The 57,671-nt window shown below is 68.7% G+C and carries 40 protein-coding genes and 8 pseudogenes (2 of these 48 running past the window's edge); 23 read left to right on the top strand and 25 right to left on the bottom strand.

What is annotated here, in order from left to right:
* Positions 1-1,360 carry the 5' portion of a family 78 glycoside hydrolase catalytic domain gene (locus OG395_RS46790; RefSeq protein ID WP_327248353.1) on the bottom strand. It extends 2,309 nt beyond the left edge of the window, so only the first 1,360 of its 3,669 coding nucleotides appear in the window; it begins with the start codon at positions 1,358-1,360; its stop codon lies beyond the left edge, outside the window.
* A gap of 451 nt (positions 1,361-1,811) precedes the next feature.
* Between OG395_RS46790 and OG395_RS46785 the strand changes: the two are divergent.
* A pseudogene (locus OG395_RS46785) lies at positions 1,812-2,223 on the top strand (transposase); the annotation flags it as partial.
* 114 nt (positions 2,224-2,337) lie between these two features.
* Here the strand turns inward: OG395_RS46785 and OG395_RS46780 are convergent.
* Positions 2,338-3,435 carry a P1 family peptidase gene (locus tag OG395_RS46780; RefSeq protein ID WP_327248352.1) on the bottom strand — a complete coding sequence of 366 codons (1,098 nt, stop codon included), beginning with the start codon at positions 3,433-3,435 and terminating at the stop codon, positions 2,338-2,340.
* Between the two features lie 450 nt (positions 3,436-3,885).
* On the opposite strand from OG395_RS46780, the gene OG395_RS46775 reads away from it, so the two are divergent.
* From OG395_RS46775 to OG395_RS46765, 3 genes and pseudogenes are all read left to right on the top strand, one after another.
* Complete coding sequence (locus OG395_RS46775) at positions 3,886-4,341, top strand: dihydrodipicolinate synthase family protein (RefSeq protein ID WP_327248351.1); 456 nt, start codon at positions 3,886-3,888, stop codon at positions 4,339-4,341.
* A pseudogene (locus OG395_RS46770) lies at positions 4,338-4,586 on the top strand (aldehyde dehydrogenase family protein); the annotation flags it as partial. The gene OG395_RS46775 and the pseudogene OG395_RS46770, both read left to right, overlap by 4 nt.
* A 194-nt stretch (positions 4,587-4,780) precedes the next feature.
* Positions 4,781-5,155 (top strand): annotated as a pseudogene (locus OG395_RS46765) (MmyB family transcriptional regulator); the annotation flags it as partial.
* Positions 5,156-5,431: 276 nt separating this feature from the next.
* Here OG395_RS46765 and OG395_RS46760 read toward each other — a convergent pair.
* The 6 genes from OG395_RS46760 to OG395_RS46735 all read right to left on the bottom strand — a co-directional run bounded on the left by OG395_RS46760 (position 5,432) and on the right by OG395_RS46735 (position 11,637).
* Positions 5,432-6,031: a dihydrofolate reductase family protein gene (locus OG395_RS46760; RefSeq protein WP_327248350.1), complete on the bottom strand. Its 600-nt coding sequence runs from the start codon at positions 6,029-6,031 to the stop codon at positions 5,432-5,434.
* Complete coding sequence (locus OG395_RS46755) at positions 6,028-6,891, bottom strand: metalloregulator ArsR/SmtB family transcription factor (RefSeq protein WP_327248349.1); 864 nt, start codon at positions 6,889-6,891, stop codon at positions 6,028-6,030. The genes OG395_RS46760 and OG395_RS46755 overlap by 4 nt, the downstream gene beginning before the upstream one ends.
* A 270-nt stretch (positions 6,892-7,161) precedes the next feature.
* Positions 7,162-8,346, bottom strand: a complete 1,185-nt coding sequence (locus OG395_RS46750) for an ArgE/DapE family deacylase (protein WP_327248348.1) — start codon at positions 8,344-8,346, stop codon at positions 7,162-7,164.
* A 131-nt stretch (positions 8,347-8,477) separates the two neighbouring features.
* Positions 8,478-9,752: a Zn-dependent hydrolase gene (locus tag OG395_RS46745; protein ID WP_327248347.1), complete on the bottom strand. Its 1,275-nt coding sequence runs from the start codon at positions 9,750-9,752 to the stop codon at positions 8,478-8,480.
* 50 nt (positions 9,753-9,802) lie between these two features.
* On the bottom strand, positions 9,803-10,351 hold the full coding sequence (locus tag OG395_RS46740) for a LysE family translocator (RefSeq protein WP_327249682.1): 549 nt from the start codon (positions 10,349-10,351) through the stop codon (positions 9,803-9,805).
* Positions 10,352-10,515: 164 nt separating this feature from the next.
* Positions 10,516-11,637, bottom strand: coding sequence for a diaminopropionate ammonia-lyase (locus OG395_RS46735; protein WP_327248346.1), 1,122 nt, complete (start codon positions 11,635-11,637; stop codon positions 10,516-10,518).
* Positions 11,638-11,751: 114 nt separating this feature from the next.
* Between OG395_RS46735 and OG395_RS46730 the strand changes: the two genes are divergently transcribed.
* Positions 11,752-12,672, top strand: coding sequence for a LysR family transcriptional regulator (locus tag OG395_RS46730; RefSeq protein WP_327248345.1), 921 nt, complete (start codon positions 11,752-11,754; stop codon positions 12,670-12,672).
* Between the two features lie 25 nt (positions 12,673-12,697).
* Positions 12,698-12,841: pseudogene (locus OG395_RS46725) on the top strand (integrase core domain-containing protein); the annotation flags it as partial.
* A gap of 18 nt (positions 12,842-12,859) precedes the next feature.
* Here OG395_RS46725 and OG395_RS46720 read toward each other — a convergent pair.
* Both OG395_RS46720 and OG395_RS46715 read right to left on the bottom strand, forming a co-directional pair.
* Entirely contained in the window at positions 12,860-13,012 is a 153-nt protein-coding gene (locus OG395_RS46720) for a hypothetical protein (RefSeq protein ID WP_442818683.1), read from the bottom strand.
* Between the two features lie 314 nt (positions 13,013-13,326).
* Entirely contained in the window at positions 13,327-16,401 is a 3,075-nt protein-coding gene (locus OG395_RS46715) for an alpha-L-rhamnosidase-related protein (RefSeq protein WP_327248344.1), read from the bottom strand.
* Positions 16,402-16,693: 292 nt separating this feature from the next.
* Between OG395_RS46715 and OG395_RS46710 the strand changes: the two genes are divergently transcribed.
* Positions 16,694-18,397 carry an ISAzo13 family transposase gene (locus OG395_RS46710; protein WP_327242291.1) on the top strand — a complete coding sequence of 568 codons (1,704 nt, stop codon included), beginning with the start codon at positions 16,694-16,696 and terminating at the stop codon, positions 18,395-18,397.
* Positions 18,398-18,473: 76 nt separating this feature from the next.
* Here OG395_RS46710 and OG395_RS46705 read toward each other — a convergent pair whose 3' ends face one another.
* The 3 genes and pseudogenes from OG395_RS46705 to OG395_RS46695 form a co-directional block, all read right to left on the bottom strand.
* The gene (locus OG395_RS46705) at positions 18,474-18,665 is read right to left on the bottom strand and encodes a hypothetical protein (RefSeq protein WP_327248343.1); all 192 of its coding nucleotides are present in this window, start codon (positions 18,663-18,665) and stop codon (positions 18,474-18,476) included.
* 60 nt (positions 18,666-18,725) lie between these two features.
* Entirely contained in the window at positions 18,726-20,225 is a 1,500-nt protein-coding gene (locus OG395_RS46700; protein WP_327248342.1) for a DUF6056 family protein, read from the bottom strand.
* A gap of 87 nt (positions 20,226-20,312) precedes the next feature.
* Positions 20,313-21,701: pseudogene (locus tag OG395_RS46695) on the bottom strand (glycosyltransferase); the annotation flags it as partial.
* Between the two features lie 729 nt (positions 21,702-22,430).
* On the opposite strand from OG395_RS46695, the gene OG395_RS46690 reads away from it, so the two are divergent.
* Complete coding sequence (locus OG395_RS46690) at positions 22,431-23,882, top strand: DUF6056 family protein (RefSeq protein ID WP_327248341.1); 1,452 nt, start codon at positions 22,431-22,433, stop codon at positions 23,880-23,882.
* Between the two features lie 61 nt (positions 23,883-23,943).
* On the opposite strand, the pseudogene OG395_RS46685 reads toward OG395_RS46690, so the two are convergent.
* A pseudogene (locus OG395_RS46685) lies at positions 23,944-25,149 on the bottom strand (ISAs1 family transposase).
* Positions 25,150-25,765: 616 nt separating this feature from the next.
* Between OG395_RS46685 and OG395_RS46680 the strand changes: the two are divergent.
* Complete coding sequence (locus OG395_RS46680) at positions 25,766-27,061, top strand: PIG-L family deacetylase (protein ID WP_327248340.1); 1,296 nt, start codon at positions 25,766-25,768, stop codon at positions 27,059-27,061.
* 226 nt (positions 27,062-27,287) lie between these two features.
* Here the strand turns inward: OG395_RS46680 and OG395_RS46675 are convergent.
* Positions 27,288-27,655 (bottom strand): annotated as a pseudogene (locus OG395_RS46675) (transposase); the annotation flags it as partial.
* A 113-nt stretch (positions 27,656-27,768) separates the two neighbouring features.
* Positions 27,769-28,512 (bottom strand): group II intron maturase-specific domain-containing protein, encoded by a 744-nt coding sequence (locus OG395_RS46670; protein ID WP_327248339.1) that lies wholly within the window; start codon positions 28,510-28,512, stop codon positions 27,769-27,771.
* Positions 28,513-28,626: 114 nt separating this feature from the next.
* On the opposite strand from OG395_RS46670, the gene OG395_RS46665 reads away from it, so the two are divergent.
* Together OG395_RS46665 and OG395_RS46660 are read left to right on the top strand one after the other, a co-directional pair.
* Positions 28,627-28,974 (top strand): hypothetical protein, encoded by a 348-nt coding sequence (locus OG395_RS46665; protein ID WP_266649909.1) that lies wholly within the window; start codon positions 28,627-28,629, stop codon positions 28,972-28,974.
* Between the two features lie 132 nt (positions 28,975-29,106).
* Positions 29,107-29,355 (top strand): recombinase family protein, encoded by a 249-nt coding sequence (locus tag OG395_RS46660; protein ID WP_327248338.1) that lies wholly within the window; start codon positions 29,107-29,109, stop codon positions 29,353-29,355.
* A 21-nt stretch (positions 29,356-29,376) separates the two neighbouring features.
* Here the strand turns inward: OG395_RS46660 and istB are convergent, their stop codons facing one another.
* Positions 29,377-30,150, bottom strand: a complete 774-nt coding sequence (gene istB, locus OG395_RS46655) for an IS21-like element helper ATPase IstB (RefSeq protein WP_327248337.1) — start codon at positions 30,148-30,150, stop codon at positions 29,377-29,379.
* On the bottom strand, positions 30,147-31,562 hold the full coding sequence (gene istA / locus OG395_RS46650) for an IS21 family transposase (protein ID WP_327242964.1): 1,416 nt from the start codon (positions 31,560-31,562) through the stop codon (positions 30,147-30,149). Before istA ends, istB begins: the two co-directional genes overlap by 4 nt.
* 146 nt (positions 31,563-31,708) lie before the next feature.
* On the opposite strand from istA, the pseudogene OG395_RS46645 reads away from it, so the two are divergent.
* The 11 genes and pseudogenes from OG395_RS46645 to OG395_RS46595 all read left to right on the top strand — a co-directional run.
* Positions 31,709-32,617, top strand: a pseudogene (locus tag OG395_RS46645) (recombinase family protein); the annotation flags it as partial.
* Between the two features lie 532 nt (positions 32,618-33,149).
* On the top strand, positions 33,150-33,956 hold the full coding sequence (locus OG395_RS46640; RefSeq protein WP_327248336.1) for a group II intron maturase-specific domain-containing protein: 807 nt from the start codon (positions 33,150-33,152) through the stop codon (positions 33,954-33,956).
* Positions 33,957-34,045: 89 nt separating this feature from the next.
* Positions 34,046-34,207, top strand: a complete 162-nt coding sequence (locus OG395_RS58630) for a hypothetical protein (protein WP_442818682.1) — start codon at positions 34,046-34,048, stop codon at positions 34,205-34,207.
* A 738-nt stretch (positions 34,208-34,945) separates the two neighbouring features.
* The gene (locus tag OG395_RS46630) at positions 34,946-35,659 is read left to right on the top strand and encodes a hypothetical protein (protein WP_327248335.1); all 714 of its coding nucleotides are present in this window, start codon (positions 34,946-34,948) and stop codon (positions 35,657-35,659) included.
* 427 nt (positions 35,660-36,086) lie between these two features.
* Positions 36,087-36,338 carry a hypothetical protein gene (locus tag OG395_RS46620; protein ID WP_327248334.1) on the top strand — a complete coding sequence of 84 codons (252 nt, stop codon included), beginning with the start codon at positions 36,087-36,089 and terminating at the stop codon, positions 36,336-36,338.
* Between the two features lie 549 nt (positions 36,339-36,887).
* Positions 36,888-37,316, top strand: coding sequence for a hypothetical protein (locus OG395_RS46615; protein WP_327248333.1), 429 nt, complete (start codon positions 36,888-36,890; stop codon positions 37,314-37,316).
* A 103-nt stretch (positions 37,317-37,419) separates the two neighbouring features.
* Entirely contained in the window at positions 37,420-37,815 is a 396-nt protein-coding gene (locus tag OG395_RS46610; protein WP_327248332.1) for an SsgA family sporulation/cell division regulator, read from the top strand.
* A 221-nt stretch (positions 37,816-38,036) separates the two neighbouring features.
* Positions 38,037-39,149, top strand: a complete 1,113-nt coding sequence (locus OG395_RS46605; RefSeq protein ID WP_327248331.1) for an FUSC family protein — start codon at positions 38,037-38,039, stop codon at positions 39,147-39,149.
* A 138-nt stretch (positions 39,150-39,287) separates the two neighbouring features.
* Positions 39,288-39,890: an ISAzo13-like element transposase-related protein gene (locus OG395_RS58625; protein WP_442818681.1), complete on the top strand. Its 603-nt coding sequence runs from the start codon at positions 39,288-39,290 to the stop codon at positions 39,888-39,890.
* A gap of 16 nt (positions 39,891-39,906) precedes the next feature.
* Complete coding sequence (locus OG395_RS46600; protein WP_327248330.1) at positions 39,907-40,299, top strand: hypothetical protein; 393 nt, start codon at positions 39,907-39,909, stop codon at positions 40,297-40,299.
* Positions 40,300-40,483: 184 nt separating this feature from the next.
* Positions 40,484-40,981, top strand: a complete 498-nt coding sequence (locus tag OG395_RS46595) for a nucleoside deaminase (RefSeq protein WP_327248329.1) — start codon at positions 40,484-40,486, stop codon at positions 40,979-40,981.
* A 274-nt stretch (positions 40,982-41,255) separates the two neighbouring features.
* Here the strand turns inward: OG395_RS46595 and OG395_RS46590 are convergent, their stop codons facing one another.
* From OG395_RS46590 to OG395_RS46580, 3 genes are all read right to left on the bottom strand, one after another.
* Positions 41,256-44,516 (bottom strand): family 78 glycoside hydrolase catalytic domain, encoded by a 3,261-nt coding sequence (locus OG395_RS46590; RefSeq protein ID WP_327248328.1) that lies wholly within the window; start codon positions 44,514-44,516, stop codon positions 41,256-41,258.
* A gap of 53 nt (positions 44,517-44,569) precedes the next feature.
* Positions 44,570-47,968 (bottom strand): glycosylhydrolase-like jelly roll fold domain-containing protein, encoded by a 3,399-nt coding sequence (locus OG395_RS46585; protein WP_327248327.1) that lies wholly within the window; start codon positions 47,966-47,968, stop codon positions 44,570-44,572.
* Between the two features lie 219 nt (positions 47,969-48,187).
* Positions 48,188-50,755, bottom strand: coding sequence for a beta-L-arabinofuranosidase domain-containing protein (locus OG395_RS46580; RefSeq protein ID WP_327248326.1), 2,568 nt, complete (start codon positions 50,753-50,755; stop codon positions 48,188-48,190).
* Positions 50,756-50,995: 240 nt separating this feature from the next.
* Here OG395_RS46580 and OG395_RS46575 point away from each other — a divergent pair, with 240 nt between their 5' ends.
* Positions 50,996-53,971 (top strand): glycosyl hydrolase, encoded by a 2,976-nt coding sequence (locus OG395_RS46575; RefSeq protein ID WP_327248325.1) that lies wholly within the window; start codon positions 50,996-50,998, stop codon positions 53,969-53,971.
* 178 nt (positions 53,972-54,149) lie between these two features.
* Here OG395_RS46575 and OG395_RS46570 read toward each other — a convergent pair whose 3' ends face one another.
* The 4 genes from OG395_RS46570 to rhaS all read right to left on the bottom strand — a co-directional run.
* Positions 54,150-55,778 carry a transposase gene (locus tag OG395_RS46570; protein WP_327248324.1) on the bottom strand — a complete coding sequence of 543 codons (1,629 nt, stop codon included), beginning with the start codon at positions 55,776-55,778 and terminating at the stop codon, positions 54,150-54,152.
* Positions 55,779-56,046: 268 nt separating this feature from the next.
* Positions 56,047-57,183 carry a LacI family DNA-binding transcriptional regulator gene (locus OG395_RS46565; protein WP_327248323.1) on the bottom strand — a complete coding sequence of 379 codons (1,137 nt, stop codon included), beginning with the start codon at positions 57,181-57,183 and terminating at the stop codon, positions 56,047-56,049.
* On the bottom strand, positions 57,180-57,500 hold the full coding sequence (locus OG395_RS46560) for an L-rhamnose mutarotase (protein WP_327248322.1): 321 nt from the start codon (positions 57,498-57,500) through the stop codon (positions 57,180-57,182). Before OG395_RS46560 ends, OG395_RS46565 begins: the two co-directional genes overlap by 4 nt.
* Positions 57,501-57,579: 79 nt before the next feature.
* Positions 57,580-57,671, bottom strand: the end of a protein-coding gene (gene rhaS, locus OG395_RS46555) for a rhamnose ABC transporter substrate-binding protein (RefSeq protein ID WP_327248321.1). It continues 994 nt past the right edge of the window; the window shows 92 of its 1,086 coding nt (coding positions 995-1,086); its start codon lies beyond the right edge, outside the window — the gene reads right to left on this strand; it ends in the stop codon at positions 57,580-57,582.

Genomic DNA, 57,671 nt, shown 5'->3' with positions numbered 1-57,671 from the left:
CGGTGACGTCGAACGTGTCGTAGAGGATGGTGCGGTCGTACGCGCTCTGGTCCGTCAACAGACGTGGGACGTTCGCGCCGTTGTCGGCAGCGGGCTTGCCGTCTGTCGTCAACGGCTCGCCGTTGAGGGTGAAGGTGAAACAGCCGGCGCCGCTGATGTACAAGCGAGCGGATGATATCTCACCGCGCGGCAGGGTCACCGACTTGCGCAGGAGCGCGGACGGGTTCGCGATCGGCAGCATCGCGTTCTTTCCCACGAAGGTGAGTCCGCCGATCGTGCCGATGCCGCTCTCGAACGGGTTCGCCCCCTCCGTCAGGTCGACCGAGAAGTCTGGGGCTCCCGATCCCTTGACCTTGACGCTTCGGACGACAGCTGAGCTGTTCGCGCCGAAACCGATGGTGCCGTGCCTACGGATCTGGTCACCCTGCAGGGTCCTGCTGTCGACGGTGACGCCGTTGATCGTGGCAGTCACGGTCAGCCCCTGCACGGAGATCTCCACGGTGTGATCCTGGATGTTCCAGGTGTCCGGGGTGAGCCCCGTACTGACAGGCACGGGAACGGTGGCGATAGAGACCTTGCGGGTTCCGACTGCCGTGGGGTTGGTCTCGCTCTGGGGGTCGTAGTGGTTCACCCCCCAGTCGGGTTCTGACGTTCCGTCATCCACCCACGTGTTTCCCGCGTAGTGGTTGGTCGCCATGACCAACTCCATCGCGGTTCCGTTCTGGTGAATCGTCCAGCTCAGCGCCTCGCCCCAGGCCTTGCCGATCGGCTCGGCCCGGAACAGGAGGACCAGCCCAGTAGTGGGAGTCGCGCCGCCCCGGAAGACCACCGTCTCGGTCAGATCCGTCCAGTCGTGGTCCTGTGGCTGCCGGCCACCGATCCAGTGCGCTCCGCTCCAGTCGCCTTCGTCGAAGAGACCGGTCTCCCAGCGGGTCGCCTCACTCCAGGGCGAGGTGTTCCCGTCCTCGTCCCACGTCCGCACACGCCACCAGTACGAGCCTTGCGGTGCAAGGGGCTTGCCGTCGTAGGCGACGGAAATGCTGTCAGAGCCGCGCACCTTCCCGCTGGACCACAGGTTCGCCCTCCCCGGAGCGCTGCCGACCTGGACTTCGTACGCCGACTGGAGCTCCGCGATGGGCAGCCAGCTGAACGATGGGGCAGTCTGGGTGCCCAGCGGCTCGGTCATCGAGTTGACCTGGAGACCTCGGGGCTCGGTGGCCTCGGTTCCGCTCTTGAGCGCTCCGGCGCCCTTACTCAGCGCAGCGGCCGAGTCCCTCGCAGACAGCGGCAACGCCATCCCTGCAGTCAGTGCACCGATGACACCGACGACCTGCCTGCGACTGAGCGCACTTTCAGACATACGCCTGACTCCTTTGTAAGCGTAGATGGCTGCCCGGCCCGAGAGGCTGGGTGGACAACGGAAGAGAACGCAGACCTGGCCATGCCCATACGAAATCAACTCGCAGATCTGCCGGGCTCCTCGAAGTGGGCCGTGTCCGCGGGGATCGGCTCGTACGGAGTGGTTCGGAGGCAACTGCTGTGGTAGGTGGTGCACCAGGGGCCGGGAGTCGGTGACCCGCTCCCCTGTTCGCCATCGACTCAGGTTCCAGTGGCGCAGAAGCTGTGGCACGCCGAGCTTGACGAGGACGAGGACGGTAACCGCGGGGAAGACAGCAACTGACACTCCGTTTGGTACGTTTCAATCGCTCGCCGGAAGGCTAACTACGGTCGTACGTTCAATCAATGGTTGGTTCAATCAGGATTTCTTCGGCCCCCTGATGAAGCGAATGGATTGAACGATTCAACAACAGGGAGTCAACCGCCGTAGGAAGGGTGTCGGGACCCGCCGGGCCGCGCTGAATTCGATCCGCGCCCCCCGGCCCGACGGCGCACCGATCTACGTGATCATGGACAACCTGTCCGCCCACACGGGCGCCGACATCCGCCGATGGGCGAAGAAGAGCAAGGCCGACTTGTGCTTCACCCCGACCTACGCCTCGTGGGCGAACCCGATCGAGGCGCTCTTCGGACCGCTGAGGCAGTTCACCTTCGCCAACTCCAACCACACCGTGCAGACCCGGGCCCTGCACGCCTGTCTGCGCTGACGCAACGCCAACTCCCGCCACCGCGACGTCCTGGCTGCCGAACGCAAGGAACGCGGCCCGCATCCGCAGCGAGAAGGGCGTCCGCTGGGGCGGACGCCCCCTCAAAACTGCAGCGTGATCACGCAGCCCAGCCAGGGCATGGCTTAACGCAAGGCACCGCACAGCCGGCCACCACCAGGTTCGCCGGCCCCTACCCCGGCGAACCCATGCGGTCACAGCACTTGGTCCGGTGTCAGTGCCTTGGCAGCGGCCTGTCGTCGGGTCCCGGTGCTGCCGCGGGACCGGTGAGGGCGTCGATCAGCCGGTCCGCCGGCAGGGCCGTCAGTGTCCGGCCGCCGAACCCGGTGGTCGTCACCGCTGCGAGGAGGGAGTTGAGCACCGCCTCCTCGACTGCGTCGAGTACGGCTTCGAAGAGCGGCCCCAGATCAGCGTCCGCCACGGGGGCACCGGCGCCCGGTCCCGTGGCGAAGGCGATGGCGTAGTCACCGCTGCCGTGGCTGTAGGCCGCACCCGTGCGGCCGAGGGCGAACACGGCACGCCGGGCTACGCGGGTGAGCTGCCTGGCGTCGAGAGGGGCGTCCGTGGCCACCACGATCATGCAGGAGCCCGTCTCCTGGGCCGGCGCCGGCTCGCCGGACAGACCCAAGGACTGCGGGGTGACGGCGCGGCCGAGCACCCGAAGCGTTCCGCCGAAGTTCGCTTGCACGAGGACCCCCGCCGTGAACCGCTGTCCGCCCAGGTCCGGCGTGCGTGAGGCGGTACCGATGCCGGCCTTGAATCCCAGTGCGCCCGTGCCGGTTCCGGCGCCGACGCAGCCCTCGGCCACCGGGCCGCCGGACGCTCCGTCGAGAGCGGCCCTGACGTGCTCCTCGTTGACCGGCCGTGAGCGGATGTCGGACAGCAAGCCGTCGTTGCACTCCCCCACGACCGGGTTGAGGCTCTGCACCGTCTCGCATCCGGGCCGCTCGAGCATCCAGCCGACCAGTGCGTCGGCGACGCGAAACGCCGACAGGGTGGAGGTGAGCAGCACGGGGGTTTCGAGGGTGCCAAGTTCGGTGAGCTGGGTCGTGCCGATGAGCTTGCCGTAGCCGTTGCCGGTGAATACCCCTGCAGGCAGCGGTGCGCGGGGGCCGACGGCGCCGGGCACGACGGCGGTAACTCCGCTGTGCACGTCAGGGTGCCGGCGGACGGTGGTGTGGCCGACGCGCACGCCCGGCACATCGGTGATCGCGTTGAGTGGTCCGGTACCGGCCCGGCCGATGATGATGCCGAGGTCCCGGGCCCGGCGCCGGATGTCGGGAGCGGACTGTGTGTGAGCCAGTGGTTCCATACGGCCGGACGCTACGCGCCCCGCGCTGTGGAGCGGATGCGTAAAGGTGCGGTGCACCGAGGAAGGCGCCTTGTGTCCGGGGTCCGGGGCCCGGGACGTGCTCCAGCCGTGCTCCGGGCTTCTGTCTGCGCGCTCGCGCCCCAACCGCAATCAGCAGCATGGCGACGGACCACGGCCCAGCCTTCCAGGCCGGAGAGCCAGAAACGACTCCCGAGCCTGGTGCAGGCGGTCATGCCCCGGACCGCATCCCGTGGAGCAACTCACGGGCGGCAGTGCGCAGCAACGCCAGTTCGCTGCGTGCGCTGATGAGGTGGAAGCCCTGTTCCGCCCGATGGACGGCGTCGTCCGCGATGGAGGTTTGGATGCCCGCTGTGTTCCCTGCTCTCTGGCATGCCGCCAGGACGTGCTGCACGGCCTGCTCGTGGGCCAGATGCCCAGGGGAGACATCGGGTGGAGACGACGAAGGACTTCGAGCACTTCTCCCGTGTCCTGCACGCCTGCGGACGATCGTTGCTGGTGTGGTCCGGCATCGAGCTGCTGTGCCTGCCGCTGCTCGCGCTCGGCGGGGCGGGGTTCGTCAGCACGGTGGCCAACCTCGCGCCGTCCGCGGTGGTACGGATGTACGAGCTGTGGGAGGAGGACGAGTTCGACGCCGCTCGTGACCTGCACTACCGCCTCCATCCCCTCGTCGGCCTCCTCTTCGTCGAGACGAACCCGGCGCCCGTGAAGTGGGTGCTGCACCAGCAGGGCCGTGCCTCCTCTCCTCACGTCCGGCCACCGCTCACCACTCCGACGGACGCGGGCCTGGCGACGATCCGCGCGCTGCTCGCCGAGGGCGGCGACCTGACGCAGCAGATCGAAACCCAGCAGGCCCATCAGGGCCGGCAGATCGGAGCACCCGAGTGAGCACCACCCCCGAGGGCCTGCCCTCCGTCATCCGGCACTGGATCGGCGGCGAACTCGTCGACGCCGACGACGGCCGAACGTTCGATGTCTCCGACCCTGTCTCCAACTCGGCGTATGCGCAGGCCTCGCGCGGATCTGCGGCCGATGTCGAGCGGGCCGTCGCCACCGCACGGACCGCCTTCCCCGCCTGGTCGGGCATATCCAACCGCGAGCGCGCCAACGTACTGAACCGCATCGCCGACGCCGTCGAGGCCCGCCACGACCGGCTGGCAACCCTCGAGTCGTACGACTCGGGACTGCCATCGCCCAGGCGCGCGGCCAGGCGCGTCGAGCCGCCGAGAACTTCCGTTACTTCGCGGACGTCATTGTGGCGCTCGGCGAGGAGGCCTTCACGCGCCGCCTCGCGGAGCGGGCCTCCCGTGTACGCGTCGGACTGCAGTTCGTCGGACCGGGCTCGCGGGCCCGGCACACGCCGGAGTCGCTGCGCCGGTTCGAGGCCACGCTCGTGGTCGACCTGCACGCGGCCGCCGGGCGCTATCCGGCCGACCCGCGGCTGCGGCGGCTGGTCGCGGAGCTGCGCGCGCGCAGCGAGCGGTTCGCCGAGCATTGGGACTCCGGCACGGTCGGACGGCACGAGGCCGCACGCAAGACCATCGACCATCCCCGGGCCGGCCCCCTGACGCCGGACTGCGACGTGCTCACCGTCGCGGGCAGCAACCTGCGGATCATGGTCCACACCGCCGAACCCGGTACCGAGGACGCCGAATGCCTCGCCCTGCTCACTGTCCTCGGCACCCATACGCTCAACAGCTGAGCGCTTCGCGGCAGTCTGAGGGGCGGACCGTGCGGGAGCGCTGCCGGCCGCAACCGGTCGCATGCGAGGAAGGGGGCGGTGACGCCATTGCCGTTGGCTTCACCGCACAAGCTGCGCCCCCGACTCCATCACCGCACGCCCGAAGCGGCGCCCAGAGGGCTCCGTCAACTCTCACCCGCCGTGGTGCCAATTCAGCTGCTCAGGCGCCAAGGGGGGCGCTCAGTCCGTGGCGCGAGCTGGAGTCGCCTCGCCGGCTGAGTGCGCTGATCGGCCGACTCAGCGGACTCGGTCGTAGACCATGGCGATCTCGCCCAGCTCGCCGGTCTCCTGGTGTGTGAGCTTCCACTTCGAACTTGGCAGGCCGTCGTCGAACAGCCGCTGCCCACCCCCGGCGATCTCGGGGCAGATCATGAGATACAGCCGGTCGAGCAGGTCCACGGAGAGGAGCGCCTTGATGACGCTCGCGCTGCTGTTGACGAGGATGTCGCCCTCGCCGGTGGCCTTGAGCTCAGCGACGACATCGGCAGCCGGGGCGTTCACCACGCGGGTGCGTTCCCACGGTGCTTCGGTCAAGGTGGTCGACAGGACCACCTTTTCCGTGTCGACCAGCCACTTCGCGTATCCGCGATCACGCGGATCGGCGTTCTCGTCCTCGGCGACCGTCGGCCAGAACCCCAGGAATCCCTCGGCGTTGAGGCGGCCGAGCAGCGCCGTTGTCGCGCCCTCCCAGATGCGGGTGAGGTGGTCTCGCGCGACCTCTGTGGTCGCGTAGGGGACGATCGCGTCTGCATCGCCGGGCCCGCCGGGGCCGTGGTATCGCCCGTCGAGGGTGAGGGCGATGTTCGCGGTCACCTTGCGTCCGGTCGGGTTGGTCATGGCTGTACTTCCTTTCCTTCGGCGTGAGCTGCCGTGGTGGTGCGCTGAGATGTGCCGACGGCGTCGGCGAGCTTGTCGAGGCCCTGCCCGAAGCCGATCTCGATGCCTGCGATGAAGTCCGCGGAATCGACCGTGCTGTCGGTGATCCGGTAGTGGACGTCGAGATCCGTGCCGGTGTCGGTGGGCCGGAGGCCGAAGTCGACGTGGGCGGTGAAGGCGAGGCTGCCGTCGGGAAGCCGCGGGGAGAGCCGGTAGGCAAGGCTCTCACCGGGGAAGGCGTCGTCGACGACGCCTTCCCCGCGCCCGGCGACCAGGTCGGAGCCATCGGCGTCCTCGGCGTCGCGGTACTCCAGGACGATCCGCCCGCCCGGGTGCGCCTCGAAGACGAGCTCGGAGACGCGGAGGTCGTCGGGCGTCCACCATCGGGTGAGCAGGGAGGGCTCGGTCAGGTGGCACCAGACCAGCTCGGGGCGCCCGGTCAGCGACCGGTGGAACCTGAACGAGCGACCGTCGGCCCACCCCGGCTTCTCCGCGGCGAGACGCTCCGTGTCGAGGCTGAGCCCGTAGCGGTCGTAGGTCGCGCGCGGGCCGCCGGCCTGATCCGCGGTGTCGGCGAGCCGGCTGAGCGCGGCCGCCAGGTCCCGCAAAGGCGCGGGCCGGAGCGCGTAGATGCGGCGCTGGCCGGTGCGCTGGGAGGTGACGACGCCGGCACGCTCTAGGGTCTGCAGGTGCTTGGTCGTCTGCGGCTGGCGCGCCTCGGCGAGCTGGGCGAGGACACCGACCGGGCGGGGCCGCTCGGCCAACAGACATACGAGCCGCCAGCGGGCCGGGTCGGCCAGTGCGGTGAGGAGTGCGTCCATGAGGGTAAGCATTCCCCACGACGAATATTCGTGTCAAGGAATATCTGTGGAACGGTCGGCCCATGTCGAGATCGGTCAGGCCGAGTCCGTTCGGAAGATCTCCCAGCCGTCACAGATCGGCTCCCAGACCGCGACGATCAGCAGACCTGTCGGCGGTGGCCACTGTCTTGGCGCTGGTCTGCCTGGGTGGTCATGGTGCTGCATCTCTCGTTCTGTGCCGGGCCCGTGGTCCGGGTCCGGGCCGGGTCCGGGCCGGACCCGGGTGAGAGTTCAGGAACAGAAGTCGGCGATGGTACTGGTGAGGATGTCGGTGAGGCGGTCCAGCGAGGCGAGGTCGACATACTCGGTGGCCGCGTGTGCGCCCGCGCCGTCGACGCCGAAGAGCAGGCAGGGGATGCCGGCACGGTCCAGGAGGGCACAGTCGGTCCAGAATGGCTCGGCGCGTACCACGGGCTGGTGGCCGAGGACCTGCTCGGCGTGGCGGGTCAGGGTGCGCACGATCAGGGCTTCGGGGGCTGCCTCGAAGGGCTCGCGGTGCAGGCCACGGGTCAGCCGGTGACGGAAGTCGGAGACCGTGTCCGCAAGGCGGTCGAGGAAGTCGGTCAGTTCGCGCTCGACGCTGTCGGCACTCTCGCCGGGGATGGTGCGGCGCTCCAGGGTGATGCGGCAGTGCGCCGGGTAGGTGGAGGGTTCCTCGCCGCCGTGGATGACGGAGGCGTGCACGGTGCCGGTGCCCAGGAGGGGGTGTACCGGGCCCTGCGCGAGGCGCCGTCCCAGCTCTTCCAGCGCGACCAGGAAGTGCCCGGCCTTGGCGATCGAGTCGATACCGAGCTCGGGCCGCGAACCGTGAGCCGCGCGGCCTTCGATCTCCACGTCGAACCAGGCGAAGCCCTTGTGGGCGAGGGTCACTTCGAGGTGGCTCGGCTCAGTGACGATCGCCGCGTCGGCCGTGAACGACTCCAGCACCTCCTCGGTGCCCGAGCTGCCGTGCTCCTCATCTGCGACGCAGGCGAGGATGACATCGCCGCGCAGGGGACCGCGGGCGGTGGCGCGGGCCGCGGCGACCATCATGGCCGCGATGCCACCCTTCATGTCGAAGGTGCCGCGGCCGAACATCCTGCCGTCGCGGATCTGCGGGTCGAGGGGGTCCCCGTCGTAGTCGGCGAGGCTGACCGTGTCGAGGTGGCCGTTGAGCATGAGTGACCGGCCTCCGCCGGTGCCTCGGGCGATCGCGACGAGTGAGGGCCGACCGGGGCGCTTTTCCAGGCTGTGGACCTCGAAGCCGCGGGTGGCCAGCCATTGACCGCAGAAGTCGGCGATGACGGCTTCGCCGGCCCTACCGGGAACGAGGTCCGGGTTGACGGAGTCGATGGCGATCAGCCGGGCCAGCAGGCGGCTGGGATCCGACTCCAGGGGATCAGGGGCCGCTGGGGTCGAGGGGGTCTCGGGGAACATGAGGGCCTTCCGAAGTTCTGATGCCACCCCGTGAGTCGGGGGCGGGGCGGTGGGCACGGCACGTGGGGTGGCAGTGTTTGCCGAGCACCGTGCGTCGTGCGTGTGTGGTGGCTGATGCAGGCCATGGGCGGTCAGTCCTGGTTGGCCAGGCGCAGGAGGGTGGTGGCCAGGACGTCGACTCCGTGGGCGCATGCCTCGGGGGTGGAGTACTCGCGGGGGTTGTGGCTGATGCCGTCGTACTCGCCGCGTACGAAGATCATGGCGGTGGGGCAGAGCACGGCGATCTCCTGGGCGTCGTGGCCTGCGCCGGAGAGCAGCGAGATGTGGTCCAGGCCGTGGTCGTCGGCGGCCTGCGCGATGACCTTCTGCAGCCCCTCGTCGAAGGGGACGTAGGCGGTCTTGGCCATCCGCCGGACGGTCAGCGACAGGCCGGGCCGGCTGTCCTCCAGGTCGCGCAGAAACGCGGCGAGGGCTTCCTCGGCGCGGGCCATCTGGACGTCGTCGGGGTTGCGCAGGTCGACGGTCAGCTCGGCGCGGGCCGGGACGATGTTGGTCAGGTCCGGATGAACGATCAGATGGCCGACGGTGGCCCGCAGATCCCCGTACTCGCCGGAGTCGACCAGCGCCCGCAGGTGGACGATGATCTGCGCGGCCGCCAGGCCGGCGTCGACCCGCAGGTGGGTGGGGGTGGTACCTGCGTGGGCTGCACGGCCGTGGATGGTGATCTCCTGCCAGGAAATGCCCTGCACGCCGGTGACGACGCCGATCTCGACGCCGTTCTCGGCGAGGACGGGGCCCTGTTCGATGTGGCATTCGACGTAGGCGTGCGGCGAGTCGAGGCGTACGTCGGCGAGGCCGTTGAAGCCGGTGCGGGTTAGTTCGCCACCGAGGGTGAGGCCATCGCGGTCAGTCAGGGCGTGGGCGTACTCCAGCGTGAGGCGGCCGGCGGCGACCGCGCTGCCGAGCATGTCGGTGCCGAAGCGGACGCCTTCTTCCTCGGTGAAGATGCCGACCTCGACCGGGCGGCGGGTGGTGATGCCACGTTCGTTGAGGATGCGGACGACTTCGATGCCGCCCAGCACACCGAGGCAGCCGTCGAAGGCACCGGCGGTGGCGACGCTGTCGATGTGCGAGCCGGTCAGCACCGGGGCCGCGGTGGGATCGGCGCCCTCGCGGCGGCCGTAAATATTGCCCATCCGGTCGATACGGACGGTCAGGCCGGCCTGTTCCATCCAGGCGATGACCTGGCGGCGGCCGGCCGCGTCGGTGTCGGTCAGGGCGAGGCGATTGACGCCGCGCAGGCCGGTGCGCTCGTCGTCGTACCCGCCGATGTCGGCGAGGTCCATCAGCGACTGCCACAGGCGGTCGCCGTTAATAGTGATCTTGTCGGGGGTGGGGCTCGTCATGACCTGTCTCCCGGAGTTGTCGGAAACGGTGGAGTCGATGGCGTTGCGGATCAGCCGGCTGCGGTCGCGCCACGAGGCCGACGCCGATCAGCACGACGTCCGTGGGCCGCCCGAGCGCGCACGGCGGGTCCGCGGCTCTTGGACGTGCCGGGCCTTGGACAGCAGGAGCACGTAGCTGCCCAGCCAGGCGAGGGTGAGGGGCGGTGTGGAGGAGGACGAGGAGCATCATGGCCCGGGCGGCGGCCAGTTGAGACGGGGCCGGCGCGGGAAGCAGCCCGGTGCAGAAGACGGCGGTCTTCGGGTTGAGGGCGTTGCTGACCGGGCCGGTCCGCCACGGGCTCCCGACGGGAGGAGGTCCCCGTATCTGCCATGACGGACACGGTGTGGCGGCTGTGCCACTGCGCTTGCACGCCCAAGAACACCAAGTAGCCGGAGCCCAGGAGCTTGACGGCCGGGTACGTGGGTGAGGCGGCCGGCAGGGCTGCGCGCCCGACCACGGTCAGCGCGCCCCGGACCAGCAGCCCGGTCGTTATCCCGCCCACGGTCCGCAGCGCGTCGCGGAGACCGGCCGCGACGGCACACCGGGGCACCGCCGCCATGTCCGGGCCCGGCACGATGGTCAGCAGGCCGAGGACACCGAGTGCCGCTATGAAGTGGGTCAGCACGCTGCCGGCCTTCTCCTGATCGAACTGATCAAACCGGTCGGCAGCGAGGGGACGAAGGTGCGGTGGCTCAACGCAGGCGTCTTTCAGGTGTGGCGTGTTCAGCGATCGGCGGTGGAGTTCGGGTTGGCAGCCGCGCCCTCGGTGCTCAACAGCACGACCACTGAGGTCGCATCCAGCCCCAGTGCCGTACGGCGTTCCTCGGCGCCCACCCCGGTGAGCACCGCACGGAGACCGGCGAGCGCCGCGGCCCCGCAGGGACCCGAGGAGACACCGAGGGCCGCGAGCTGAGCGACCGCGCGGGCACTGTCGGCGTCGGGGATGGCGACGGCGGCGTCCAGCCCGCTGTACAGGTAGGGCCAGGCGATGCTGGACGGGGTGCCGCAGTTCAGCCCGGCCATGGTGGTGTCGCCGGTGGTGACACTGACGGGTTTGCCGAGGGTGAGGCTTTCGAGGACGCAGGCCGCAGCCTCCGGCTCCACCGACAGCAGTGCCGGAGCCCACCCGGAGGGGCGGCTGCGGTAGTGGGTGACCACGGCCTGAGCCAGTGACCCCACACCCACCGGTATGGAGACGAGGTCAGGCCCCTCGACGACCCCTTCGGCCGCCAGCTGCTCGTCAGTCTCGGCGCAGAGGGTGGAGTAGCCCTCGACGATCCACCCCGGGATCTGCTCATAGCCCGACCAGGCCGTGTCCTGGACCAGGACCGCGTCCGGCCCGACAGCTGCCTCGGCCGCGCGGCGCACGGCCTCGTCGTACGGCGCCGAGACCTCGGTGACCTTCGCCTGCTCGGCGACGATGGCCGCCACAGCTCGCGGATGCACGCCCTGCGGAACGAAAACGTGGGCACGCTGCCCAAGCAGGCGTGCCATGCGGGCCACTGCCCGGCCGTGATTGCCGTCGGTGGCAGTCACCAGGGTGACCGGGCCCGGCTCTTTGCCGCTCGTGGTCCGCTCGGCAAGGGTGCGGTGGACCGCCCAGGACGCACCCAGAGCCTTGAATGCGGGCAGGCCCAGGCGGCATGACTCGTCCTTGACGAACACCCGACCGACCCCCAACTCCGTTGCCAAAGGAGGGAGTTCGGTCAGTGGTGTGGGTGAATGGCCAGGCAGCGCGGCGTGGAAGCCCCGCACCTCGACGGGTGCGGGTTCACACCGCCAGGTACGGGCGCTGGGTCGCAGAGACCACAGCGGCGCACGGGGGGAGGAAGCGTTTTCGGACACACGATCAGGGTCCGATGCCCTCCTACGATCGGTCCAGCGAATGTTTTCGACCTATACTCATCGAAGAAACCGACTATTAAGTCGCTCCGCGACGGCGAGGGAAGCGGTCCGGCCATGCTCGACCTGCACCGGCTGCGCCTGCTGCGCGAACTCAAGCACCGCGGCACGCTCGCGGCCGTGGCCGCCGCCCTGTCCTACGCTCCCTCCTCCGTCTCCCAGCAGCTCTCGCAACTGGAAGCCGAAGTCGGCGTCCCGCTGCTGGAACCGGTCGGGCGGCGGGTGCGGTTGACCGAGCAGGCCGAGATTCTCGTCGCCCACACCGAAGCGGTCCTCGAACGCCTGGAGCGCGCGGAGGCGGACATCGCCACCTCCCTGACCGACCTCACCGGCACCCTGCGCATCGCCTCGTTCCAAACGGCCGCCCTGGCCCTGGTCCCGACCGCGCTCGGCCTGCTGCGCGACCTGCACCCGCACCTGCGCGTCCACGTCACACAGATGGAACCGGAAAAGGCCCTTCCCGCCCTGCAAGCCCGCGACTTCGACCTGGTCCTCGCTGAGGAATACCCCGGCAACCCCAACCCGCGGCCCGCCGAACTCGAACAGGAAGATCTGCTCAGCGACCCCCTGCACCTCGCACTGCCCCAAACGGCCGACAGCCCGGATACCGAGAGCCCGATGGCGGCGCTGCGCTCACTCGCCAACCACGCCTGGGTGATGGAACCCGAAGGCACAGCCGCCCGGCACTGGGCCATGACCCTGTGCCGCAACGCCGGCTTCGAACCCGACGTACGGTTCGAGACCACTGACCTCCTGCTCCACCTCCGCCTCGTCGAGCAGAATCACGCCGCAGCTTTCCTTCCCGACCTCGTCTGGAACGGACAACCCCCGACCGTCACCCTGCGGCAACTCCCCCGCGACCGGCACACCCGCCGCGTCCTCACCGTCGTACGCCGCGGCCGCAGCCAGCACCCGGCCGTCCTCGCGTGTCGCGACGCCCTCCTGCGCGCGGTCACACTCCGCTCCGACCAGGGATAAGGCAGCACAGCACACCGTTGGCCCACTCATCCGGGACCGGGACGGCACGTTCCCCGAGCTCTTCGACACTGTCCTGCACGACGTGGGCATACAGGTGGTGCTCAGCGGCGTCCGGATGCCGAGAATGAACTCGATCATGGAGCGGTGGGTGCAGACCTGCCGGCGGGAGCCAGACCCGGGCACGAGCTCAACCGAACGACGTGACCGAGGACCACACGCCGAACCACTGCTCGGCGCCGTACTCCTCGAACCGCTCCACCTCGGTGAACCCCAGCTTCGCCGCGAGGCGCATCGCGCTGTCGTTGGCGGCCTCCGTGCACGGCTCAAACGAATAGCGCACGTTCGGAATACTGCCTGTCCACCAGTTGGACGGCGATGTCGAGGCGGCGGAGTACCGGGGGGTGGGTCCGTGCCCCGGAGCATGTGCGCCCCCTCGACGGCGTCGACTACGACCAGGTCGTCACCGAGCGGCTGGAGACACCGCCGCCCTCGGTGTGGAGAGTGCCCTGGACGCGGCGGAGCACCCGGGCAGGGAAGCCGCATGTATACGGTGCCCTGCCCGGCCCCCCGCCAGTGATCAGTTGCCATAGGCACTGCTGGACGCAATGGTCGCGCGTCCGTACCGTCGGCGTCTGACATGGGAGCGAGGGTGCGTTATCCGCCGGCCGCCGCGTGGAATTTGGTCTTCCCGGATCCGACCTGGTACAAGGCCTTGCCGTCCTTGATGCCGAGGTAGGTGGCCTGGCCGGTCACGTGATACATGCCGCCGGCCACGACGGGCAGGGCCACCGTCGCGGTGACGTTCACCGGGATGTCCACTTTGGTGTTCACGCCGAACCTGGTGCGATGCCAGTCGACCCCGACCTCGCCGCGCTCGGTCCACTGGGTTCCGGACGCAGCGGTCAGGCCCTTGTCCGCCGGGGTGATGCGCACCGTCTCGGCACCGGGGGAGGTGACGGTCAGGCCGAGGACGCCCTCGAGGACGCCGTTGACCCCGGCACCTCCCCAGCCGTGCGAGAAGCTCTCACTGCTGCTCTGGGAAACCTGGGTGCCGGTGCAGTCGGAGGTCGAGCAGCCGGGGGTCCACTGCTCCCACAGGAAGCTGCCGCCCTCGGAGAGGACCTGGGCCGGGCCGTCGTGGGACGGGTCGGTCAGGATCTTGACCAAAGTGTCCGGGCGGTCCGTGATCCGCAGCGCCTCGAGCAGCGTCCGCAGGGTCATCGGGCCCTGCTGCATGCCCAGTTCGGAGATGCGGTCACCCAGGGCGGCGTACTCGGAGGAGTCCGCGATCCCGTAGGCGACGGGGAAGGACTGCGAGTGCTCGCCGAAGTGATCAATACGGGAGCCTGCCGCGTCCAGGCCGTCGGACCAGGCACCGGTGCCGGGGTCCCTCAGCTGGTCGCGCATGGCCGCGGTCAGGTGGTCGGCCCGGTCGTCGTACGTCGTCCGGGTGCCCGTGTCGCCCAGTGCCTCGGCCGCCGTCGCGACCGAGCGCAGCGCGCCCACGCCGAGCGCGTTGACGACCGTGCGGTTGACGTTGCCCTTGGTTACGTAGCCGTAGCGCATGGGGGCGGGCCAGTCGATGATGCCGTACTGGTAGTCGCCGCTGCCGCCGGGCAGGTCGGCGACCAGTCCACGGTTGTCGACGGCACCCCAGATGTAGTCGGCGACGTTCTTCATCACCGGCAGGGCCTGGCGCAGGAGGTCCTTGTCACCGGTGGTCTGGTAGTAGCGGAGCACCCACTCGGGGAACATCTCGGTGTAGTCGGGGATGTCCCGCTTGGCGTCACCATTGGGGTAGACGGAGTTCAGGGCGCCGTTGTTCCAGTAGCGGGCCTGGGAGTTCATGAAGGCGACGATCGCCTGCCGGGTCAGGCTGCGCTCGCCGGACGAAGACATGGTGGCGAACGACTCGTCGATGCTGTCGCCGAGGAACTGACCCTTCTCACGGGTTGGGGTGTCGAGGAAGACGTTCTGCGACGACTGGAGCGCGGAGCGCTGCATCAGCTCGAAGACGCCGTCGAGGGTTGCGTCACTGCTGGAGAAGGTGGCCGGATGGGCGGCGTCAGTGTTCTGAACCACGGCGCTGATGTCCTCGGTGGTCAGGTTCTCGACCGGGTCGCTGATCTGCAGGTAACGCCAGCCCCAGTAGGTGAAGGGCTGCGCGGTTTGCGCGCCGTCCTTCTCGGTGTAGTAGAAGTGCATGTTGCTGCCCTGCGTGTCCAGCTTCGAGGTACCCGCGCGGGAGTTCTCCACCCAGCTGCCCTTGGCGTGGCCCCTGAGCAGTGCGCCGTCGAGGGTCACCGTGGTGCCGTCCACCGCCTGAACGGTGTGCGTCTCGGGGTCGCCCGCTCCGTATCCGTCCGCGGGAGCGTCGACGGTGATCCGGTCACCGACGTGGACGTTGCCGACGACGGCCAGGGTCAAGGTGGTGGCGCCGGCCGAGACGGCCGCGGTCAGCGTGCTGTTGTTCCGCCGGTAGCTGGTGGTGAACGTCAACTGCCGTCCGGCGGCGCCGTCCTGCAGACGCACCGAGGGAACGGCGGCGTAGACCTTGCCGAAGTCTGCGAAGACGGTGCCGTCCGGCAGGTGGAGCAGGGAGACGGGGTGGACGACCTTCTGTGACAGGTGGGCCTCCAGCGCGGACAGATGCGTGAAGGCGCAGGGTGACGAACTGCCCTCGTATGAAGCGCAGTTGACCGGGTTCGGGCGGGGGTGCGGGCCGATTGCGGTGGCAGCCGGCCAGCTGCTGTCGTCGTAAGGAGCGGTGTCCCAGCCCGTCATTTCCTTCGTCGCGTCGTAATACTCCAGACGGTCACCGGAGTCGCTGTTGCGATAGGTGACGGTGTCGACGCTCTGGGGCTCGTAGCGGTGCACCTTCCACGAGCCGTCGGACACCATGAGGTCCCGCGTCCCGTCCTTGTGGTCCACCACCACCTTGACCAGGAGGCCCGAGGGGCCTTCAGAGCCGCTGGGCCCGTTGGCGCGGCCCTGGCACTTGCAGTTCCAGTAGTGCGTGACAACGCCGACGGGCAGCTTCTGGCCCGCCGTGATCCCGTCGAGCTTCGAGACGTCGTAGTACCCCTCGCCCGCGTACTCGTAGGAGGAGCTGCGCTGCACCACGTGTCCGCCGACGTTCGCCTCCCAGTCCCCCATGGAGGCCACATACACGCGCGCGTCGGTCACCGGGCTGCCGCTCGAGACCGTCATGATCTTGCGGGCAGCGGTCCATTCGTTGGTGGCATCGTTGCCGGTCGCGGGGCGGCGGATCCACTGCGCCCCGGACCAGCCGTCGTCCCCGAGGCCGGCGCCGAAGGAAGCGGGGTCGGAGAACGCCGACTCGGCGCCCGCGTGGTCCCAGGTGCGTACCCGCCAGGTGTAGGAGGTTCCCGCCTTGAGGGCCGATCCGCCGTAACGTGTCCAGCTCTGTGCCGAGCTGGACACCTTGCCGCTGTTCCAGAGCTCGGTGCCGTCCCCGTCGCGGACGACGACCTGGTAGGCCGACTGGGTCTCACCGCCGTCGATGTCCTGGGGAAGCCAGCCGAACTGCGGTGCGCCGTCCACGGCGAGGGGGTCGACCCGGTCGTTGACGGTGAGTCCAACCGGCGCGGTCGGCGCGTGATTTCGGACGGGACCGGCGGCGAACGCCTGGGGCGCCGGGCTGAACGCGAGTCCCCATGTGAGAACGAACAGGCCGAACCGTCTGCAGGTTGCCAGCGGCAATCTCATGACGCGCCTCCATTCGAAAGGTTTGAACATTTCAATGCACCTGCGATCGAGTGCCCCTGCCGGCGCGCAAAAGGTCCCCGCTACAAGGCGAGGTGACCAACGGGTGACTGCGGGCACACCCTTTGAAACGTATCAATACGTCACCGTGAGGCTATGTAGTGGCCGAGCCACCTGTCAACGGTTGTGCACGGTCGGTCCGTCAGTGCCAACCGTGGCTGCTGATCCTCGAGTTAGCTAAGGGCTCGCAGAGAATCAACGTGTTGCTTCCGGCGATGCGGCTCGTTGATGTGGTATGGGCATAACGCAGGAGATTCGAGATCAACTGAGTGCGAAGTTCGGGGTGTTGTTCCCGCATCTGGACGAGCGGCAACAGCGTCTGCTGATGGGAGCCGAGGCCCGGCTCCTGGGACACGGCGGGATCCGGGCCGTCGCCCGGGCAGCCGGGGTCAGCGAGGCGACGGTCCGCAAGGGCGTCTATGAGCTGGAGGCTGGCGAAGGGCCCCTGGGGCGGGTCCGCCGGCCCGGCGGCGGACGGAAGAAGGCCGCCGACCTGGACGCGGGACTGCGTCCCGCACTTCTCGCCCTGGTCGAGCCGGACATGCGCGGGGACCCGATGTCGCCGCTGCGGTGGACGACCAAGTCGACCCGGAACCTGGCCGGCGAGCTGACGCTTCAGGGACACAAGGTCAGTGCCGACACGGTCGGTGACCTGCTGCGGGAGGCGGGCTTCAGTCTGCAGGCCAACTCCAAGACCGTCGAGGGCAAGCAGCACCCGGACCGGGACGCCCAGTTCCGCTACATCAACGACCGGGCCAAGGACCACATCAGCTCCGGAGATCCGGTGATCAGCGTGGACAGCAAGAAGAAGGAACTGGTCGGCCAGTACAAGAACGCCGGGCGGGAGTGGCAACCGGGGGGCGAGCCGGTCAAGGTCAAGACGCATGACTTCCTGGACCGGGAGGGGCCCGGCAAGGCGATCCCGTACGGGATCTACGACATCGCGGCGAACACCGGCTGGGTCAGCGTCGGCACCGACCACGACACCGCCGCGTTCGCGGTGGAATCCATCCGCCGCTGGTGGCAGGCCCGCGGCCGACACGATTACCCGCACGCCACACGGCTGCTGATTACCGCCGACGCGGGCGGTTCCAACGGCTACCGCACCCGCGCCTGGAAGAGTGAACTCGCTGCCCTGGCCGCCGAGACCGGCATGGACATCACAGTCTGTCACCTACCGCCGGGCACATCGAAGTGGAATCGGATCGAGCACCGGCTGTTCTCCCACATCTCCATGAACTGGCGCGGCAGGCCCCTGAGCAGCCATGACGTCATCGTGGAGACGATCGCGGCGACCACCACCCGCACCGGACTGACGGTCGAGGCCCGCCTCGACACCGACAGCTACGACACCGGCGTGAAGGTCAGCGATGCCCAGGTCGACGCGCTGGCGATGAGCCGGCACCGCTTCCACGGCGACTGGAACTACACGCTCCATGGCGATGCCTGCCCGCCCCCACGCCAGGGCGCGGGCATGGAGACCGAAGCGCGGTCGCCCGAGCTCCCGAATGACGTTGCCGCCGGCTCGCTCCGTGACCCGGAGCTGACCGGCATGACCGATCCACAACTGGACGTTCTGGTCAGCGCGTTGATCCCAGCACTGGCACGACGACGAGAGCAGACTCGCCGCGAACGCCGGGGCGGTGAGCGCCAACGAGCACGCGGTGCGGGCGCCAAGGACAAGCTCTCCGACGAAGACCGCATCCTGGCCACCGTGCTCAGCCTTCGCAAGATTGGTACCCACGACCTGCTCGCCCAGCTCTTCGGCGTCACCGGGAGCACCCTCACGCGGGCAGTCCAGGAAGTACGGCCCCTCCTGGCCGAGCGCGACCACGCGATCCCGCCTTCAACCGCCAGGTTCCGCACCCCGGCAGACGTGGCCGCCCACCTCGGCAAGTACGGCAGCCGACCCCCATCAGAGATCAAACCAGCATGTTGATTCTCTGCGAGCCCTAACGACCTCACCCGCGATCGAGTTCGGGGCGTGCTGGTCTGGCGGTTCGGCTGGCGGGTGATCAGCAGGCGGCGTCGCGGGCGAGGACGAGTGCGGTGCTGTGCGCGCGGAGGGTGGGCCTCTTGGCGGCACGGTCAAAGATCAGGGCGGCGATGGCCTGCTGGGTCTCGGGGAAGGTCTCGCGGCGTCCGGTGCAGCGTCTCGTACCGGAAACGATCACGATGCGTCGGCCGAGATGGTTACGGTCGTCCATGTGGCCCGGGTGAAGCCACAACCCTCAGTCCATCGGTGCCATCGGATGGCCTGGCTGCGCTCAGGGAAACCTGGGTGAGTAGGTGATGCGCTTGAGGTGGTACCACTGGGCAACGCACTTGGCCGGCCACGGCTTCTGACCGTGTCGGCCGAACGGTTCGCCCAGTCCACTGACCGAAACCGGCGTGTAGGGCAGCACCTGGTCGCCGTGTGCCGCGTGGGTGCGCAGCCATCGGTCCTGGCGGTCCCAGTGCTGGGCCCGTACCTCCATCTTCCGCTCCAGATGGGCCAGAGGGACGGCGAGTCCGACGCAGGCCATGACGCAGACCGCCGCCGCGGCCGCCATCGCGAGGCCGGGCAACCACTGGCGTGTGCGCAGGACGCGGCCCAGCACAGCACCGACGGTGGCCAGGAGCATGACGTAGAGGAGCAGATAGTCGTTCCAGGTGCGAGAGGCGGTAGCCACGCTCGCGCCGAATGCCGGATGGGCGACGACAGTGCAGAGATATCCGGAGAGCAGGAACGCGACTACCCCGACGGCGACCGGAATGAGAGGCCGCCGCCACAGGAGCCCTTGCGTCCGCGGGCCGTCTCCGCGCACCAGCAGTCCCAGGAGGAGACCGGCCGCGAAGGCCCCGGCGTACTGCCACGTCGAAAGGATCGTCCCCAGGATGTCGATGAACGCGCGCAGACATGTCATGAGCGTGTCCGGGCTGAACATTGACGTGACATCGGCGTCGAACCGCTGGCGCCTGGTGCGCGCGCCGGGCGACGTGTAGAGGATGACGGTTCCGATCGCGGTACCGACGAAGGTGACGGCGCACCACGAGCGGGCCAGAGTCCGGCCGGGGCCCGGCAAGGCCCAGTAACTCGTCAGTAGGGCAAGGGCGAGGACGACGAACACCACGACCGCTGTCTCCTCCGACAGTGTGCCGATGAAGACTCCGGCCACGACTGCGGTACTGAGGGAGAAGACGCGGCCCTTGCGGGTGCGCGCGCGTAGCAGCGGGATGACGGAGCCGGCGGCCAGAACTGGCGCGAGGGTGTGCGAGACCGAGGAGGCCGGCCAGTAGAACGTCTTGTAGGTGTTCTGCGTGGCGAAAAGGAAGACGCCTGTCATCAGGGCCGCCACCAGCGGCGGGATCGCGCGGGGCGCGCGCATCCCGGTGCTGCGGAGCGCTGAGGCGGTCACTGCCCAGAGAATGCCCAGGATGAGAATGCCGGTGCTCAGTGCGAACCACCTGTGGCCCGGGACCCCGAACGCGGCATAGGCGACGACGAGCAGTGCGTTGGCGACACGTCCGTTGTCCTGGAAGTAGAACTTGTCGATCAGACCGGATGCGCCGTCGTCCCGGACTACCGGGAGGAAGCACCAGTCGTCCGCTCCCGGACGGACCAGGCGGCCGATCCAGACCGCCGCGCCCAGAAGGCCGAGTGGCAGCACTGCGAGAACGGTGGTCCAGACCGTCGTCCACCGTGACGCGAGCCACTTGTTGCTCCCCGTACCGGATCCGTCTTCCGGGTGGGAGAGGTCAGGGGCCTTCGATTCGTCTGTGGTCATGTGTCCTGGTGCCCTTCATGATGGAGGCGCCGTTCGGGTCCGGCCGACGCGGGTTCCCGATCAGCGGGCACGTTGCTGGGTGAGGGCAGCGCCGGAGTTGATGGCCCATCGGGCGAGCAGGAACGAGAGCGGGGTGGCAAGGAGTCCCGCCGCCACGGCGGCGACGTTCTTGCCCATGCCCAGGGCATTTACGCCGGTAAAGAGGAGAACGCCGGTGAGTACGAGGTTGACGAGGCTCGAGACGGGATACCGGAAGAATCCGTGCCACGTCGGTTTCGTACGACAGGTGATGTACGTATTGAGGAAGAACGACCCTACGATACTGACGGCGAAACCGATGACGTGGGCGATCAGATAGGGGATCCATCGGTTCAGGGAGGCGTACACCGCCAGATAGACCCCCGTATTGACGATTCCGATCGACGCGAAGACGAAGAACTGGCGCAAGGTGCGCCCCTTGGACGATCCGATCGCGGAGGCTCCCGCATCCGTCGCTGACGGCGTTTCGGGAGGATGAAGGTCCGCAATGGTGTGGCGCTCCTGCCGCACGCTTACCTCCGTCTCGCGCACCACGTAGAGAGGCCGGTGCTTCGTTTCGAAGTAGATGCGCCCGACGTATTCACCGATGATGCCGAGCGTGGCCAGCTGGACCCCGCCGAGTGCTACGACAGCGGTCAGCAGGGTGGCGAATCCAGGGACGCGCACACCGTGCAGCGCAACGCCGATGACAATCCATAGCGCGTACGCCAACGCTGCGGAGAAGAGCGTGAGACCGATGTAGACAGCCAGACGCAACGGCCGACTGTTGAAGGAGATCAGTCCGTCGATGCCATAGTTGAGCAGGCGTCTTCCGCCCCATTTCGAGGTGCCGGCGGCGCGGCTGACGTTGTGGTAGGTGAAGCTGACGGTGTCGAAGCCGATCCAGGAGAAGATTCCCTTGGAGAACCGGTTGGCTTCGGGCAGGGCGAGCACCGCTTCGACGGCAGGACGGGAAAGCAGCCGGAAGTCTCCCTCTCCGTCGGTGATGTCGACATCCATGCAACGCCCCATCGCACGGTAGTAGGCCATGCTGACGACGCTGCGCAGCACGCCATCCCCCGAACGGTCCCGACGCGCGACAACCTGATCGTAGCCGTGCTGTCGCAGCTCCAGTATCCGGGGAACGAGCGAGGGCGGATGCTGAAGGTCGGCGTCCATGAGAATCACGGCGTCGCCCCGGGACATACGCAATCCCGCAAGCATCGCGGCCTCCTTGCCGAAATTCCGGCTGAAGGAGGTGTAGCGGACCCGCGGATCCGCGGCAGCGAGAGCGCGCAGCTGCTCCCTGGTTCCGTCCCGGCTGCCGTCGTCGACGTAACAGACTTCGAAGCTGCGTCGAGTCGTTTCGAGGACGACAACCAGTGTCTGGTGAAATCGCTCGATCACCTCGTCCTCATTGAAACAGGGAACTACGATCGAAACCTGGCACTCTGTCATTCGGATCCCTGGGAGATGTGGTCACGGCATCTCGGAGCATGCGTCTGTGCCCTCTTGACGCGTCTCGGCCCGAGGCATCGTCAAAGGAATTTTGCAGGCCCCAACGTTCTACGCGATGCCTCCGGCCGATTCACGCCACGGGATGGCACCGAATGGGTGAAGCATCCGTCCCGCCGCTGCCCGAACGGTCCCTGGCGATGCGCCTGACCGGCCGGCTCCTGATTCCTCCCTGCTGCGTTGCAGTGTTCTTCGAACAGAGAGTTGTCCAAACTCGGCTCTGATCAACGGCACGTGCGCTCATGTTCTGCTGAACTGTGGGGCACTTGGCCATATTCTGGGGCGGTTCGGGCCTGTCCGGCCCTTGTTGCCCTGATCGCTGTCGGTGAACTGCCGTGCCCGGCCGGACAGCGAGGGGCGTGGGCTGTGGGGGCCGGCGATTCCTACCGGGTTTGGCTCCCCGAGGGCTGCGACACGCCGGAGCGAACTGGCCCCGATCGCGTCAGCCTGTGGGCGGGACCGGATGCGAGGGCCGCGGCGCGGTCTCGGACCCGAGCGAAAGGAACACCGGTCGTGGAACATCCTCCAGATGAATCCGTTCAGGAGGGACGGAGTGACGGTGTTCCGGTTCCGGACCGCAGGTCAGCTCGGTGGTGGACATCTCTGTGGGTCGGTTCGCTCCCGATTCTCCCCATCGCTCTGCTGGCGGCCGCGGCGTGGTTCGGCCGTTGGGTGCGTCCATCCGGTGATGACTGGTGCTTTCTGCCCGTCGTACGTGACGGGGGGCTGTCCGCGATCGTCGGGAAGTTCTACTACCTGGACAACGGGCGCGTCATGAACGCTGTGCTGGTCTGGTGCTATGCGCGGTTCGGTGTCGCCGGACAACAATGGTTCGGCCTGATCAGCGGTGCGCTGATGCTCGGGCTCCTCTGGGCCGCGGTCGCCGGCACTCTGCCCAGGGCAGGGATGACGGTGCCACGAGGGGTCCCCCTCCTGCTGGCATCGATGGTGACGGCGATGTTCCTGTTCGGGTCCCCCAACACCTACAAGACGTTCTACTGGCCGGCCGCGTCCGTCTCGCACACCCTGCCGCCCGTGTTCGCCTGCGCAGCGGCCCTTCCTCTCCTGCGGGCCACATCACGACGGGGCAGAGGTTTCGCCCTGCTCACAGTCTTCGTGGCGGGGTTCCTTCTGGGCACGCTGTCGGAAGAGACCTGTGTCGTCGGTGTGGTTGTACTGAGCTGTTTGCTGCTGATCAGCGGCCGGATCTTCCCGCAGGAGCGACGTACCTTCTTCCGCGGCTGGTGCGCCGCCGGGATCACTGGAATCGTCATCGGAAGCCTGATCCTCCTCAGTTCTCCGGGCTCACGACATCGGCGTGAACGTCACGATGCCGCGTCGATACTCACTCCCGAATCGCTCCTCGCTTCGCTGCGAGGTTTCGCGCACATCGCAGCCATCCTTCTCACGACATGGCAGTACCTGGGGGCCTTCGTGGCCGGACTGCTCCTGAGTCTGCTGACCCGGGAGCACGAAGGCCGCCTTCCTCCGATGAGATGTGGGACGCTGCTCGCCCGGACCGGCGTCTGCGCCCTCCTCGTCTCCGGCTACCTGTGCACGGTCATCGCCTACCCGGTCTTCGGGCCGAGCGTCATGACGTCCACACGACTGTGGAACGACTACCTGCTGCTCTACATCCTGCTGCTTGTCCTCCTGGGCACACTCCTCGGCCGCGCGTGGAGAGAGAGCGGGCGCCCCACCGGGCTGCCGACGGCCGCCGCCGCATCCGTGTACGTCTTCGTCTGCCTCGCGCTTGCGGTCTCTCTCGTGCACCTCGACGCCGACATGGCGGTACGTGCTCGGAAATGGGACCACCAAGATCACTGGTTGCGCAGCCAGTCCGCGACCGGCGCGAAGGTACTCCCCTACACACGACTGCCCATCAGCAAAATGACCGAACCGTTCGGTGACGACGGGCGCAAGCCGTGGCCCGCGTCATGCGTGGCCCACTACTACCATCTGGAACGCGTGGTTCTGGCGACGGGACCCCCTGAGCACCGGCACCTGCAGACTCAGTCGATCACTCGCCGCGACCGGTCCACCCCAGCGCGGGATCCGAGCTCATCAAAGGCCCGCCGCAGCCTCTTCCCACTCGCGGCGGCCCACACGACGGCACACCAATAAGCTGTCGCCCGGGGGCGGTCCGAACCAGGGTCATTGCATGATCGAGATCTGTCTGGGTTCGTCACGTGAGACCGAGGGCTCGTAGGGGCCGGTGGTAGTCGCGGCCGGTGTGGCGGAGGGCGGCGGCGATGTTGGTCTGGCCGTCCTGGCGGAAGACGCTGATGGCGAGGTTGCGCAGGGAGGCCATGGCGCGGGGCAGGGTGCCGGTGCGGACCTTGGAGTCGTCCTCGCGGAACGTGCGGTCCCGCACGTGGTGCAGGAGGTTCTCGATACCCCAGTGGCCTCTGATCCAGGTGGCGAGCTCGGTGCAGGTGGCGTCGAAGACGCTCAGGCTGGTGATCAGGTAGACGCGCTCGATGGTCAGCTTCCTGGTGCTCAAGTCGCGTCGCCACCGTACGACTTGGATCGCCTGGCGGGCGCCGGGGTAGTCGAGGTGGCTGAACGCGGCGACCTTGAGCCGGCGGATCTCGTCGCGGTGGTGGGCGTGGTCGCGAGCGCGGTGCCCGAGCGGGATGTCCCGTCAGGGCAGCTTCCTGACCTGGGCGTACAGGCCCGGATGGTTCTTCTTCACGACGGCCACGTAGTGCGCGCCGCGACTGGTCAGATAGGCCCCGTGGTCGTGCTGGGTGTGCAGGGCGTCGGCGGTCACCACCGTGTTCTCCAGCTCGAGACCGTCCAGCAACGGCGCGAAGGAGGGGATCTCGTTGCTCTTGGAAGCGACCTGCCGCTGGGCCAGGACCACGCCGTGGTGGTCCATCGCCGCCAGCAGCTGGATCGCCGCGGCCACCCGGGTTCGCGATCCGCGGACCACCTTGCCGTCGACCGCGATCACCCGTCGCACCGGCCGTTTCTCCGCCTTCGGCTCGACCGGGGGCGGCGTTCTGGCCTGCAGATACGCGCTGATCGCCGCGTCCAGCGCGTCACCGTCCACACGCTGCAGCAGGCGGCGCACGGTTGCGGCGTGCGGCACCGGCCGCAGACCGGTAAGTGGATCGGCAGCGAAGCCGAGGACGCCCAGCACATGTTGCGGGGCATCCGTGATCCACTCGCTGATCGCGATGAGCGAGCGAGCGCCGGTCAGCACCGCCGAGACGGCTGCGCACAGCAACGCGAGGGCCGGATATCGCAGTCCTCGCGCATCGCGGGGATCGGTAACCAGGATCAGGAATCGCCGCAGGTCAGCGACATCGCTTGAGGTGAGGGGATCAGTCGGGGAGCCCAGTTGCTCCAGTGCGGAAGGGATGGGCGATGATGTTCGGGCAGGCACGGTCTCGCTCGGTTCTCATGGGTCTCGACAACCACATGATCACCAGCACCGTGCCTGCTCTGCTCTCCCGGGCCCCTTGCCCCACAACGGACATGACGCCACGTCACTCACGAGACCGGCGAACCGGACCAATCCCAATCACGCAATGCCCCTGCGGTCCGAACACGGACGGCGCACAACGACCTGCCGCACTGCTCAACCCGCGGTCATTCCAACGACCCCCTTCACTCACTGAATATTCGGTCATCCCGGCGAGTCGGTCGTTTTGCGCAGTCCAACTACCGGTACCCCTATGGGTGGTGCGCTTCGGCGAAACCCAAGGGGCATCGCCGAAGGTGTCACACTCGCTACCACGATTAGCCCAGGACCACCCCTAGCATGGACCTGATGCGGGCCAAAGGACGAGAAGGACGGGAACGGTCGAGTGGAGTGGACGAAGGGCATCAATAAAACCCGCTCGGCGCACCGGCTGATTCCCGCTACGGTGCTGGTGATGTGCGCAATTCTGGGATCATCGTGCTCTTCGAGTGATTCTCCTCCCGCAAACAGGGTCGCGGGCCCCACGTCGCACCGGACGTCGAAGGGGGCACAAGAACCTCACGGATGCCAACGCACCATGATCGGTGTGGCACATCCCGACGACGACCTCTACTTTGTCGACCCGGAGATCCGGAAGACCATCCATGCCGGATGCGCGGTCACCACCGTCTATCTCACCGCGGGCGATGACGGGAAGAGCCCACAGGCAGCCCGGGACTACGTCGCAAGAAGAGAGAGCGGGGTGCGCGCGGCCTATGCGGAGCTTGCCGGGGCCCCAGATCGCTGGACCGAGGACAGCACACGGGTCAGCGGACGCAGCATCAGATCCTTCAGCCTCGGAAGCGGTTCCCAATCACCCGTCAAACTGATCTTCCTGGGATTGCACGACGGGCTTCCCCACGGACAGGAAAGTGAGAGCATGCTCAAACTGTTCCTGGCGACCCGCAAACGGATTCAGCTGTTCCAAAGCGTGGAAAGCTACACCGAGGACCAGCTCCTGCAAACCCTGTCCGACCTCGCCCGGCAGGAAAGAGCGCAACGCATTCTCACGCTGGACTACGACAACGCTTCCTTCGCCTTCGGTCTCCGCGGCAAGGTCGACCACAGCGACCACGGCATCGGTGCCAGATACTTCAGAAAAGCCGGATATCTCACCGGTATCCCCGTCGCGTCGTACCTCGGATACACCATGTCGTCACTTGAACCCAACCTGCCCCCTGAACAAGTGGCCGAAAAGGAGGCGGCCGTCAGGCGCTACATCGCGCATGCCGATTGCCATTCCAAGAATGGCTGCGCCACGACTGACACCTACAGGGGGCCTCTCCAACTCGACGATTTGGACTGGGTTCACCGCCAGTATCAGCAAGAGCACCGGAATCCACGCCTCGGAGAAATCATGGGAGACATTGGAAGAACTACCGAGTTCAGCAGCAGGGATCCGGAGCAGTGCCTCGAAGCAGTCAGCACGCAACGGAAGTACGGCGCAGTCCGGATCAACACCTGCAACGGAACCAGCGCGCAGAAATGGGAAATCAGTGACGCCGGAACGATCAGAACACGACTCTATAGAGGATATTGCCTCACCAAAGTGACCAGCGGTGCCGGCCTGGCACCGTGTAACACATCACGTCCAGAACAGAAATGGGCACACAAACCCTGGAAAAGTACCACGTGGAAGCGCACGGCATGGCGAATCGCGGGAGAGAAAGGCATGTGCCTCTACCAGGACGACCGCTCGCTCCCCCCTCACTGGAATTCAAGGACGGCGCAGCACCCCCGACTCGGTCTCGTCAGCTGCAACAAACAGCCTGAGCCGGAGCTCTATTGGCGATGGGCAACAGGAACGGCTCACCATGACCCAAACGTTTCATAGCTTGATCTTTAACCTCGATCTTTCGCGAGATGTCCGTCAGCTTGTTGACGGACATCTCGCGTTTGTTGGGTGGAGTTGGGGTGTGGAGGCAGGCTCTCGCGTCGGGTCGGCGCCGGGTTCCGCCGCTCCGGTCGGGGTATCGCTGCTCGTAGGGACGGGAAAGTACCGGTCAGCCTGGGTTCGGGAGGCCTTCGAGCCGTTGCAGGGCGTCGGTGATCAGCTGGGTTCAGGGCAAGCGCGCCGCAAGGCGGAGGATGCGGCGGCGGCCGGTGGTCACGAGTTGAGCGGCGACGGAGAACAGTCGCAGCAGCAGCACACTGGTTTCCCCGCTTCGGGCGGCCCCGTCAGGGCGAGCATCGACATCCAGGCGAGGGCGACGTGGATGATCTCCGGAAAGATCTCGTTCTGCGCGGTGTAGTGGAGGGACAGGTTGGTGAGGCCGGTGGCCCGCGCGCCCCGGAAGCGGTCCTCGGCCCTGGCCCGCTGGCGGTGCCGCAGCTACAGCTCAGCGATCGAAAGGTTCTTAGTGTTGGTGGCGAAGCGGGCCAGCCGCATCCCGTCGGCGTCGGTGAAGCGCAACTGAGCTCCGGGGTGGTTGAGTCGGCCCGCAGCGCGGTGCCGGTGTTGCCACCGGCCCGTTTCTGCGGGCCGCTCGCCGAACCCGGCGTGCGCGTTTCCACGCACCGGGCTCTCCACGGTCTCTGCCGTCAGGCGTGGTTGGCCAGGGGCCAGGGATTTGGGATCTTGTTGCCGCGGTACCGGTATCGCTCGGTTGGCACCCGGCCGAGGTTGAACAGTTCGACCCCGTCTGATGAAGGCATTCGCCACCGGCCGGTGTGGTCGGTGAGGTGCCTTCGCAGATCGGTCCAACTCCAGCGATGCAGCCGCATCCACCACCGAGCAACCCGTCGCCAGACGAAAATGGCGAGGGTTTGCATGGTGCTCTTGGCGACTGCGTATCTGAAGTAGTTGGACCAGCCGCGCATGATCCGGTTGAGCCGTCTCAGCACGTCCCTGGATGGCTGTTGCGACAACCTGTGTGTCAGGGCACGAATCTTGTCCTTCAAGGACCGGATGGGCCGGTCTGCGATGAAGGTATAGACGTACCACTTGTCCGTACCTCGCTTGCGTTTCCACTGGAGGCGGAACCCAAGGAAGTCGAACCCTTCGCTCATGTGCACGACGCGGGTCTTGGATTCGGAGAACCGAAGCCCCAGCAGCGCGAGCACATCAGCGACTTCTTCGCGCAGGGTTTCCGCGTCGTCGCAGCTGCCGAACACGAGCACGACGAAATCGTCCGCGTAGCGGACGATCCGCCAGTTCGGTAACCCCTTCCGGCGACGGAGGGCGCGACTTACGGGGCTGCCCATCGCCCCGCCCGGCCGCCACGGCCCATGCACGTGCTCATCAAGCGCGCTCAGGGCGATATTGGCCAGCAGCGGGGAAAGCACGCCCCCAACGCAATGGGCAACTTCTGCTTCGAGGTGACGCTCGGCTACCGGCGCTTGGAACTCCTTCCTCGCGCGGAGGGTAAGGAGCGTCACAATGGGTAGTAGGTTTGTGACATGGTGCGTGGTGATCGTGTCGATAGCGTCGAGTACGCCCGGCGGGTCAACGCCGCCGCGGATCTGGTCGGGGCGGGTGTGCCCGTGGCCGCAGCCGCCCGCACGTTGGCGAGTAGGTACGGGGTGTCGGTGCGTCAGGCACGCCGGTATCTGGAGCAGGCCATGGCCGCTGGACATCTCGAAGTCCCCGAGTCGAGCGTGGTGTTCACTGTCAAGCTGCCGCAGTCGCTGGCAGGACAGATCCGCGCCCGTGCCCACGAGAGCGACCGGGCGATCTCCGCGGTGGTGGCCCAGGCCCTGGCCGAATTCCTTGAGCGGGGTGCCCCGGAGGGGCGGCCGGGCAGGTGAGGGGCCGGCCGGTGGAGGTGGAGGCGGTCTTCGACCGTCATGCGGCGGCGGACTTGTCCGCGGCCTACGCGGCGTTGGTTCCGCAGCGGCGAGCCCGGATACCGGACCGCCTCGAGCAGGCAGGAGTGAGCGATGACCAGCGTGGCGATCTACGCCCGGGTGTCCTCGGCCCGGCAGAAGAAGGACCAGACGATCAGCTCGCAGACCGCGGCCCTGCGCGCGCACGCCGCCGAACAGCGTCTTGAGCTGCCCGAGGAGTGGGTGTTCGAGGACGAGGGGCACTCCGGGGCGACCCTGGTGAGGCCCGCACTGGAGCGGCTGCGCGACCTGGTCGCCCAGTGTCGGCGTACGGGCTGTAGTGCAGAGGTATGTACGGGCTGATGCGCAGAGCTTGAGACCGTGTCAGCTGACGGCGGTGACGCCGCCTTCGATGGCGGTGAGGCGGTTCTTCAGCCGGTAGCTGGCGCCGTTGATCGCGAGGATCTCGCAGTGGTGGAGGAGGCGGTCAATGATGGCGGTGGCCAGGACGTCGTCGCCGAAGACCTGCCCCCACTCGCTGAAACTTTTGTTCGATGTCAGCAAGGTGGAGCCCTTTTCGTAGCGCTTGGAGAGCATCTGGAAGACGAGGTTCGCCTCGTCACGCTCCAGCGGGAGGTATCCAACCTCGTCGACCACGAGGACGCCTGGCCGCAGGTAGGTGCGGAGTTTGCTGGCCAGGCGGCCGATGGAGTCGGCGGCTTTGAGCTGGCGGACCATGTCGTCGAGGGTGGTGAAGTAGATCGTGTAGCCGGCCCGGCAGGCGGCGACCGCCAGGGCGACCGCGAGGTGTGTTTTCCCTACTCCCGGCGGGCCCAGCAGAGCAACGTTGGCCTTGGCCTCGACGAACGCGAGGGTGGCCAGGTCCTTGACCTTCCTGGGGTCGAGTTCGGGCTGGTAGGAGAAGTCGTACTCCTCGATCGTCTTGTAGTGCGGCAGCCGGGAAAGCCGCAGGGCATGACGGAAGCGGCGCTCTTCACGGACGGCGAGTTCTTCTTCCAGGACGAGGTCGAGGAAGTCGAGGTAGGCCATCTGACCGGCATCGGCCCGGCCGACGTACTCGGCCAGCGACTGGGTCAGGTGAGGCAGGCCGAGCTTGGTGGCGGTGGTGCGGATCCGGGCGGTGACCAGCTCGCTCAACGCATGTCCTTGGGGTCGATGGGGGCGGGGGTGAAGGGGCGAGTGCCGGTGATCTGGTCGTAGAGCGCCAGCGGCCGGGTGCCGACGTGGACTTGTGCGGCCCGGGCCCGGGTCAGCAGGGAGACAAGCCCGCCGGGCTCGGTGTCCGTGCGGGCCGGCCTGGCTGCGGGGGTGCCGGGATCGGTGGTGGTGGCGCGGGTATGTCCGTCGGGCAGGCACTGCCAGTGGGCCTCGTCCACGATGCGGGCGCCGCGGCCGACCGCGCGTGGGTGGACAGCCAGCAGCGTGATGCCCTGCGCGTCGGGCACCGTGGAATGCAGTGCGACCGTGGCCGCCGACGCCCTGACCTCGACCAACTGCCGGTGGCGGACCTTGACGGCGGGCACCGAGTACAAGTTGGCGTCGAAAGCGACCAGGCAGTCCTTGGCCACGTGCCGCAGAAACCGGTCGGCGACAACGTAGGGGCGAGCGGGCACCGGCCGCAGCGCGGCATGATCCCGCCCGGCCCGCACGCCGATCACTTCGCCGTGGGTGCGGTGGGTGCGGGCCCGGCGCTGGGGGACCCAGGCCATGAACGCCCCGTCCAGATCGTCCAGGCCCGAGAAGGCCCGGCCGGCCAGCACATGATCACGGACGATGGTCACCTGACGCTCGACCCGGCCCTTGCCGGTGGGCCGGTAGGCGGCCAGTACGTCGATGTCGAAGTCGTAGTGCCCGGCGAACGCGACGGCCTCCGGATGCAAGGGGACCGCCTCGCCGGGTGCGACATGACGGCGGACCACGGTCTTGGTCCGGTCGTAGACGATCACCCCGGGCACCCCGCCGTAGTGCGCGAACGCCCGGCGGTGGCACTCCCAGAACGCCGCCAGGTTCTGGCTGGTGGTGAAGCAGCAGAACGGATCCCGAGAATAAGACAGGACCATGTGGAAGGAGTAGACCTTCGGGATCCCGACATGGGCCAGGATGCCGCCCTCATCGCCCCAGTCGACCTGGGCCTGGGCGCCGGGCACCACTTCGAAGCGGCGGTGCAGCCGGGCCAGCTCGCGCGGGGTGTATCCGAGCTCCTCCGCAATCCTGGGGCGGGCCTGCTGCACATACATCTTGACGCGCTGGTAGTGGTGCGGGAAGTCATACTGCTCGACGAGACGCTCATGGATCACCGCGGCCTTCAGCAGCACCTCGGCCCGCAGCCAGGCATCGATCACATGCGCCCACGGCTTGATCACCTGGTTGCCCAGATCCGACCGCGGCGCCGGAGCCGGAGGCTCAGGAGGCCCGTCGCTCTCCAGGTACTTCTTGACCGTCCGCCAGTTCAGGCCAGTCTCCCGGGCAATCTCCGAGATGCTCGCACCCGCCTCATGCAGAGCCCGGAAACGCCGCAGTTCCAGCCACCGCTCCGGTTCCAGCAACATCCGGCAGGCCCTCCTCGACGCTTCATACGGTCAGCGCCAGACTCCTCTCAGCACGCCAGACCCCACCCCGACACGCCGGTTTACCTCTGCAGATCAACCCGTACGCACCTCTGCACCAGAGCCCGTACGCCGACACCCAGGTCGGCGTGGACGTGGTCCTGTGCTACGCGCCTGACCGCCTCGCCCGCAAGTTTGCTTACCAGGCCCTGCTGATCGAGGAGTTCGCCCGGGCCGGCACCCGGGTGGAGTTCGTACGCGGCCCACGCGGCGACAGCCCCGAGGACCAGCTGATGGTCCAGTTCCAGGGCATGTTCGCCGAGTACGAGAAGGCCCAGCTGATGGAACGCTACCGGCGCGGGAAGACCTACCGGGCCCGCTCGGGGGCGGTGAACGTGCTGGGCGGAGCCCCGTTCGGCTACTGCTACCTGCGCAAGACCCCCGAGTGCGGGGCCACCTACGAGATCGTCGAGTCCGAGGCGGCGCTGGTGGTCGAGCTGTTCCGCCGCTATACCGACGACGGGGTCTCCATCGCGGACCTGACCCGCTGGCTCACCGACAGCGGCACTCCCACCCGCACCGGCAAGACCCGCTGGGACCGCAGCGTGGTCTGGGGCATGCTCAAAAACCCCGCCTACCAAGGGCAGGCAGCCTTCGGCAAGACCCAGATCCTCCACGAGTCCCCGGGCCTGAACCGCCGGGCCCGCCTGGAGGGCCGTGGCACTCCGCGCGCCGTCAAGACCGCCGACCGCTCCCGCGAGGAGTGGATCATCATCCCCGTTCCCGCGCTCGTCACCCCGGCCACCTTCGAACGCGCCGCCCAGCGGCTCGCCGACAACAAGCGCTTCGCTTCGCGCAACAGCAAGGTCCCCTCCCTACTTCAGGGCCTGTCGGCCTGTGTGAGCTGCGGATACGGCTACTACCGCACCTCGACCACTACTTCCTCCGGCAAGAAGATCTACTACTACCGGTGCCTGGGATCGGACGACTACCGCTACGCGGGCGGCCGGGTCTGCACCAACAAGCCCGTCCGCGCCGACTACCTCGACACCGTCGTCTGGGACCACATCATCGGCCTGATCGCCGACCCGCACCTGATCCGGTCCGAGATCGACAAGCGGCTGGACCGTGCCCGCACCTCCGACCCCGCCACCCGCCAGCGCAGCCGTCTCGAACTGGCCCTGGCCAAGGCCACCGCAGCGATCACCCGCATGATCGAAGCGTTCCAGGAACAACTGGTCACCATCGATGAACTGCGGGCCCGGATGCCCGGCCTGCGGGCCCGGGAGAGCAACCTGCGCGGCCAACTCGACGCGCTGGAAGCCCAGCTCGCAGACCGCGACGCCTACCTCAAGCTCGCCGACGACCTCGAAGGCTTCCTCGCCCAGCTCCGCGAGAACGCTGGGACAGCCGAGGTCCCCGAACGCCAGCGCGTCCTGCGACTCCTCGTCAAGGACGTCCTCGTCGGCCCCGAGAAGATCACCATCCGGCACCGCATACCCGTGCGTGAGCACACCGCCGACGACCAGCATCAAGATCAAGACGCTACGGAGGGTGACTCATGCCTGAGTTACCCATTGCGTTGGGGGTGTGATTTCCCCGCTGTTGGCCAACATCTATCTCTCCGTACTGGACCGGTACTTCGTCCGGATCTGGAACGAGGAGATGAGTCCGCGCTGGCGCAGGCAGCACCGGCGCAAGAAGGGGCTGCCGAACTTTCGGCTGGTGCGTTACGCCGACGACTTCGTCGTGCTCGTGCACGGCACCCGGTCTGACGCGGAAGCGCTGAAGTCGCAGATCGGCGAACTGCTGGCCAGCAGGCTAAAGATGACCCTCTCGGTCGAGAAGACACACATCACCCACATCGACGACGGCTTCGTCTTCCTGGGCTTTCACATCCAGAGCAAGACTCGTGGCGACGGACGTCGCGTCGTGCTGACGATTCCGGCAAAGCAGGCGCTGGCATCGGTGATGCACAAGATCAAGAAGCTGACGGGGCAGGGAACGACCTCGCTCTCGTTGGCAGAGGTGCTGCGGAAGGTCAATCCGGTCCTGCGGGGCTGGGCGGCCTACTTCCGCTACGGCGCATCGAAGAAGACGTTCTCCTACCTCGGCTGGTACGCATGGTGGAGGCTGCTTCTGTGGATTCGCCGCAAGCACCCTCACCTGACCTGGAAGCAGCTGCGGCGGCGCTACTACGGGGCCGACCGCATCGCCGAGGACCGCATTGTCCTCCAAAACCCGGCGAAGATGCGGGTCGAGCGTTACCGCTACCGCGGAGCGCAGATCAGCACGCCATGGAACATGGACGAGGTCGATCCCGACGGAGCACGTTTCCGCCGGACCGGCCACGACGACATGGCATTCGTCGGCCAGGTCAGCGAACACCTCACCTGACTCTCTCGGATCACGTGGAGAGCCGGATGCCCGGCCAACGGGCACGTCCGGTTCGGCGGGCGGGGACGGGAAGACCGACACCTGCAAGGGTGCACGGCGTCTCGTCCCCGACCCAACCGCTCAAGCTCTACGGCCACATCAAGCCGGTCAAGAAGCGCACCCAGTTCCTGGAATTCTGCCTCTACCTGCGCACCCTCCATCAACCGTCGGTGCGGATCGCGATCGTCTGTGACACTCTCCCCCGCATGTGACCACCTGGAGATGCCAGCGAGTCGGCGACTGAGCAAAAGCGAACAACGTAGGGATCGCATGCACCCCCGCCAACAGCACCTGGCTCAACCGCGTCGAAGTCCAGTTCACTGCCCTGCGCTACTTCACCCTCGACGGCACCGACCACGCCACCCACAAAGAACAGGGCAGCATGATCCGCCGTTACGTCCCTCACAGGGAGGTGGAGGCGGGGTCGACCGCGATGATGGCGAGGCCCTGTTCGGCGGCCATGGAGATCAGCCGGGCCTTGAGCCTGCTGGCCGGGATGCCGGAAATCCGCATCACGTGGGACGGCGAAGTCCCGCTACAACTCACTTCGGCGCAGCAAACCGACACCAGCTCGCAACCCTGCAGAGGCTGACTCACCTGCTGGACCTACTCGTTAGCACGCGGTTTCTCCAGTCCTGGACGCTCGATCTGAGCACGGAAGACGTGGCGTGGACCCTCACGGCGCCGAATCGCCCCCGCGACCACTGAAGGTCGGCCCCTTTCCGCCGAAACGAATCAAGCTCACGGTGCTCGTCGATGAAGGAGGCAAGGGGAAGGATGTGCCATGATTCGATCCTTTCAAATGATCACGTCCCTACCGAACCCGGAACGGTTCAACTCAACTGACCCGGGACGCCAGACAGGGCCAGACGCAGGGCACAACACAACAACATCCCCTACGCTGCACTGCAGCGGTCACCAACGGGCGGCCGGAACAGAAAGGCGGCATCATGACCTCCGCAACCAGCACCCCGGGCAGCGTCGAAGCCACAACAGCTCTCCTGCAGGCGGAACTTCCGCGTCTGGAAGAGCGCAAGCAGGCCCTGGAGAAGGAGCTCGTCACCGTCACCGAACGCCTGGATTCGGTGCGCACTGCCCTGACCGCTCTGCAGGCACTGTCCACCGCACCCCCCGTGCCGGCAGCCGCTGTGGTTGACGGGGAATCCGACACCCGGCCTGATTCGTCGGCCGGCAGCGACGCAGACGCCGCATCGGAATCGAAGGCCGCCCCGGAGGGTCACCACGAACCCGGCCCCTCCGCCGTAAGTGAAGACACACCGGAGGCAGTAGCCATCCCCGCCCCTCGCAAGGCCCGCAGGACTGCTGCTGCCAAGGGCAGTAAGGCAGCTTCCAAGGCTCCTGCACAGCAGAAGAAGGAACGCCCGTCCAAAAAGGCCACTCCTGCCAAGGTCGAGAAGGCACAGACCGCCCAGAATGCAGCACCTGCGGAGGCCAAGGACGGGGGCCGCCTCATCGAGCAGGTCATGGAAGTGGTGTCCGCGGCCGGCGGCACACCTCTCCGGGCGCGCGACGTCACCGAGGCCCTGGGACGCGAGCTCACAGCCGGCAGCATCAACACCGTGCGCAGCACACTCGACCGGCTCGTTGCCACATCCAGGGCTCATCGTGCCGGACGCGGCCTCTACCAAGCCCCTGCCAAGTAACGCTTCCCGCGCGTGAGCACTGTCGTGGCACGCGGACGGCAGCGCACCAGCGCTGCCGTCCACCATCGGGAGGCCGGTGCCTGCTACAGCCGCGCACCTACCCCGAACGCGTGGACAGCCGCTCTGAAATCCGCACGTTTCTGAAGTCTCGGCGTGACAGGATCACTCCCGAAGAGCCGGGCTGCCCGACTACGGCCCCCGCTGGGTTCCAGGTCTGCGCCGGAGCGAGGTCGCGACGCTCGCGTGTGAGCGTCGAGTACTACACGCGGCTGGAGTGGGGCCTGCAGGCCAAGGGCGCCTGATACACGGTCAGTTTCCATGTCCGGTCGGCAAGGGCTCCAGGCCGGCCGGACCGGCCGGTTGGCCAGGGGCAGCCAACTGCCGCATTCCTTTGATGCAACTCGCCTGATCCCGGGCACCGGACGCAATGGTCGTCAGCATCGGCCTTCAGGCCCAGCCGGCCGCCGCCTGCGACCGTGGCACCACACGGGTGGCGGACATCTCACAGCCCAACACCGCGCTCCGCTTCCAGCCCAGCCCTTTCGCCCCAGGTCAGACCGTGACCACGCCGCAGAGGTCTACCGCCAGGCAACAGGCCGGAAGGTCCCTGCCGTTGGACAGGGTTGACGTCGGCCTGGCGGAACCGTCCACCGACTACGGCATCAACATCAACTCCTGACGTAAGCGCCTGCCCCTCTCTCACGCGCCCGGTCCACGAGAGGGGCGTCTGCATCACTCGGGCCCGGCCGACGCATCTGTTCGCTGAACCGGATACCCGGGCGGTTGGCCGCTGTCCGCCAAGCCGGCCAGGGCCCCGCCGCGGCCATGGGTTCCAGCCGGCAACGGTCCTGCCGCCGTCCTGTCGCCTGTTCTGACGCCGACTCAGCCTGTGGCGTGCCCGAAACAGCATGGCGCAGGTGCGGTGCCCAGCGCGGCGCTCGGGATGGCGGGACCAGATGGCGGGAGACGACACCGGCTGCCGGCTGCTCCGCGGCCCCGCTTGTGAGCACGGACGATGCGGATGCAAGGGGGCCGCAGGCGACGGCGCTCGACTTCGCCGCGACGCCCGCGGAGCCGAGGAAGAACCTAAAGGTGATGAAATATGTCACAGAAGACAACGTTCAACGTTCAACTTGTTTGGGAGTAGCGTCGCTCCTGCCCCACCACCCCGGGGCACCCGCCAGGGTCCCCATCCATGGGGCTCCGGCACAGACCAAGGAGAAAGATCATGAATCACACCTTTGGACGTCGCGCCGCCGCCACGGCCGTCGCCCTCGCCGCCGTAGTCGGCACCCTGCTGATGGGCGGCGCCGCCTCGGCAGCTCCGAACCCTGCGGCCGGCCATGCCGCGCCGACCTCCTCCCACGCCCCGACCACCACGCCGTACGGCGACCACCGTGGAGACCGAGACGGCCACCGCGATGGCTGGAGCGGCCGAGACGGAAACGGCCACCGCTGGAGCGACCGGGACGGCCACCGCGGCGACCGGCGCTGGGACGGTCACCGCCGCTGGGAGCGGGAGGGCCGGTACTGGTACAGCGACGACCACGGTCACCGTTACCGCTTCGACAACCACCGCTTCTACCAGTGGGAGCACGGCACATGGGTCGTCGTGATCGGCAACGCGCACGGCTTCGACTACAGCATCTTCCGCTGACCGCACGGACCACGTCGAGCGCCGAGTCCGGGCACCCATCCTCCCGCCCGGGCCCGGCGCCCCGGCCCCAACACGTCGAACCATGACCAGTTGCGTAGAACACATGCTCCACATGGAGCTCGCGTCCCCTCTGGGGGAGCGGATCCTCGTGCCGACCCACCTGCTGTACAGATCGCAGGACCCGCTCGCCGTACAGCTCCTCTTCCAGGACAGCCTCCAGGGCCTGACCCCGTGGGTCTTCGCACGCGACCTTCTCGACGCAGGGACTCAGGCCCTCAGTGGGGAGGGCGACGTGCGGGTCTGGCCTGCCGAAACCGGCCCCGAGGCGCTCCTGCACCTTCTCCTGTCCTCCCCCCACGGGTCCGCCCACCTCACGGCCCCACTTGCTGCGGTCGAGCAGTGGCTGCGGCGCACGTACCAGCTCGTGCCCGCCGGCAGGGAAACCGAGGCGCTGGACCTCGAAACCCACCTCGCCCAATTCCTGGACGGGGCACCCTGAACCGTCACAGGCTCCCGTGAGGCTCGCTTTCAACACACGCCTGAGCGTCTTGCCCGCCCGACGCCGACCGCGACGGGCCGGCGCGACGCCAGCGAGGACGGCGTACCCACGGGGCACCACGGGTGACCGTGGCCGACGTCACGAGGTCAAAACGGACAAACGATGCCATCATCAATATCGTGCAAGATTCAACTATTAAGCTGGAGCGCACGCCGGTGGCGATGACGGAGCCGATACGTCGCCTCACCGGCCGGCTCCGCACCAAACGGGCCGACCACGTGGTGCACGGCGCCAAAACCCTCATCGCAGCACTGCTCACCTGGGGCATCGTGGCCCCTTGGTCCCCCGAGGGGCGGCCCTACGTGGCGGTCGCCACGGCTCTGCTCATGGTCAACGCGTCCACGGTCTACCAGTCCGTGACCAAGGCGACACAAAGTGTGGTGGCGAGGGTTGCCGGGCTGGTCCTCGCCCTCGCGACGGCCCGGCTGCTGGGACCGACCGCGGGCGCCGTAGCGGTCATCGCGGTCATCGCGGCCCTGGCAGGCCCCCGCCGCACCGCTGACGACCGTCTCCAGATCGCCTCCACCGCAGTCATCGCACTGGCCGCCACCGCAACCGACCCCATGGGCAGTCTCATATCCCCCGCGCTCCAAACGCTCACCGGCGCGGCCGTGGGCATCGCGGTGAACGCTCTCATCCTGCCTCCGCTCTACCTGAACGAGTCCGATTCCGCCGTACGCGACCTCGCCCGCTCCATGGGAACGCTGCTGCACGACATGGGTACCGGCCTCTCCCGGCGACAGCTCACCGCGAAGGCCCACAACTGGCTGCACCAGGCGCGCAGCCTGGACAAACGCCTCACTCACGCAGAGGAACAGGTGCGGCAGGCCGACGAGAGCCTGCGGTGGAACACGCGCTGCGTCGCGCATACGCGACGCAAGGAGACGACCTTCAACGACACATTCACGGCCTTGCGCGGCGTATCGATCCAGGTACGCGGAATCGCACGGACCCTGGCCGACAACGCACACGACAACCACGCCGATCACCACCTGGGGCACCAGTTCCTCGACCGGTACGCCGAAACCCTCCAGCTGGCGGGAGCGGCCGTCCAGGCATTCGTCGAATCGGGCCCGCCGACCGGCTCACCGGACGCATCTCCCCGTGAACGCCTGCGCGGAGCAATCGACGGCGCACTGACCTGGCACGACACCATGACCGACATGATCGGCCGGGGCACCCTCACCGAGCCGGGTGCCTGGCACGTCTACGGCTCACTCATGACCGACGTGGAAAGGCTGCTGGCCGACCTGGACCGCGCGGACACTCACTGACTGGCCGCTTTCACCCGGCACACGCGGCCTTCGCCCTCGCCCGAGCTTTCAGGTCGGGATCGAAGCAGCACGTGGTCGTCCACCGGAGTCGCAAGGAAACAAGCCGTCGCCTCCGGTCGCAGTCGCCGTTGAACCGGCATGGCGACTTCGGAGGAGTGTGCGGTCAACCGGACTCGCACTTGGTGGTGTTGTGCTGCTGCGGTCCTTGAGCGAGCAGCAGCGTCGGCCGGCGCCTGCAACCGGGGCACGGCTGCCGGGGCAGGCGGCGTACATACCGATACGTGTGCCGCTGGGGTGAGCGAGTACGGCGGCCGGGCGGGGGACGCAACCTCGCCGAGGAACCGATCCGTCGAGGTCATCCGTCCCGGCAGTCACGGCCGGTCGGTTGCCGAAGGGGAACGACTTCAGTCTCCAGGCCCAGCCAAGACCCTGGAGGGCCGGCAGCACCGGGGCCGCAACAACCGGTTCCGGTCCATCAACGAGCAGGTCAAGCTGCGCCAAGGCAACGGCGGGCGGGTCGTCAGCACCGGCGCGAAGAAGAAGGAGCTGCTCTGCCGGCTGCCCAACCCCGGGGCGGCAGGCGACCGATGGACGCTCCGGAAGTATTCCGGGGCGGCAATTTTTCGAGGCATGGTGTACCTCACGCCCCAGATAGTTCACCGTTCAACCACTTCGGGGTACTGTCGTCAGTGCCTGATCAAAGGCAAGCCCTCCCGGCCTGTTGTGCAGGTCACGGGGTAAGCAAGGAGGAAACATCATGGCTTTCAGGATTGCGCGACGCGCTGCTGTCGCGGCCGCTTCTTTGACGGTCGCAGCGGCCGGACTCCTCGCGACGGGTGGTCCCGCCTCGGCAGCGGCCCTCCCGACCGATGGCCGGGCAGCCGTCGTATCCCACCCCGTGCAGCTCTTCGACACTCATGACGAGGGCCGGCGCGGCAGCTGGGACGAGGGCCGGGGCAGCTACGACGACGGCCGTGGACGCTGGGTCAATGACCAGATCGAATGGATGCGGGACCACGACCGAGTCAGTTCCCAACTGAGCGACGACGACAGCCGTCGACGCTGGGTCAGTGACCAGATCGAATGGATCCGGGACCACCATGGGCCTCACCACTGGGTCCGGGAGCACGAGGGGCGTTCATACCGCTGACGGCCACCGTTGGTTCCTGTGGAACACCACGGCTGCAGACTTCGATCACACGTGGCAATAGACGCCGCCGATGGCCGGGATGGCCGACATCTCTTGGACGCCGCAGGCCACGGCCTGGCACGGTGGGTTCCGTGGGATCTGCCCCCGACGGCGAGGATGATCCTGTACACGTGAGGAGCGAGTCTTGTCATCTGCCGAACTGACCGACGTGGAACACCAGCACCTGGAGCGGGCCGTACAGCTGGCGGCCGAGGCACTGCAGGCCGGGGACGAGCCGTTCGGCTCCGTCCTGGTGAGTGCCGATGGCCAGATTCTCGCCGAAGACCGCAACCGCGTGCACAGTCTCGGCGACAGCACCCGGCATCCGGAGTTCGAACTGGCCCGCTGGGCCGCCGTGCACCTCCCGGCGCGCCAGCGGGCCGCGGCCACCGTCTTCACTTCCGGCGAGCACTGCCCCATGTGCTCGGCCGCACACGGCTGGGTCGGCCTCGGCCGCATCGTCTATGCGCACTCAGCGGCTCAGTTGACGCAGTGGCTGACCGAGCTCGGCGTACCGTCATCACCGGTGCGTTCCCTGGCGGTCCAGGACGTAGTGCCGGGCGTCGTGGTCCAGGGCCCTGTTCCGGATCTGGCCGGCCGTCTGCAGGAGATGCACCGCACCTTCCACCTGCCGACCCGCTAGGAAACTCTTCGGACGATCATGTGACTGCGCTGCGACTGGGTCGCGGATGTGGCCACGGAGCGGGGTGATGTGGCGCCGCCTCGACACCCTGCTCGGCAAGGCGGGGGATGCAGGGACCCCGCGAGGGTTGGACGCTGCCCCGACAGCCGAGAGAGGCTCGGCTGTTCTTGGGCCCTTACCGCCGAACATTGACATCCTCCCCGGCGGACAACTGCTGGCCGGGGAGGATCTCAATCCCCCGTCACGTTTTCGCGGCCCTGCAAGAGGGCTGCGGTCACGTACCGGGGGTGATGCTCGACTTGAAGGTCCAGGTGCCCGATCCCACCTGGTAGATCTGCACTCCGTCCCGGTGGCCGGCCGGGCGGGCGCCGTCGGGGGCGGTGACCTGGCCCGAGGTGGACGGAACCTCGACGGTGGCCGTGGTGCCGGCCGGGACGCGCGCGGTGAGGGAGAGCCTGTCGTTGTCGCGCTGCCACTGGCTGGCCGCCTCGCCGTACGGCGTGGTGTAGGTGGCGCGTGCCGAGGTCAGGTCGCCGACGACGGCCGGGGCGATCCGCAGCGCGCGGTAACCGACCGATCCCGGTGCCTGGTCGAGGCCCGCCAGACGGGTGGTGAACCAGGAGTCGATGGCGCCGAGCATGAAGTGGTTCTGCGACTGGCCCGAGCCGCCGTCCCAGGACTCGCCGAGCGCGGTGTTGCCCGCCAGGACCTGGTAGCCGTAGCTGGGGCTGGTGGTCTGCGTGGCGATCCGGTGGACGATGTCGTCCCGGCCCGCACCGGACAGAACGCGGAACGCGGCCGGCAGGGATATCTCACCGAGCAGCAGATGGTAGTCGGCTGCCTCGACAGACGCCGTGAAGTGGTCCAGGAGACGGTCGCGTTCGCCCTCCGGGTAGGCGCCCATGTCCAGGGCGAGGGCCTCCGCGCCCTGGCCGCCGCCGGCGAAGGTGCCGCTTTGCTGGTCGTAGTACTTGTCGGACAGGGCCTTGACGCTGGCGTCGGCCTTGGCGCGGTAGGTGGCCGCGTCCTCGTCCTCTCCCAGCACCTTCGCCATGTCGGCCAGGGTGTCGACGATGTGCCAGTAGCCGTACGTTCCCGACACCGCCTTGGGGAAGGTTTTGTCCGGGGTGAACCAGTCGCCGAGGGAGTAGTCGAGGATGCCGCCGGAGACCTTCTGCTCCAGGAACGTCACGTACTTCTTCATCTGGGGGTAGTACGCGCGCAACGTCTCCTGGTCACCGTAGGTGGTGTACAGCTGCCAGGGCACGAGAACGAACGCGCCGCCCCAGTTGGCGTCGTTGCGGTAGGTTCCCGCCAGTGTGACGTAGTCGGGGACGGTGGAGGGGATCAGGCCCTCACTGGTCTGTGCGTCGGCCATGTCCCGCACGATCTTGCGGAGGTAGGCGCGCATGTCGTAGTTGGCGGCGAGGGTGGGGAAGACCAGCTGGTCCTGCTCCAGCCAGCCGAGCTTCTCACGGCTGGGGCAGTCGGTGAGGATGCTCATCATGTTGCCCTCGACGGAGCGCCGGATGAGCGAGTGGATGCCGTTGATCAGGTCGTCGGAGCTGGAGAAGGAGCCGGCGGAGTCGTTGTCGGCCCGCAGCACCTTGCCGTTCACCGAGACGGTGGCGTCCTTGGGCAGGCCCTTGATCTCGATGTAACGGAAGCCGTGGTAGCTGAATTTGGGGTGCCAGGTCTCGGACCGCTTGTCGTTGCCGGTGGTGTAGCTGTCCCACAGCGGGCCGCCGACGTTGCTGATGGACTGGTAGGCGTGGCCGCCCTTGAGGCTCTCGGCCGGGTAGGCGCGGATGGTGGTGCCTTCGGGGGCGGAGACGGTGATCTCCGGCCAGCCGGCGATGTTGCGGCCGAGGTCGAAGATCCGGCTGCCTTCGGCGGCCCCGTCGACCTCCTTGCCGCTGAGTGTCTCGACGACTCGGACGGGTTCCGTCTCACGGGCGCTCAGGGCGGCCGGGGCGGAGTCGGCGCCGAGGGTGACGGCCCGGTCCCAGTGGGAGTGGTCGCCCCGGGGCTCGTCCCAGTCACGGATCTCGCGCCGGGCGTCGTAGTCCTCGCCGCCGTACCAGTTCGAGGAGGTGGTGGCGCCGAGGGTGGTGCGCCAGTCGTCGCCGGTGGCGATGCGGCGCACGGTGCCGTCGGCGAGGGTCACCTCCAGCTGGGCGATCAGCTTGGGGTCGCTCCGGTTGCCGTACAGCTTGCGGTACCGGTCGGCGGTGCTGAGCTGGTTGGAGATGCCGTTGCCCAGCTCGACCGCCAGTGTGTTGTCGCCGCTGCGCAGCCGGTTCGTCACGTCGTAGGTGGCGTACTGGACTCGGTCGGTGAAGTCGGTGTTGGCGGGTTCCAGGACGGCGTCGCCGACCGGTGCGCCGTTGACGCTGGCGTCGTACACGCCGAGTCCGGCGATGTAGAGGCGGGCCGACCGGATGTTCCTCGGGAGAGTGAAGTCCTTCGCGAACAGCGGCAGTGCGGAGGGCAGGTAGGGCTTGGGCGGCTTCTGGCCGGTGACCTGTGCCGCCCGGGTGTACGAGCTGTCGGGCTCGTCGGAGGTGGACAGCGTGTAGTCGACGGGGAAGCCGGGCACCTGCCCGTCGTCGGTGAGGACGTCGGCCCTCGGGTACAGCACGACCTGGTCGAAGGTCTTGGTCACCTTCAGATCGAGGGTGACGGTGACGGGTGCGTCGGAGACGTCGGAGCCGGTGTGCGGCAGGCTGGAGTAGCCGGCTGCCTGGTTCCAGGCGCTGTTGGTGACGGCGTCGGTGGCGAGCTTGGGCTCCCACACCTTGCGTTCGGTGTCCGACTCGGAGGCGGTGACCGTGGCGCCCTGGGCGAGGTCGGTGTCGGGGTCGTCGCTGTCGCGCACCTCGATCTCGGCGAGCTGGAGCCGGTGGGCGAGGGCGGGGAAGTCGTCGGCGAGGGGCAGGCCCAGCTCGGTGACGTCGAGACGGACGTACCGGGCGGTGGTCCGGGGCACCTTGACGGTGACCGGTTCGACGGTGTGCTTGCTCAGCTGCCAGTCGTCGTTGGTGATCCAGTCCGCGGACCAGTCGGCGGCGCGGGTCAGGCCGGTCTCGAAGACGACGGGGCTGCTCCAGTTGCCGGGGCCTGAGCCGCCGCGGGACCAGAGCTGGACCCTCCAGTAGACGCGGGTGCGGGAGCCGGGCGCGCGGCCGGCGTAGGTGGCCTGCGGGACGGACGATTCGACCTTGCCGGAGTCCCACAGGTCGGGCCGTGCCGACATCAGCCGGTCGCGGGTGGTGGCGGCCTGGATGCGGTAGGCGGTCTGGGCCGTGTCGCGGCCGCGGGAGATGAGCCGCCAGCTCAGGTCGGGGGTGGTGTCGTCGATGCCGAGGGCGTTGCTGAGGTGCTGGGTGCGCAGCTGCTCGGCGGCGACCGTGCCCTGCAGCGGGGAGGCCGCGGCGGGCGGGGCGAAGGGCGCCGTGGTGACCAGGGCGGTCAGCGCGGAGGCGAGCACGAGGGATCGTCTTGACGTGCGGGGTGTGCGGGATGTGCGGGACATGCGGAACTCCACGGGTACGTCGGAAAGAAGGGGTGACCGGAACGGTCCGGGCGTCAGTCCAGTTCGACCGTGAGCGGCAGGCGCGGAAGCAGCTTCACCGGGCCGAGCAGGCCGGAGGGCAGGGGCTTGTTCCGCTCGTTGGAGAGGGTGTTGGACACCCGTACGGAGAGCTGGTTGACGCCCGGCTTGAGGGCCTCGGTGACGTCGACGAGGTAGGGGGACCACAGGGCCGGGGCGAGCTTGTGCCCGTTGACGGTGACCTCGGCGACCTCGCGGACCGTGCCGAGGTCGAGGATGTGGTGCCGCCCGGCCAGGGCGCGGGCGTCGAGGGTGACGTCCTTGGTGTAGGTGCCGCTGCCCGAGTACAGGCGGGCGATGTCGCTCCAGTCGGCCAGGGGGCGGGTGACGGGTTCGGCACCTTCCTGGGCAAGAGTGAGCGTCCAGTCGCCGTCGAGGGCGATGGGGGTGAGCTGCTCGGTGACGCGGGCCGTCCCGGTGCGGATGTGATTGCCGTCGCGGGCGGTGAGGCGGTACGTGCCGGGGGCCTCGCCCAGGGCGGTCACCCGCAGCCTGTTGCCGTGCCGGGTGATGCCGGTGACCGGCAGGCCGCCGGTCTCGGTGAGGTAGGGGGTGTCCGCGGCCTTCCGACGCACCACGACCGCGAGGGTCTCGTAGGGGGACAGGGTGAGCCGCACCCGGACGCCCTTGGAGGTGGGCAGGCCGCGCACCAGGGCGGGGCCGGTGGCGCCGGTCGCCGGGTCCCACACCTCGGGCACGCCCAGGGCGGGCAAGAGGGCCTGGGTGGTGACGGCCGTGCCGCTCTCGTTGTTGAACAGGAAGGCGACGTCCTCGCCGCGCCGGGTGCGCAGCACCCGCACGGCCTCGGCGGCCGGTTCGAGGACCGCCGCGGCGGCCCCGGCCGCCTGACAGGCGGCGCCGAGCCCGGCGCCGTCCGCGACCCGCACGGCCTTGCCCCGGCCGACGGTGCGGCTGCCGGTGCCGGACGGGAAGAGCTCCGCGAGGGAACGCCTGAGCGTGGTGTTGTCCCCGTCGGCGGCGAGGGCGGGCAGGTCGCCCACGGCGATGAGGGTGCCGCCGCCCCGGACGAACGAGGTCAGGGTGTGCACCGCGGCCGTCTCCAGCACCGGGGTCACCGGCAGCACCACCAGGTCGTAGGAGGCCTCGCCGACCCGGAGCGCACCGTCGCGCGGCTCGGCGTGTGCGAGCAGGTCCGGGTCACCGGCCAGGGCGCCCTCGTGGACCAGGTCGAAGTCGACCTGGGCGCGCTCCAGGGCGAACGCGGTCTCGTCGAAGGCGGCATCGACCTCGCCCTGGCGGGCGGTGGCGGTGAACTGTTCGGCGGCACGCTGCGGCTGCAGCAGCGCGGTGCGGGCGCCGGAGGTGCCGCGGGCCAGCTCCATGACCCGCCCGATCCAGGCGGTGATCGGAGGCATTGCCCACCACCAGGGGTTGCGGGGGCCGAACGGCGGCGCGAAGTAGACATGAGTCTCGTCGGTCCACAGCGCGTGCAGCGCGGTGAAGTTGATGCCGCGGGTCGCGTACGCGCCGAGCAGGGCCCGCATGAAGTCGGGGGCGACCTGCCAGCCCATGTTGCCGAAGGCCTCCATCAGCACGCGCGGGCGCCCCATCTGGTGGGCGACGGAGGCGGGGTTGCGCGGGTCCATGGTGGGCGTGTCGAGTTCGTACTCGGCGGTGATCGCGTCGCCGCCCGGGACCTGCGCCCACTGGTTGACCTTGTGCAGGTCGCCGGTGGACTGCATGCGCTTGGAGGGGGCCGTCTCGTCGTAGAGGGGGTTGGTGATCAGGCTCACGCCGCGGTCGCCGTACCAGGTGGCCTGCTTGGCGAAGTACTGGGCGAACCGGTTGGAGACGGCCTCCCAGTAGCGTCCGTGCAGGATCCTTCCCTGTTCGCCGAGGTCGTCGAAGGCGCTGGCGTAGGCGGCGCCGGGCTCGGCGCCTACGGCCTTCAGTTCCGCGGCGAGCGTGGGCGACCAGGGCCGGCGCTTGAAGGGGTGCGGGGCGGCGGAGGCGATGAACGGCTCGTCGTCCCAGAAGCCCTTGATCACGGAACCGAAGAAGCGGCGGAAGCGGCGGTAGTACTCCCCGGGCACAATGTCGAGGAAGAGTTCGACGGGCTCGTCGTCGAGGAGGTCGGCGTACCCGCGCGTGTAGCCCTTGGAGTCGTCGGTGAGCGTCGCCCCGCCGAACAGGTCGATCTGCCAGCGCCCCGCGGGCACCTGCCAGGTGCCGTCGAGGTGTCCGGTGAGTTCGACCAGGTCGCCCGCATCGGTGGAGCCCACGGGGCGGGCGGTGGCAGCGACCGGGCGGGCGGCGTCCTTGGGCAGGTCCCGGACGGTGAAGTCGCCCGCGGCGGACGGTTGGTCGAAGGTCTGCTGGTAGAGGGCGGTGCCGTCGGCGGCGGTGACGGTCAGGCTGTCCCACAGGGAGCGCTGCCCGTCCCGGGCGTGCACGCCGACGCCGCCCTGGACCAGGGTCTCGTCGGTGACGGTGCCCTTTTCCTTGCCGTCGAGCGTGACGGTGACCGTGGCGCCGGTGACCTTGACAGCCAGGGTGTGGAACTTGGTCTTGTTGAAGCCGTCGGTGCGGGTGGACCGGGCGAGCTGGGTGACCATGGTGCCGGCGACCCGGCTGATGGTGACGACACCGGTCTGCTCGAACTCCACCAGCAGAGCGTTCTCGCCCGTCGCCGAGGCCTTCACCAGCATTCCGGCCGCGGTGACGTCGGGCTTGACGCTGCCGGAGACGGTGCAGTCGCCCCATCCGACGCTGTCGCTCAGCACGGCGGGGCCCGCGAGGACCGCCGCGTCGGCCACCAGGCTCCCGGTGTCGACGCCGACACCGGTGGTCCGGGTCGGGCGCGCGCTCGTCGGTCCCTGGACGATGTGCGTGGAGCGCCACAGGCCCTTCAGGCGCAGGTCGGGGCGGGCCTGGTAGGTGCGTGAACCGACGGTGCCGCCCTGGGTGATGAAGTAGCCGGCCCGGCCGCTGGGGAAGTGGTTGTCGTTGAACAGCCACACCTTCATGCCGGTCTTCTCGGCGGTGGTCAGCACGTGCTCGATGACGTCGAACCAGCCCTCGGTGAAGAAGGCGGGCTGCATCTCGGCGTTGTCGTAGGGGAAGACGATGACCTCGTACATGCCCTTGGAGCGGAGGTCGGCCATCTGGGTGTCGACGAGCTCGTTGGTGACCGGGCCGTTCCAGTACCAGTACACGGCGGGCCGGCTGTCGCGGCCTGGGTTGACGAAGTCGACGTCGCCGAAGGCGGGCAGGGGGGTCCCATCGGAGGCCCCGGACGCGATCGCGGGCAGGCCGTTCAGAAGGCCGCCGGTGGCGGTGGCGGCAGTGAGCGCGGCCAGGGTCACGAAGCGGCGCCGGGTCAGACGGGAGGCGCCTTCGGGAGAGCTGAACATGTGCGGCATGGCTGTGCGTTCTGCTTTCTGTGACGGGTGGCGCAAGGACGGCACGCCGCGCGTGATGCGTGACGGCACAGGGGAATGACGATCTGTCGTGCCCGGGGACGACGGCGCCCGGCCGTCGTCCCCGGGGCAAGCCCGGATCGCGCCGGGCCCCGGTCGGCAGAGGGCCCGGCGGTCCTCGGCCGATCGGTCCTCAGCCGTCGGGGGGCGGCCTCATTTGCGTGCCAGCGCCGCCATGTCCTGCGGCGACAGCGCCCGGTTGTGGATGCGGAAGTCCGCCACGGCACCGTGCAGGTAGGGGTGGGTGGCGTTCTGCGAACGCCCCAGGTAGTTGCGGCTGGTCTCGCCGAGCAGCAGGGGTGAGCAGACCATGGCCTCGTTGCGGCCGGTCTCGGCCCCGTCGATGTACAGCACTCCCGTGCCGCCGCCGAGGGTGAGCGCCACATGGACCCACCTGCCCTGCGGCAGCGACACGCCGGAGTCCACGACGTCCTCGCCCTCCATCCCGGCGATCTTGAGGGCGGCCCGCGGGAAGCCCTTTCCGGTGCGGGCGGCAAGGAAGAGGTAGGTGCTCTTGTGGTAACCGAGGTCGAAGATCCGTGCCGAGTTGGCCACCGAGTCCAGGCGCGTCCAGGCGCTCACCGTGAGCTCGGTCAGGCCGGTCAGCAGGCCGCGCGGCAGCACGACATGGCCGCCCGCACCGTCCAGGGCCACCGCTCCGGCCGCTCCGCGTCCGGCGGTCCATGCCGCGCCCTCGGCGAGCCGGCCGTCGGGGTGGTGTCCGGTGGTGTCGGCGACGGCGGCGCCGGCACCCTCGTCGAGCAGGTAGCGGGCGATTTCTCGCGGGCCGTCCTGGCGGGGCGGGCGCGCGAAGTAGACGTTGTAGTGCTGGTGGTGGACCTGGTGGAAGGGCCGCAGGGTGACCGGCCTCCCGTCCGCGCGCGCTGTGAACGCGGTCCCCCCGTCCGCGGCCGGCCGTACCGGGCCGCCCTCAAGGGTGGGGATCGTCGCGGACCCGGTCGTACCGTACTCACCGGCCAGCACCAGCGGTCCGTAGGACAACCCCACCACGTGCGGGTTGTCCGGAGCAGGGCGCTCCACGACCTCGCGGGGCAGGGTCATCTCGACGGTGTCACCGGACCGCCACTGCCGGTCGAGTGTCGCGTACGTCCCCGGCCTGACGTCGCAGTCGACGGTGCGGCCGTTGACGGTGATACGGGCGGTCCGGCGGCGCGTGCCGTCGGCGAGCCATCCCGGTATCCGTATCCGCAGCCGGAACCGGGACGGCGAGCCGGTGACCGTGAGCCTGACCCGCCCGGACTCCGGATATCTGCCGCCTTCCTGGCGGATCGTCACCTCCCGTTCCTGCCAGTGCAGTTCGGAGGGGATGAAGAGGTTGACGTAGAGCTCGGGGCGGCCGGCGCGGGCCGAGTGGAAGTAGATGCTGTCCGCGAACTTCGTGTGCGTCTCCAGGCCCGTGCCGTGGTCGCAGGAGAAGTTGTCGTAGTCGCCGCTGTAACTGCCGGGTGCGGCGCCCAGACCGCCCTTGGGTTGACGCCGCGACCCCGCCGACAGGCCGGTGTAGTAGGTGACGAAGCCGTGTTCGGAGTCGGGGTCCTGCTCGCCGAGCATCTGGTTGTACAGGGCCCATTCGTAGTGGTCCATGCGCTCGGCCCGGGCGGGGTCGTGGAGGAACAGCCGCCGCCCCAGCTTGAGCATGTTGTACGTGTTGCAGTTCTCGCAGGTCTCCTCGGACAGTCGGCTGACGATCTCGCCGGGCGGGCCGAAGAACTCCTGGTTGGCGTTGCCACCGATGACGTAGGAGTGGTCGTGGACCACGATGTCCCAGAAGTTCGAGGCGATCGCGCGGTAGCGCTGCTCGCCGGTCGCCTCGTACATCCGGGCCGCGCCCACGATCTTGGCGATCTCGGTGTTGGCGTGCCGGCCGTTCAGCTCGTCGCGCCCCTCGGCGAGCGGGCCGAACAGGTCCTCCTGGTCGAAGCGGCGGGCCGTGCGCAAGGCCGCCTGGCTACCGGTGGTCAGGTGCAGGGCGGCGAGCACGTCGTTCATGCCGCCCCACTCCACCCGTCGCACGTGGTCGAGCTGATCCGGGGTGAGCGGGGCAGTGCGGCGGTCGGCCCAGGCTGCCATGGCTTCGACGAGGCTCAGGGCCCGCTCGTTCCCGCACAGCTGGTACTGGTCGAGGAGACCGGCCATGATCTTGTGGATGGTGTAGTACGGCGCCCAGGGCTTCGAGCCCGCCTCCAGGTCGGCGAAGACCTGCTCGGGGAAGGCCGAGAGGTAGCCCTCGCCGTATCCTGCGGCGGGGGACGCCGCCTGACACTCCGCCAGGGCGTCGACGATACGGCGGCCCTTGTCCGCGTACCGGTCGTCCCCGGTACCGGCGTGCGCGAGCGCGAGGCCGGACAGCAGGTGGCCGGTGCTGTGGCCGCGCAGCTGAACGCCCGGGGCCTCCCAGCCGCCGCAGGGCTGCGCGCTCGACGGCAGGCCGACGTTGGTGCGGAAGGTGTGCAGGAGACGGTCGATGTCGACGGCTTCGAGGTAGGCGCAGGTGCGCCGCATGTTGTCGCGGAAGGGGCTGTCCAGCAGCCGTACCGATCCCGGCGCGAACTCGGCCAGCGCGGGGCTGGAGGGCGTGGACCCGGCCCGGGGCCCGTGGCCGTCGGTCGCCGCGGCCGGAGCCCCGGCGGCCGCCCAAGCTCCGACCGCCACCCCGGTTCCGATCACGAAGCGTCTTCGCGTCAGGTTCTGTCGTGGCATGCGGCGACTCCTCTGTAGAGCAAGAGTTGAATCGTTTTTTTGGATGACGGCCACTCTGGGGGCGGGGATCCCCGCGCGTCAAGATGTACGCAACAGCTCTTTCCTTCACCCCTATTGCCTTGAGTACACCGAGCACGTAGATTTCCGGCGCGTTAATTGAATCGTTTGAACGATGTTTCAAATGAACCTGCGTTCCGGGTCCCGGTGCTTCGCGCCCCGGTGGGCCCGACAAGGAGCAACATGAGCCTGCGACGGCGAACCGTACTGACGATGGGGGCCCTGGCCGGTGCGGCCGCGACTTCCCTGCCCCTGACGGCAGTTCCCGCGGCGGCGGAGGAAGGCAAGGGCAGCGCCGTGCCGCGCGGCTTCGGCGACCCCGAGTCCGGTGTGCGCCCCAAGTTCCGATGGTGGTGGCCCGACGCGCTGGTGAACACCCGTGAGATCGCGGACGAGATCGGGAGGATCGCCGCCGCCGGTTTCGGCGGCGTGGAAATCGCGGCCGTCACCCACAGCCTCAGCCAGCAGATCGACGCCCAGCGCTACGGCTGGGGCACCCCGGCGTGGACGGCGGCCGTCGAGGCCGCGCTGCGGGCCGCGAAGCGGCACGACGTGGTGGTGGACCTGACGGTCGGCCCGGCCTGGCCGGCAGCGGTTCCCTCGATCACCCCGGACAGCACCGCGGCGGCCAAGGAACTCGCGCACGGCCAGGCCGTGGTGGCGCCGGGCGAGACCTACTCGGGGCCACTTCCGGCCGCCGTGTCCGAGGCCTCCGAGGATGTCACCGTCCAGCGGCCGCTGCTGGTGCAGGCCGTCCGGGTCGCCACGGGCAGCTCGGCCGGCGCCGTCCCCGTCGTCCTGGACCAGTCCAGCGTCACCGACCTCACCTCGACGGTGCGCGGCTCCACCCTGACCTGGACCGCGCCCGACGACGGCAGCTGGCTGGTCGTCGCCTACTGGGAGCGCGGCTCCGGCCAACGCCCGGAGGGCCCGGCGCACACCGCCCCGCTCTCCTACGTCGTCGACCACTTCAGCGACGCGGGCACCGGCGCCGTCACCGGCTTCTGGGAAGAGCACATCCTCACCCCGGCAATCCGGTCGCTGTTGCGCGACGTGGGCGGCGCGCTGTTCGAGGACTCCATCGAGCTGGAGACCGACGCCACCCTGTGGACCCCGAAGCTGCCCGCCGAGTTCGAGCGCCGCAAGGGGTACTCGCTGCTGCCGTACCTGGCGACCGTGGTCGAGAAGAAGGAGAAGCCCGTCTTCAGCTTCGGCCCGGCCGTCGACAAGCCGGTACGCAGCGACGTCATGGACGTCATCACCGAGCTGTACATCGAACACCACCTGCGTCCGCTGCAGAACTGGGCGCACACTCTGGGCCTGAAGCTGCGCATCCAGCCGTACGGCCTGGAGACCGACGCGATCTACAAGGCGGCGATCCTGGACATCCCCGAGGGCGAGTCCCTCGGCTTCAAGAACCTGGACGACTTCCGGTGCCTGGCGGGCGGCCGGGACATGGGCGGCCGGCTCGTCCTGTCGAACGAGGCCGGCGGTGTGGCCAACGGCGCCTACTCGACCACCTGGTCCGCCACCTTGAAGAAGCTGGTCATCCAGTACGCGGCCGGCGTCAACCAGGCGGTGTTCCACGGCTTCGCCTACGCCGACGCGCCCGGCGCCGCCTGGCCGGGCTTCGCCGCCTTCTCGCCGTACAGAGGCGGTGCCGGGTACGGCGAGGCCTGGGGCCCGCGCCAGCCCACCTGGCAGCACGCAGACATCGTCGCCGACTGCCTGGCCAGGATCCAGCAGGTGCTGCAGACCGGGGTCAACCAGGTCGATGTGGGGGTGCTGCGGCAGAAGGGCTACGCGGGATCCGGTCTCGGGGCGCCCTGGTTCACCGGTGACGGCGTGCCCGTCGGCTGGACGCACACCTTCCTCAGCCCGCGTCTGCTCGACCTGCCCAGTGCCGTGGTGCGCAACGGCCGGTTCGCCCCCGACGGCCCCTCCTGCAAGGCGCTGGTCGTCGACGGCGACGTCATGAGCGGCCGTGAACACACGCTCCAGCTCGATGTGGCCCGGCGGCTGGTCGCCTACGCGGACGCGGGTCTCGCGATCATCCTGATAGGCAACTGGTCGGACGCGCACGTGCCCGGGATGCCCGCCGCCGCGGACGACAACACCCGGCTGCGCGAGCTGCTCGTGGAGCTGCAGAAGCGGCCCACCGTGCACACCGTCGCGGACCGTCCCAACGTGCCCGAGGCCATCGAGGCGCTGGGGCTGCGGCGCGACGTGGAGTACGCCGAGACGTCGATGCTGCTGCACGCGCACCGCCGGGACGACGACACGGACTACTTCTTCTTCGCCAACGACGCGGTCAGCAAGAAGGGGTCGACGGGTTCCCGGATCCGTCACGATGTCACCCTGACCGCCCATGTCCGCGGGGCAGTCCCCCACCTGCTGGACCCGTGGACCGGTTCGGTCACGCCGCTCGCCGCGTACACCCGCACCGAGGACGGGCGGATCCGTCTCACCGTGGACCTGGCGCCCGGTGCCGTGAGCATCGTGCGGCTGTCCCGGCCCACCGGTGGCGTCTTTGCCCGGCACGTCACCGCCACCCACGCCGACGAGGTGGTCACCGCCGACGGCCGGACGTTCGAGGTGCGGGCCGCCGCCGCGGGCGCCTACCGCACCACGTTCGACAACGGGCGCTCGGTGAACGCCGTCGTCCGGACGGTGCCCGCGCCGTTCGCCCTGGAGTCGTGGAAACTGGACGTGGAGGACTGGCAGCCGGGCTCGAAGGCCACCGAGACCGTCCGTGTGCGGCACCAGCTGTCGCTGCCGGACGGGCTTCTGCCGTGGTCGCGGATCACCGGTCTGGAGGACGTGTCGGGCGTGGGTACCTACCGCGCCGTGTTCACCCTGGGCGAGGAGTGGACCGAGGGGACCGGGGCGCGGCTGGAGCTCGGCGAGGTCTGCGACACCTTCCGCATCCGCGTCAACGGCCGAGACCTTCCGCCGGCGGACCAGGTGACGCGGGTGGTGGACCTGGGCTCGCGGCTGCGGCACGGCTCCAACACCGTCGAGGTGGAGGTGGCGACGACGCTGCTGAACCGGCTGCGGGTGGCCGACGCGCCGGTGTTCGGCGCCGCCACACGTCAGGCGTACGGGCTGCTGGGCCCGGTGCGGGTGGTGCCGTACGGGACCGCGACCGTGCACGCGTGAGCACGGCACCGCAGTGAGCGCGCGGGCCGGGGCGGGGACCAGGTGTCCCCGCCCCGGCCGGCCGTGTTGTACGGGGAGGGCGGAGAACGGGTGGTGACCGGGGCGGCCGGGCGGCGCGGGCACGGCGGAATGCGGAACACCGGGGTCCGCTCTCCCGGCTTCGGGAAGCGGACCGTTCCTAACCAGTGCACATAAGTGAGTCCTGGACCCACCGCTGCGTACTGGGCGCATCCCGAACGGTTTTGGATGCGCTGGGTTCCCGCGTTCGCTTCCCGCTCGGCGACGGTCCTCCAGGGGGCCGGTCCGTTGTGGGTGGGCGGGTTCCCTCACGCCCCCGGTCACCTGGTCCGGCCTGGACGGTCCGATGCCCCACACGATCACTCCGGTCGTGTGGGGGCGGTGCCGTCCGACGCCGGACCGGGTGTCCGAGGGCGCGTCGTCCGATCGCGATACCGGCGGCATCGTGACGGGACATCTTTCGGTGGGGGGTGGTCAGCGGTTCCTGCCAGTGCTGGGCACCCCACATGCTGGTGTAGGCGGGGTCGACCGCAACGATCGCGAGCCCCTGTTCGGCGGCCATCGACACCAGTCGGGCCTTGAGCCTCCCGGTCGGCATGCCGGAGATGAGCTGTCGGAACCGCTTGCGGCGGCCGTGCTTCTCCCGGGTCTTCTCGGTGGTGAAGTCGAGGTCTTCGATGCCGATCGCGGCGACCCCGGCACGCACCGCCCAGTTGATCAACCGGGTCAGCGCGTGGCGGATCTGTGCGTCGCGGTGAGCGGCGGTGCCGGACAGGTCGTAGGGGAAGCGGTGCGGGTCACCGACCGGGTTGCCGTGCCGGTCGAGAAGGTAGGCGGCGAAGTGGTCGGCGTTGGTGTCGACGCCGACCATGCCCCGGGCGCGGGCAGTCTCCAACGGGATGGTCTTCACGGCGGGGCGTTGCCAGGATGCGGTCAGGTACCAGCGGCCACGCTCCACGTCGAGGTGGATGCGGTAGGCGACGGCCCGGTTCGCGGTGATGCGGTCGGCCCACTCCCCACCCCGGTGCGCAAATGCGATGCGGGAGGTGAGGGTGTACCGGCCGTGCTGGGCGTTGGCCAGGTGCGCGAGCGGGGCAGGCAGTTTGATGGACACTTCGCCGTCCGGGGTGACGCGGATCGTCTCGTTCCCGAACCGCTTCCCCGACTCGCCGTCGGCGGCGACGAACCAGCGTTCCGCCTCCCAGCGCTCCCGCCACTGCTCTTCGGTGAGCTGGGCCTGGGTGAGGTGGTGGCGGGTGTTGAGGAGACGTTTACCGCCCCGCACCACTCGCACCCGTCCGGCCTGCCAGTCACGGACGGCAGCGGCGTGCCGGTCTTCCAGCATCGCGAGGCGGCGGGACTTGCGGAACCACTCACCCCGGGAGCGGTAGCCACCCGCCGCGCGCTTGGTGCCCTTCTCCCCGATCGGGAGGGACAACCGATGCCGCAACGTCCTGATCCCGGCATCCAGCGTCTTCATGTGCGTTGCCTGGCAACGCCGGGCCAGCGCCCACTGATCGTGCGTGGCCTTGGTGATCGCACCCGCGATCCGCGACGACGACAGTGCCGTCAGCTCCCGCTTACGCGACGCCCAGGTCTGAGCGCTGTGATCGTGGCCATCCGCACAGCGATCCTTGAGATCACGGGAAGCCAGCGCACCCTGGTGCTCGCCGACCGCGCGCAGCACCATCTCGTCGTGGGGGGTGAGGTGCCCCAGCCGGTCCCGGATCGCCACCCCGCAAGGCCCGGGCACCACGAAGGGCACGGCCAACTTCCGCAGACCACCCACCACATCACCCCCTCCCGCAAGGCCGGACACCTGCCACCCAGCCCAACGAACACAGGCACCAAAGGTCACACACTCGACCCCAGAACCCCCGTTCCCCCCATGAACTCGCCGTCAGAGGCTCACTCCCGCTCGCTCCAACTCACTTCAGCGCAGCAAACCGACAGCAGCTCGCAACCCCGGTGTTTCCCGGCCTGGCATTGCGGACCCCGGCGCTCCGGACCCCGGCGTTGCGGACCCCGATGGTGGTGCTCCGTGGCCCCGGCGTTCCTCAGCCGCCGGCCGTGCTCGACTGCCGTACCACCAGCTCCGGCGGGAGCACCACGTGTTCGTGCCGGTGCTCGCCGGCCTTCTCCCCCGTCTCCTGCAGCAGCAGGTCGGCGGCGATGGAGCCGATGGCGTAGGCGGGCTGACGCACCGAGGTGAGCGGCACGGTGGCCGCGGCGGCGAACTCGATGTCGTCGTAACCGACGATGGCGATGTCGTCGGGCACTCTCACCCCCGCGGTGTACAGCGTCTGGAGCACCCCCAGGGCCAGCAGGTCGTTGGCGCAGAAGACCGCGGTGGGCCGCCGCGCCAGCCCCAGCAGGCGGGCCCCGGCGTCGCGGCCCGCGGCCACGTCGAGGCGGTCGGTGGGCAGTTCGTGCAGTGCCTCGTGGGGCAGCCCCGCCTCGTCAAGGGCCGCCAGGGCGCCCGCCCGCCGGTCCTGCACCTGTTTGAGGTGCTCGGGCCCGCTGACGAAGGCGATCCGGCGGTGGCCTGCGGCCGTCAGGTGTCTGATGGCCAGGGCGCCGCCTGCCACGTTGTCGACGGCGACCGAGCAGCCCTCCTCGTTGCCGTCCACCCGATCCACGACCACGAAGGGAATGCCGAACCGGCGGAACTCGCGCAGCGTACGGCCGCTGGAGTCGGCGGAGGTGACCAGTGCCCCGCGCACCCGTTGCTCGGCGAAGAGTGCGAGGTAGTCCGCCTCCTCCTGGACGCTCTGGCCACTGTTGCAGACCATGACGCCCAATCCCGCGTCGCGCGCGGTGCGTTCGGCCCCGCGCACGACGTCGACGAAGAACGGGTTGCCCATGTCCAGGACCAGCAGCGAGACGATACGGCTGCGGCCCGCCCGCAGTTGGCGGGCCGACTCGCTGCGGACGTAGCCGAGGCGGGCGATCACCTGCTGGACATGGCGGCGGGTCCGGTCGGAGACCCGTTCGGGGCGGTTGAGCACATTGGAGACGGTGCCGACGGAGACCTTCGCCTCCCGTGCCACGTCCTTGATGCCGACTGCGGACCGGTTGCCCGTCGTACGTCTCGCCAAGGCGCCTTCCCGGTCGGCTCCGCGGATGACGGGGCCGTCGGTCGGCGGGAACGGCAAGGAGCCGTTCGTCCCGGAAAAGCCCAGCCCGGTTCTCATGGCAGGTGGAACACCTCCGTGAGGGGGAGCATGGCGGCGTCGGGTCCCCGGCCGTCCAGCTCCTCGAAGAACTCGGACATCTCGGCCTGCCACCGCGCGTTCACGTCGGTGGCGTCCATGGCGGCGCGGGCCGCGTCGAAGTCCTCGGTCTCCAGATAGCCGACCAGCAAACCGTCCTCGCGCAGGAAGAGCGAGTAGTTGTGCCAGCCGGCCGCGGAGAGCGCCTCGCGCATCTCGGCCCACACGTGCTGGTGGCGTTCGCGATACTCCTCGGCCCGGTCGGGCCTGACCTTGAGCAGGAAGCAGACACGCTGCATGTCATGTCCTTGGTGGGTGCGTACGGGGGTGGGGCCGCTTCCCCGCGGTCGCGGCGGAGCGGCCCCACCTGTGCTGGGGTCAGAACTTGTACTGGTCGATGTTCTTCGCGTCGAAGACGGTCGGCTTACCGAGGGAGACCACACCGTCCTTGCCGATGGTGTACGTCCCCA

It is taken from the genome of Streptomyces sp. NBC_01320 (genome assembly GCF_035974375.1).
GTDB lineage: Bacteria > Actinomycetota > Actinomycetes > Streptomycetales > Streptomycetaceae > Streptomyces > Streptomyces yanii.
The sequence above is the reverse complement of the archived record's forward strand: the minus strand, read 5'-3'. Positions and strand labels throughout refer to the sequence as shown.

Excerpts from the sequence above, each read along its gene's own strand:
- OG395_RS46780 (WP_327248352.1), bottom strand. The coding sequence starts at position 3,435 with ATGGAACCACTGGCTCACACACAGTCCGCTCCCGACATCCGGCGCCGG.
- OG395_RS46760 (WP_327248350.1), bottom strand. The coding sequence starts at position 6,031 with ATGACCAACCCGACCGGACGCAAGGTGACCGCGAACATCGCCCTCACC.
- OG395_RS46755 (WP_327248349.1), bottom strand. The coding sequence starts at position 6,891 with ATGGACGCACTCCTCACCGCACTGGCCGACCCGGCCCGCTGGCGGCTC.
- OG395_RS46750 (WP_327248348.1), bottom strand. The coding sequence starts at position 8,346 with ATGTTCCCCGAGACCCCCTCGACCCCAGCGGCCCCTGATCCCCTGGAG.
- OG395_RS46745 (WP_327248347.1), bottom strand. The coding sequence starts at position 9,752 with ATGACGAGCCCCACCCCCGACAAGATCACTATTAACGGCGACCGCCTG.
- OG395_RS46740 (WP_327249682.1), bottom strand. The coding sequence starts at position 10,351 with ATGGCGGCGGTGCCCCGGTGTGCCGTCGCGGCCGGTCTCCGCGACGCG.
- OG395_RS46730 (WP_327248345.1), top strand. The coding sequence starts at position 11,752 with ATGCTCGACCTGCACCGGCTGCGCCTGCTGCGCGAACTCAAGCACCGC.
- OG395_RS46715 (WP_327248344.1), bottom strand. The coding sequence starts at position 16,401 with ATGAGATTGCCGCTGGCAACCTGCAGACGGTTCGGCCTGTTCGTTCTC.
- OG395_RS46710 (WP_327242291.1), top strand. The coding sequence starts at position 16,694 with ATGGGCATAACGCAGGAGATTCGAGATCAACTGAGTGCGAAGTTCGGG.
- OG395_RS46705 (WP_327248343.1), bottom strand. The coding sequence starts at position 18,665 with ATGGACGACCGTAACCATCTCGGCCGACGCATCGTGATCGTTTCCGGT.
- OG395_RS46700 (WP_327248342.1), bottom strand. The coding sequence starts at position 20,225 with ATGACCACAGACGAATCGAAGGCCCCTGACCTCTCCCACCCGGAAGAC.
- OG395_RS46680 (WP_327248340.1), top strand. The coding sequence starts at position 25,766 with ATGATCGGTGTGGCACATCCCGACGACGACCTCTACTTTGTCGACCCG.
- OG395_RS46665 (WP_266649909.1), top strand. The coding sequence starts at position 28,627 with ATGGTGCGTGGTGATCGTGTCGATAGCGTCGAGTACGCCCGGCGGGTC.
- OG395_RS46660 (WP_327248338.1), top strand. The coding sequence starts at position 29,107 with ATGACCAGCGTGGCGATCTACGCCCGGGTGTCCTCGGCCCGGCAGAAG.
- istA (WP_327242964.1), bottom strand. The coding sequence starts at position 31,562 with ATGTTGCTGGAACCGGAGCGGTGGCTGGAACTGCGGCGTTTCCGGGCT.
- OG395_RS46630 (WP_327248335.1), top strand. The coding sequence starts at position 34,946 with ATGACCTCCGCAACCAGCACCCCGGGCAGCGTCGAAGCCACAACAGCT.
- OG395_RS46620 (WP_327248334.1), top strand. The coding sequence starts at position 36,087 with ATGGTCGTCAGCATCGGCCTTCAGGCCCAGCCGGCCGCCGCCTGCGAC.
- OG395_RS46615 (WP_327248333.1), top strand. The coding sequence starts at position 36,888 with ATGAATCACACCTTTGGACGTCGCGCCGCCGCCACGGCCGTCGCCCTC.
- OG395_RS46610 (WP_327248332.1), top strand. The coding sequence starts at position 37,420 with ATGCTCCACATGGAGCTCGCGTCCCCTCTGGGGGAGCGGATCCTCGTG.
- OG395_RS46605 (WP_327248331.1), top strand. The coding sequence starts at position 38,037 with ATGACGGAGCCGATACGTCGCCTCACCGGCCGGCTCCGCACCAAACGG.
- OG395_RS58625 (WP_442818681.1), top strand. The coding sequence starts at position 39,288 with ATGGCGACTTCGGAGGAGTGTGCGGTCAACCGGACTCGCACTTGGTGG.
- OG395_RS46600 (WP_327248330.1), top strand. The coding sequence starts at position 39,907 with ATGGCTTTCAGGATTGCGCGACGCGCTGCTGTCGCGGCCGCTTCTTTG.
- OG395_RS46590 (WP_327248328.1), bottom strand. The coding sequence starts at position 44,516 with ATGTCCCGCACATCCCGCACACCCCGCACGTCAAGACGATCCCTCGTG.
- OG395_RS46585 (WP_327248327.1), bottom strand. The coding sequence starts at position 47,968 with ATGTTCAGCTCTCCCGAAGGCGCCTCCCGTCTGACCCGGCGCCGCTTC.
- OG395_RS46580 (WP_327248326.1), bottom strand. The coding sequence starts at position 50,755 with ATGCCACGACAGAACCTGACGCGAAGACGCTTCGTGATCGGAACCGGG.
- OG395_RS46575 (WP_327248325.1), top strand. The coding sequence starts at position 50,996 with ATGAGCCTGCGACGGCGAACCGTACTGACGATGGGGGCCCTGGCCGGT.
- OG395_RS46565 (WP_327248323.1), bottom strand. The coding sequence starts at position 57,183 with ATGAGAACCGGGCTGGGCTTTTCCGGGACGAACGGCTCCTTGCCGTTC.
- OG395_RS46560 (WP_327248322.1), bottom strand. The coding sequence starts at position 57,500 with ATGCAGCGTGTCTGCTTCCTGCTCAAGGTCAGGCCCGACCGGGCCGAG.